Source organism: Salipiger sp., from assembly GCF_048261495.1.
GTDB lineage: Bacteria > Pseudomonadota > Alphaproteobacteria > Rhodobacterales > Rhodobacteraceae > Salipiger.
The window spans coordinates 1-54,960 of record NZ_JBLXFX010000005.1 but is presented as its reverse complement, the minus strand read 5'-3'; the positions used below and the strand labels follow the sequence as shown (position 1 = coordinate 54,960).

54 protein-coding genes and 3 pseudogenes are annotated in these 54,960 nt (G+C 67.2%); 36 read left to right on the top strand and 21 right to left on the bottom strand.

The genetic code is table 11. The features are described 5' to 3' along the window. Positions 1–53: 53 nt before the first annotated feature. The 3 genes from ACN0RJ_RS11650 (at position 54) to ACN0RJ_RS11640 (ending at position 6,056) form a co-directional block, all read left to right on the top strand. Positions 54–2,099 (top strand): calcium-binding protein, encoded by a 2,046-nt coding sequence (locus ACN0RJ_RS11650; protein ID WP_417724361.1) that lies wholly within the window; start codon positions 54–56, stop codon positions 2,097–2,099. A gap of 149 nt (positions 2,100–2,248) precedes the next feature. Next, positions 2,249–3,508, top strand: coding sequence for a calcium-binding protein (locus ACN0RJ_RS11645; protein WP_417724360.1), 1,260 nt, complete (start codon positions 2,249–2,251; stop codon positions 3,506–3,508). Between the two features lie 163 nt (positions 3,509–3,671). Continuing rightward, complete coding sequence (locus ACN0RJ_RS11640) at positions 3,672–6,056, top strand: M10 family metallopeptidase C-terminal domain-containing protein (protein WP_417724359.1); 2,385 nt, start codon at positions 3,672–3,674, stop codon at positions 6,054–6,056. A 24-nt stretch (positions 6,057–6,080) separates the two neighbouring features. Here the strand turns inward: ACN0RJ_RS11640 and ACN0RJ_RS11635 are convergent, their stop codons facing one another. Beyond that, the gene (locus tag ACN0RJ_RS11635; RefSeq protein WP_417722829.1) at positions 6,081–6,329 is read right to left on the bottom strand and encodes an accessory factor UbiK family protein; all 249 of its coding nucleotides are present in this window, start codon (positions 6,327–6,329) and stop codon (positions 6,081–6,083) included. A 93-nt stretch (positions 6,330–6,422) separates the two neighbouring features. Here ACN0RJ_RS11635 and lgt point away from each other — a divergent pair, with 93 nt between their 5' ends. From lgt to ACN0RJ_RS11610, 5 genes are all read left to right on the top strand, one after another. After that, positions 6,423–7,313: a prolipoprotein diacylglyceryl transferase gene (lgt, locus tag ACN0RJ_RS11630; protein WP_417724358.1), complete on the top strand. Its 891-nt coding sequence runs from the start codon at positions 6,423–6,425 to the stop codon at positions 7,311–7,313. Then, positions 7,310–8,371: a class I SAM-dependent methyltransferase gene (locus tag ACN0RJ_RS11625; RefSeq protein WP_417722827.1), complete on the top strand. Its 1,062-nt coding sequence runs from the start codon at positions 7,310–7,312 to the stop codon at positions 8,369–8,371. The genes lgt and ACN0RJ_RS11625 overlap by 4 nt, the downstream gene beginning before the upstream one ends. After that, positions 8,368–9,129, top strand: coding sequence for a peptidoglycan editing factor PgeF (gene pgeF, locus ACN0RJ_RS11620; protein ID WP_417724357.1), 762 nt, complete (start codon positions 8,368–8,370; stop codon positions 9,127–9,129). The genes ACN0RJ_RS11625 and pgeF overlap by 4 nt, the downstream gene beginning before the upstream one ends. A 166-nt stretch (positions 9,130–9,295) precedes the next feature. Further along, positions 9,296–9,439, top strand: a complete 144-nt coding sequence (locus ACN0RJ_RS11615; protein ID WP_417724356.1) for a hypothetical protein — start codon at positions 9,296–9,298, stop codon at positions 9,437–9,439. A gap of 346 nt (positions 9,440–9,785) precedes the next feature. After that, positions 9,786–10,466 carry a Hint domain-containing protein gene (locus ACN0RJ_RS11610; RefSeq protein WP_417722824.1) on the top strand — a complete coding sequence of 227 codons (681 nt, stop codon included), beginning with the start codon at positions 9,786–9,788 and terminating at the stop codon, positions 10,464–10,466. 6 nt (positions 10,467–10,472) lie between these two features. Here the strand turns inward: ACN0RJ_RS11610 and ACN0RJ_RS11605 are convergent, their stop codons facing one another. Next, positions 10,473–10,973, bottom strand: a complete 501-nt coding sequence (locus tag ACN0RJ_RS11605; protein ID WP_417722823.1) for an Lrp/AsnC family transcriptional regulator — start codon at positions 10,971–10,973, stop codon at positions 10,473–10,475. Between the two features lie 190 nt (positions 10,974–11,163). On the opposite strand from ACN0RJ_RS11605, the gene trxB reads away from it, so the two are divergent. The 3 genes from trxB to ACN0RJ_RS11590 all read left to right on the top strand — a co-directional run bounded on the left by trxB (position 11,164) and on the right by ACN0RJ_RS11590 (position 15,081). Beyond that, complete coding sequence (gene trxB / locus ACN0RJ_RS11600; protein ID WP_417722822.1) at positions 11,164–12,153, top strand: thioredoxin-disulfide reductase; 990 nt, start codon at positions 11,164–11,166, stop codon at positions 12,151–12,153. 340 nt (positions 12,154–12,493) lie between these two features. Further along, on the top strand, positions 12,494–14,209 hold the full coding sequence (locus ACN0RJ_RS11595) for a bifunctional sulfate adenylyltransferase/adenylylsulfate kinase (RefSeq protein ID WP_417722821.1): 1,716 nt from the start codon (positions 12,494–12,496) through the stop codon (positions 14,207–14,209). After that, positions 14,206–15,081 (top strand): class I SAM-dependent methyltransferase, encoded by an 876-nt coding sequence (locus tag ACN0RJ_RS11590; RefSeq protein ID WP_417722820.1) that lies wholly within the window; start codon positions 14,206–14,208, stop codon positions 15,079–15,081. Before ACN0RJ_RS11595 ends, ACN0RJ_RS11590 begins: the two co-directional genes overlap by 4 nt. A gap of 9 nt (positions 15,082–15,090) precedes the next feature. On the opposite strand, the gene ACN0RJ_RS11585 is transcribed toward ACN0RJ_RS11590, so the two are convergent. From ACN0RJ_RS11585 to ACN0RJ_RS11575, 3 genes are all read right to left on the bottom strand, one after another. After that, positions 15,091–15,582 (bottom strand): cytochrome b, encoded by a 492-nt coding sequence (locus tag ACN0RJ_RS11585; protein WP_417724355.1) that lies wholly within the window; start codon positions 15,580–15,582, stop codon positions 15,091–15,093. Between the two features lie 143 nt (positions 15,583–15,725). Further along, positions 15,726–15,953 carry a DUF1150 family protein gene (locus ACN0RJ_RS11580; protein ID WP_417722818.1) on the bottom strand — a complete coding sequence of 76 codons (228 nt, stop codon included), beginning with the start codon at positions 15,951–15,953 and terminating at the stop codon, positions 15,726–15,728. A 4-nt stretch (positions 15,954–15,957) separates the two neighbouring features. Then, positions 15,958–16,368: an Hsp20 family protein gene (locus ACN0RJ_RS11575; RefSeq protein WP_417722817.1), complete on the bottom strand. Its 411-nt coding sequence runs from the start codon at positions 16,366–16,368 to the stop codon at positions 15,958–15,960. A gap of 157 nt (positions 16,369–16,525) precedes the next feature. On the opposite strand from ACN0RJ_RS11575, the gene ACN0RJ_RS11570 reads away from it, so the two are divergent. Together ACN0RJ_RS11570 and ACN0RJ_RS11565 are read left to right on the top strand one after the other, a co-directional pair. Next, entirely contained in the window at positions 16,526–16,750 is a 225-nt protein-coding gene (locus ACN0RJ_RS11570; protein WP_417722816.1) for a YdcH family protein, read from the top strand. Positions 16,751–16,860: 110 nt separating this feature from the next. Beyond that, positions 16,861–17,079: a hypothetical protein gene (locus ACN0RJ_RS11565; RefSeq protein WP_417724354.1), complete on the top strand. Its 219-nt coding sequence runs from the start codon at positions 16,861–16,863 to the stop codon at positions 17,077–17,079. 21 nt (positions 17,080–17,100) lie between these two features. Here the strand turns inward: ACN0RJ_RS11565 and ACN0RJ_RS11560 are convergent, their stop codons facing one another. After that, entirely contained in the window at positions 17,101–18,033 is a 933-nt protein-coding gene (locus tag ACN0RJ_RS11560; RefSeq protein ID WP_417722814.1) for an L-lactate dehydrogenase, read from the bottom strand. Positions 18,034–18,213: 180 nt separating this feature from the next. On the opposite strand from ACN0RJ_RS11560, the gene purE reads away from it, so the two are divergent. Next, positions 18,214–18,738 (top strand): 5-(carboxyamino)imidazole ribonucleotide mutase, encoded by a 525-nt coding sequence (gene purE, locus ACN0RJ_RS11555; RefSeq protein WP_417722813.1) that lies wholly within the window; start codon positions 18,214–18,216, stop codon positions 18,736–18,738. An 86-nt stretch (positions 18,739–18,824) separates the two neighbouring features. Beyond that, positions 18,825–19,895 (top strand): 5-(carboxyamino)imidazole ribonucleotide synthase, encoded by a 1,071-nt coding sequence (locus ACN0RJ_RS11550; RefSeq protein WP_417722812.1) that lies wholly within the window; start codon positions 18,825–18,827, stop codon positions 19,893–19,895. Positions 19,896–19,972: 77 nt separating this feature from the next. Here the strand turns inward: ACN0RJ_RS11550 and ACN0RJ_RS11545 are convergent, their stop codons facing one another. From ACN0RJ_RS11545 to ACN0RJ_RS11520, 6 genes are all read right to left on the bottom strand, one after another. Further along, positions 19,973–20,611, bottom strand: a complete 639-nt coding sequence (locus ACN0RJ_RS11545) for a VPLPA-CTERM sorting domain-containing protein (RefSeq protein ID WP_417724353.1) — start codon at positions 20,609–20,611, stop codon at positions 19,973–19,975. Between the two features lie 653 nt (positions 20,612–21,264). Continuing rightward, positions 21,265–22,197 (bottom strand): META domain-containing protein, encoded by a 933-nt coding sequence (locus ACN0RJ_RS11540; protein ID WP_417724352.1) that lies wholly within the window; start codon positions 22,195–22,197, stop codon positions 21,265–21,267. 61 nt (positions 22,198–22,258) lie between these two features. After that, complete coding sequence (locus ACN0RJ_RS11535) at positions 22,259–23,821, bottom strand: alpha/beta fold hydrolase (protein ID WP_417724351.1); 1,563 nt, start codon at positions 23,819–23,821, stop codon at positions 22,259–22,261. 327 nt (positions 23,822–24,148) lie between these two features. Next, positions 24,149–24,496: a GlsB/YeaQ/YmgE family stress response membrane protein gene (locus tag ACN0RJ_RS11530; RefSeq protein WP_417724350.1), complete on the bottom strand. Its 348-nt coding sequence runs from the start codon at positions 24,494–24,496 to the stop codon at positions 24,149–24,151. Between the two features lie 43 nt (positions 24,497–24,539). Then, positions 24,540–25,232 carry a hypothetical protein gene (locus tag ACN0RJ_RS11525; protein ID WP_417724349.1) on the bottom strand — a complete coding sequence of 231 codons (693 nt, stop codon included), beginning with the start codon at positions 25,230–25,232 and terminating at the stop codon, positions 24,540–24,542. A gap of 113 nt (positions 25,233–25,345) precedes the next feature. Next, positions 25,346–25,642, bottom strand: coding sequence for a hypothetical protein (locus ACN0RJ_RS11520; protein WP_417724348.1), 297 nt, complete (start codon positions 25,640–25,642; stop codon positions 25,346–25,348). Between the two features lie 284 nt (positions 25,643–25,926). Between ACN0RJ_RS11520 and ACN0RJ_RS11515 the strand changes: the two genes are divergently transcribed. Both ACN0RJ_RS11515 and ACN0RJ_RS11510 read left to right on the top strand, forming a co-directional pair. Then, the gene (locus ACN0RJ_RS11515) at positions 25,927–26,595 is read left to right on the top strand and encodes a helix-turn-helix domain-containing protein (protein WP_417724347.1); all 669 of its coding nucleotides are present in this window, start codon (positions 25,927–25,929) and stop codon (positions 26,593–26,595) included. Positions 26,596–26,812: 217 nt separating this feature from the next. Then, positions 26,813–26,992 (top strand): annotated as a pseudogene (locus ACN0RJ_RS11510) (transposase); the annotation flags it as partial. Positions 26,993–27,245: 253 nt separating this feature from the next. Here ACN0RJ_RS11510 and ACN0RJ_RS11505 read toward each other — a convergent pair. After that, positions 27,246–28,388 carry an alpha-D-ribose 1-methylphosphonate 5-triphosphate diphosphatase gene (locus tag ACN0RJ_RS11505; protein WP_417724346.1) on the bottom strand — a complete coding sequence of 381 codons (1,143 nt, stop codon included), beginning with the start codon at positions 28,386–28,388 and terminating at the stop codon, positions 27,246–27,248. Between the two features lie 94 nt (positions 28,389–28,482). On the opposite strand from ACN0RJ_RS11505, the gene ACN0RJ_RS11500 reads away from it, so the two are divergent. From ACN0RJ_RS11500 to ACN0RJ_RS11465, 8 genes are all read left to right on the top strand, one after another. Continuing rightward, complete coding sequence (locus ACN0RJ_RS11500; RefSeq protein ID WP_417724345.1) at positions 28,483–28,920, top strand: NUDIX domain-containing protein; 438 nt, start codon at positions 28,483–28,485, stop codon at positions 28,918–28,920. 164 nt (positions 28,921–29,084) lie between these two features. After that, the gene (locus ACN0RJ_RS11495; RefSeq protein ID WP_417724344.1) at positions 29,085–30,029 is read left to right on the top strand and encodes an ABC transporter permease; all 945 of its coding nucleotides are present in this window, start codon (positions 29,085–29,087) and stop codon (positions 30,027–30,029) included. Next, positions 30,026–30,841: an ABC transporter permease gene (locus ACN0RJ_RS11490; RefSeq protein ID WP_417722805.1), complete on the top strand. Its 816-nt coding sequence runs from the start codon at positions 30,026–30,028 to the stop codon at positions 30,839–30,841. The genes ACN0RJ_RS11495 and ACN0RJ_RS11490 overlap by 4 nt, the downstream gene beginning before the upstream one ends. Further along, positions 30,838–32,562, top strand: a complete 1,725-nt coding sequence (locus ACN0RJ_RS11485) for an ABC transporter ATP-binding protein (protein WP_417724343.1) — start codon at positions 30,838–30,840, stop codon at positions 32,560–32,562. Before ACN0RJ_RS11490 ends, ACN0RJ_RS11485 begins: the two co-directional genes overlap by 4 nt. Further along, positions 32,540–33,985, top strand: coding sequence for an aldehyde dehydrogenase family protein (locus tag ACN0RJ_RS11480; RefSeq protein ID WP_417722803.1), 1,446 nt, complete (start codon positions 32,540–32,542; stop codon positions 33,983–33,985). Before ACN0RJ_RS11485 ends, ACN0RJ_RS11480 begins: the two co-directional genes overlap by 23 nt. Before the next feature lie 12 nt (positions 33,986–33,997). Next, positions 33,998–34,729, top strand: a complete 732-nt coding sequence (locus tag ACN0RJ_RS11475; protein ID WP_417722802.1) for an SDR family NAD(P)-dependent oxidoreductase — start codon at positions 33,998–34,000, stop codon at positions 34,727–34,729. Between the two features lie 22 nt (positions 34,730–34,751). Further along, positions 34,752–35,492: a glucose 1-dehydrogenase gene (locus ACN0RJ_RS11470; protein WP_417724342.1), complete on the top strand. Its 741-nt coding sequence runs from the start codon at positions 34,752–34,754 to the stop codon at positions 35,490–35,492. A gap of 155 nt (positions 35,493–35,647) precedes the next feature. Continuing rightward, on the top strand, positions 35,648–36,655 hold the full coding sequence (locus tag ACN0RJ_RS11465) for a P1 family peptidase (RefSeq protein ID WP_417722800.1): 1,008 nt from the start codon (positions 35,648–35,650) through the stop codon (positions 36,653–36,655). A gap of 7 nt (positions 36,656–36,662) precedes the next feature. Here the strand turns inward: ACN0RJ_RS11465 and ACN0RJ_RS11460 are convergent, their stop codons facing one another. Together ACN0RJ_RS11460 and ACN0RJ_RS11455 are read right to left on the bottom strand one after the other, a co-directional pair. Then, positions 36,663–37,454 (bottom strand): SseB family protein, encoded by a 792-nt coding sequence (locus ACN0RJ_RS11460; RefSeq protein WP_417724341.1) that lies wholly within the window; start codon positions 37,452–37,454, stop codon positions 36,663–36,665. Then, positions 37,451–38,047, bottom strand: a complete 597-nt coding sequence (locus ACN0RJ_RS11455; protein ID WP_417724340.1) for a uracil-DNA glycosylase family protein — start codon at positions 38,045–38,047, stop codon at positions 37,451–37,453. Before ACN0RJ_RS11455 ends, ACN0RJ_RS11460 begins: the two co-directional genes overlap by 4 nt. A 103-nt stretch (positions 38,048–38,150) precedes the next feature. Between ACN0RJ_RS11455 and ACN0RJ_RS11450 the strand changes: the two genes are divergently transcribed. From ACN0RJ_RS11450 to ACN0RJ_RS11430, 5 genes are all read left to right on the top strand, one after another. Further along, the gene (locus tag ACN0RJ_RS11450) at positions 38,151–38,489 is read left to right on the top strand and encodes an ArsR/SmtB family transcription factor (protein WP_417724339.1); all 339 of its coding nucleotides are present in this window, start codon (positions 38,151–38,153) and stop codon (positions 38,487–38,489) included. Next, positions 38,482–39,519, top strand: coding sequence for a permease (locus tag ACN0RJ_RS11445; RefSeq protein ID WP_417722796.1), 1,038 nt, complete (start codon positions 38,482–38,484; stop codon positions 39,517–39,519). Before ACN0RJ_RS11450 ends, ACN0RJ_RS11445 begins: the two co-directional genes overlap by 8 nt. Positions 39,520–39,646: 127 nt before the next feature. Beyond that, positions 39,647–40,894 carry a Na+/H+ antiporter NhaA gene (locus tag ACN0RJ_RS11440; protein WP_417722795.1) on the top strand — a complete coding sequence of 416 codons (1,248 nt, stop codon included), beginning with the start codon at positions 39,647–39,649 and terminating at the stop codon, positions 40,892–40,894. A gap of 235 nt (positions 40,895–41,129) precedes the next feature. After that, positions 41,130–41,789 (top strand): ABC transporter ATP-binding protein, encoded by a 660-nt coding sequence (locus ACN0RJ_RS11435; RefSeq protein WP_417722794.1) that lies wholly within the window; start codon positions 41,130–41,132, stop codon positions 41,787–41,789. After that, on the top strand, positions 41,767–43,467 hold the full coding sequence (locus ACN0RJ_RS11430; protein ID WP_417724338.1) for a capsule biosynthesis protein: 1,701 nt from the start codon (positions 41,767–41,769) through the stop codon (positions 43,465–43,467). The genes ACN0RJ_RS11435 and ACN0RJ_RS11430 overlap by 23 nt, the downstream gene beginning before the upstream one ends. A gap of 77 nt (positions 43,468–43,544) precedes the next feature. On the opposite strand, the pseudogene ACN0RJ_RS11425 reads toward ACN0RJ_RS11430, so the two are convergent. The 5 genes and pseudogenes from ACN0RJ_RS11425 to ACN0RJ_RS11405 form a co-directional block, all read right to left on the bottom strand. Then, a pseudogene (locus ACN0RJ_RS11425) lies at positions 43,545–44,467 on the bottom strand (electron transfer flavoprotein subunit alpha/FixB family protein). Further along, a pseudogene (locus ACN0RJ_RS11420) lies at positions 44,467–45,221 on the bottom strand (electron transfer flavoprotein subunit beta/FixA family protein). The pseudogenes ACN0RJ_RS11425 and ACN0RJ_RS11420 overlap by 1 nt, the downstream one beginning before the upstream one ends. Before the next feature lie 183 nt (positions 45,222–45,404). Further along, entirely contained in the window at positions 45,405–46,535 is a 1,131-nt protein-coding gene (locus ACN0RJ_RS11415) for a M48 family metallopeptidase (RefSeq protein WP_417724337.1), read from the bottom strand. A 3-nt stretch (positions 46,536–46,538) separates the two neighbouring features. Further along, positions 46,539–47,759, bottom strand: a complete 1,221-nt coding sequence (locus ACN0RJ_RS11410; protein ID WP_417724336.1) for a DUF898 family protein — start codon at positions 47,757–47,759, stop codon at positions 46,539–46,541. A gap of 59 nt (positions 47,760–47,818) precedes the next feature. Continuing rightward, positions 47,819–50,134 carry a DNA topoisomerase IV subunit A gene (locus ACN0RJ_RS11405; RefSeq protein WP_417722969.1) on the bottom strand — a complete coding sequence of 772 codons (2,316 nt, stop codon included), beginning with the start codon at positions 50,132–50,134 and terminating at the stop codon, positions 47,819–47,821. 177 nt (positions 50,135–50,311) lie between these two features. On the opposite strand from ACN0RJ_RS11405, the gene ACN0RJ_RS11400 reads away from it, so the two are divergent. The 4 genes from ACN0RJ_RS11400 to ACN0RJ_RS11385 all read left to right on the top strand — a co-directional run bounded on the left by ACN0RJ_RS11400 (position 50,312) and on the right by ACN0RJ_RS11385 (position 52,653). Further along, positions 50,312–50,911 carry an SH3 domain-containing protein gene (locus tag ACN0RJ_RS11400; protein ID WP_417724335.1) on the top strand — a complete coding sequence of 200 codons (600 nt, stop codon included), beginning with the start codon at positions 50,312–50,314 and terminating at the stop codon, positions 50,909–50,911. Between the two features lie 62 nt (positions 50,912–50,973). Beyond that, positions 50,974–51,810 (top strand): SDR family NAD(P)-dependent oxidoreductase, encoded by an 837-nt coding sequence (locus tag ACN0RJ_RS11395; RefSeq protein ID WP_417724334.1) that lies wholly within the window; start codon positions 50,974–50,976, stop codon positions 51,808–51,810. Positions 51,811–51,870: 60 nt separating this feature from the next. Continuing rightward, entirely contained in the window at positions 51,871–52,074 is a 204-nt protein-coding gene (locus tag ACN0RJ_RS11390; RefSeq protein ID WP_417722972.1) for a twin transmembrane helix small protein, read from the top strand. 3 nt (positions 52,075–52,077) lie between these two features. Then, positions 52,078–52,653: a cob(I)yrinic acid a,c-diamide adenosyltransferase gene (locus ACN0RJ_RS11385; RefSeq protein WP_417722973.1), complete on the top strand. Its 576-nt coding sequence runs from the start codon at positions 52,078–52,080 to the stop codon at positions 52,651–52,653. A 6-nt stretch (positions 52,654–52,659) separates the two neighbouring features. On the opposite strand, the gene ACN0RJ_RS11380 is transcribed toward ACN0RJ_RS11385, so the two are convergent. After that, the gene (locus ACN0RJ_RS11380) at positions 52,660–54,024 is read right to left on the bottom strand and encodes a cytochrome P450 (protein WP_417724333.1); all 1,365 of its coding nucleotides are present in this window, start codon (positions 54,022–54,024) and stop codon (positions 52,660–52,662) included. 121 nt (positions 54,025–54,145) lie between these two features. Between ACN0RJ_RS11380 and ACN0RJ_RS11375 the strand changes: the two genes are divergently transcribed. Then, positions 54,146–54,715: a hypothetical protein gene (locus tag ACN0RJ_RS11375; protein ID WP_417724332.1), complete on the top strand. Its 570-nt coding sequence runs from the start codon at positions 54,146–54,148 to the stop codon at positions 54,713–54,715. Between the two features lie 111 nt (positions 54,716–54,826). After that, positions 54,827–54,960, top strand: a 134-nt coding sequence (locus ACN0RJ_RS11370; RefSeq protein WP_417724529.1) for a GTP-binding protein, incomplete at its 3' end; no start/stop codon positions are given.

Below are 54,960 nucleotides of genomic sequence, written 5' to 3'. Positions count from 1 at the left end.
CCCCGAACGGACAGGCGGCGGCCACGGTGGCGCGCCGCAAGGGAGAACGAACAATGACGATCGGCATCGGTACGGAATATGCCCTGGGCAGCATCATGGGCCCCGGCTACTACATTTCCTCAAGCCCGGAACTGGCCCTGCTGAGCGACGGTCGCGTCGCGGCGGCCTGGACCCAGTCGAACTACATGGGCTTCGATACCGAGATCTACGCCCGCATCCTGAACGCCGACGGGTCGGGGGCGACCGCGTCGCAGATCGTCAACACCGACCTTGACGGCTACCAGAGCGCGCCCGCGCTTGTCGGTCTCGCCGGGGGCGGCTTTGCGGTCACATGGGAACAGTTCCGCCCGTCCAGCGACATCTTCGACGACTACAACATCCGCGCCTTCAGCGGCTCCGGCGCGCCGCGCGGCGCGCAGCAGCAGGCCACGATCGACCTGCCGATCCCCGACGGCCACCCCCGTGCCTCCAGCTACAACGACATCGCCTCCGGCGACCTGCTCGGCCTGGCCGATGGTGGCGCCATCGTCGCCTACGAGCACGAGACCGGCGGCGCCACCTTCGGTCGCGTGGTTTCGGCCGACGGCACCAGCCTTGGCGATCCGGTCGAGCTTTTTGACCGCGCCAGCGAACCAACGCTGCTGCAGCTGGCCAATGGCGATGTGGTGGTCGCCCTGTCCGGAACGCGCGCGGTGACGCTGCGGATTTCGGCACCGGACCTCGTCGGCGCGCCCGCAGGAATTGCCGGCGCGACCGGCCCGGTCGAACTGTCCTACGACTACGCGCCCGGCGATTCCTCGGCCGGGATCGCGCGGGGCATCGGTTCATCGCTCGAATTCATCACCGCGCGGCCCGAAGGCGGCTTTGTCGTGGTCTACAACTTCGACCCGGACATCCGCTCGGACGATCCCGTCGATGTGTTCCGCACCCAGTGGTACGACGACGCGGGCGTGCTCGAGCGCACCATCGACATTCCCTTCCCGACGGATGATCCCGACGCCATCGAGTATGCCCGCGGCGAAGTGCAGGTCCTGCCCGACGGCCGCTTCGTGGTGCTCTGGCAGATGGCGGTCGGGGTCAACGACTACGATCTCTTCGTGCAACTCTTCGATGCGGACGGCACCTCGCTCGAGGAACCGGTACGCTTTCACGACTACACCACAGGCGTGCAGTCGCTCGGCGATTCGCTGGTCACGCCCGAAGGCGATCTCCTGGTCAGCTACTACGGCGCCGCGCCCTTCGGCAGCGACCTGCTGAACGTGGTGCTGCTCGACCTGCCCGAGGCGGAGCCCGCTCCGGGTGTGATCTACGGCACCCCCGGCCCCGATACGGTTCCGGGGACCGAGGGCACGGACACCATCGACGGTCTTGCCGGGAACGACCTGATCCTCGCGCTCGGCGGGGATGACACGCTGCTCGGCGGGGCGGGCAACGACACGCTGGACGGCGGCGCCGGGGCCGATTTCATCGACGGCGGTGCCGGGCGCGACGTGGTGAGCTACCGCAGCGCGACGACCTCGGTCCGGGTCGACCTGCAGAACACGCAGTTCATGTATGGCGACGCGGTGGGCGACACCTTTGCCAATGTCGAGGTCTTCCAGACCGGCGACACGGTGGACCAGCTGCGCGGCGATTCCGGGTCCAACGTGTTCTACACCGGCGGCCTGTCGGACCGCCTTTATGGCCGCGCGGGCAACGACTTCCTCTTCGGTCAGACCGGGGCGGATGCCTTCTACGGCGGGCTCGGGGCGGACACGATGACCGGCGGCCCGGACGAGGATCGCCGCGACCGCTACATCTACTTCAACATCGCGGAATCGGGTGTCGGGGCGGGCAATCGCGATGTCATCACCGATTTCGTCAGCGGCGAGGACCGGATCGAGATCCGCCGCTTCGACGCCGACACCACGCAGGGCAACAAGCAGTATTTCGACTTCGTCGGGGATGCGGGCCTGTCCGGCACGGCGGGCGAGCTGGCCTATGTGCACGAGGGCGGCAACACCATCGTGCAGGCCGACGTGGACGGCGACGGCCTCGCGGATTTCGAGATCGAACTGACCGGGGTCATGGATCTCACCGCGGACGATTTCCTGATCTGAGCGGGGTCTGACGCAAACACCGCCGCCCTTGCCGGCTATCGGGCAGGGGCGGCGGCCGCCCGCGCAGGCGCACGCATTCCGGATTGAATGTCCCGCCGAGCCTGTTTTCCTTCGGAGCATTCACCGCATATCATCGAGGACAGAAAGCCATGGCCCAGATTTCCATTCCGACCCTGACCGGCACCGATGTGCGGATCGAGACCTTTTCACCGAATCTCGACGCGCCGATCACCGAGCCCGCGACCGCGACTCTTTCCGTCACCGAGATCGAATTCGACGATATCAATTTCTACGACATTTCCGGCGATCCGTTCGAAGTCGTCGCCGCCCAATTCGATTTCATCGGGCAGACGCTGCATTACACCATCATCGAAACACGCTATTCCCGGTTTGACGATGTCAGCGATCTGACAGGGTTCAACGGCTACGTGCTGACCTTCGACGCGCTCGCCGCGCTCGCCTCCGCGCGGCTTGTCAGCGTCGAAATCGTGGACGAGGGCACGACCCTCGCCTTCGAGGACCGGATGAGCTACGTCGACGAGGATTCGCTCTACGTGAACATGGACGGGCTGCGCTTCGTCGCGGGCGATACGCTGGAGCTGCGGTTCGGCTGGGGACTGACCGCGACCGGCGGCAACGACGTGGTCACCGGCGGCGACGGCGGAGACCTGCTCGACGGCGGGGCGGGCGACGACACGCTGCGCGGCGCCGAGGGTGACGACAGCCTGCGGGGCGGCGCCGGGGCGGACCGGCACGAAGGCGGCGGCGGGCTCGACCTTGCCGATTATTCCGAGCGCACGGAACGGGTTCTGGCCGACCTTCAGCGCGACGTCAGCGCCGATCCCTTCGCGCGGTTCTTCACCGGCGGCGCGGTCGAAGGCGATGTCTACGACGGCATCGAGGGCGTGATCGGCGGCAGCGGCGCCGACAACCTGCGCGGCGATGCGGGCGACAACCTGCTGCTCGGCGGCGGGGTGTCGGACAGGCTCTACGGCCGGGCGGGCAACGACACGATCCTCGGCGGCACCGGCGCCGATGCGATCTACGGCAACCTCGGGGTGGACGTGATGACCGGCGGCGGCGATGCCGGGCGGGCCGACCGCTTCATCTACTTCAGCCCGGCGGAATCCGGGGTCGGCGCGGGCAATCGCGACATCATCACCGATTTCGTCAGCGGCGAGGACCGGATCGAACTCTCGCGCTTCGATGCCGATATCACGCAGGGCAACAAGCAGGCCTTCACCTTCGTCGGCGAGGCGGGCCTCGGCGGGACGGCGGGCGAACTGGCATTTGTCCGGGGTTCGGGCGCCACCATCGTTCAGGCGGATCTGGACGGCGACGGCATGGCGGATTTCGAAATCGAGCTCTCCGGAGAGATGATCCTGACCGAATCCGATTTCCTTATCTGAAAAAATTAATTCCGGGGCGAAACCATGACCCGCCCTCATGCGTGGATCGGCATAGTACAGCGCAGGCAGCATTGCCCTGCGGCCGATCATTTTTCATGTGATTGCCCGTATCAGGCCCGTCGTCCCGCGTTGTCCTTCAACAGGGAGTCGACAGGAGAGCGACATGGCCACATTCACTGTTACCACATTGGACGACACCGGCGCGGATGCGTCCGACCTGACCCTTCGCGAAGCCATCGAGATGATGGCGACCACGCCGGAGGGCGATCGCATCGAATTCGCGGACGGTCTGTCGGGCACGATCATGCTCGACGGCGGCGCGCTCGAACTCATGGCCTCGGGCTACAACATCATCGACGGCGACGTGGACAATGACGGCCTGTCCGACATTTCCATTTCGGCCGGCGGCATGTCCGGTGTCTTCGTCGCCACCATGGGGCGCTACACGCTGCAGGATCTGACCATCACCGGCGGCATGGCCGAAAACGGCGGCGGCCTCTGGATCGGCGAGGACGCGTTCGTCCGGCTCCTGCGCAGCACCGTCACCGGCAACGAGGCGACCGGCAACGACGCGGGCATGGGCGGCGGCGGCATCTTCTCCATGGGCGAGGTGGCGTTGGTCAACGCCACAATCTCGGGCAACACGGCCAGCGGCACCTCCGGTTCCGGCGGCAACCTGCTGGTGTCCTCGGGCGACGCCTATCTGGGCTGGTCCACGATCTCCGAAGGCAGCGCCGCCCGCGCGGGCGGCGGCATCGAGGTCACCACCGGCACCGTGATGATCGAGAACAGCCGTCTCGAAGGCAACAGCACCGGCAACAGCCCCGGCAACGGCGGCGCCCTGCATGTCACCGGCACCTCCGACGTCACCATCGAGAACAGCCTCGTGCGCGGCAACAGCGCCGGGTCCGAAGGGGGCGGCCTCTGGAACAACGCCGGCTCGACCATGACGATCCGCAACACGGTCGTCAGCATGAACGAAGCCCTCGGCGACGCGGCCGACAACGGCGGTGGCGGCGTGTTCAACAACGGCGGCGACCTGGTCATCGAAGGCGGCTCGATCAACCGCAACGCGGCCAGCGGCGTTTCCGGCTCGGGCGGCAACGTGTTTTCGACCGGCGGCATGGTCGACATCTCGGGCACCGCGATTTCCGGCGGCACCGCCAACCGCGCGGGCGGCGGGATCGAGGTGATCGACGGCACCATGACCATCAGCGGCGCGACCCTGGTCAACAACCGCACCGGCGACGCGCCCGGCAACGGCGGCGCGCTGCACGTGACCGGCACCAACGGCACCATGGTTTCGGTCAGCGACTCGATGATCCTGCGCAACTTCGCCTCCTCCGAAGGCGGCGGCCTCTGGAACAATGCCGGCTCGGTCATCACGGTCACCGGCTCGACGGTGTCGGGCAACGTCGCGGCCGGGGCCGCGGCCGACAACGGCGGCGGCGGGCTGTTCAACAACGGCGGCACCTTTGCCATCTCGTCGAGCACGGTCGAGGGCAACCGCGCGACCGGCACGGCCGGCTCCGGCGGCGGCCTGTTCAGCACCGCCGGCACCGTCACCGTCACGGACACGGACTTCGACGGCAACACCGCCCGCCGCGCCGGGGGCGGGATCGAGATCGTCGAGGGCAACCTGCTGGTCTCCGGTTCCGACTTCTCGGACAACTTCGCGGGCCCGGCACCGGGCAACGGCGGGGCGATCCACGTCACCGGGGGCGCGGCCACCGACATCGACGGCGGCTCCTTCACGGGCAACACCGCGACGGCCGAAGGCGGCGCGCTGTGGAATTCGGCGACCGGCACGATGGTCGTCAGCGGCGCCGCCATCCTCGGCAACCTCGCCAACGGCACCGCGATGTCGGAGCAGGGCGGCGGCGGTGTCTTCAGCAACGGCGGCATGACCACGCTGATCGACGTGACCGTGACCGACAACACCGCCAACCGCGGGCTCGGCGACGGCATCCTCGGCGTCGCCGGCACCACGTTCGCACTGTCGGGGGCGGAGCTCGACGACACGCTGCGCAATGTCGGTGACATGGGCGACACCGTGACCGGCGGCACCGGAGACGACGGGCTGCGCGGCACCGACGGCATGGACAGCCTCAGCGGCGGCAGCGGCGACGACCGCCTCTTCGGCCTCATGGGGGATGACATGATCTCCGGCGGTGCCGGCGACGACCGTCTCTACGGCAACCTCGGCGGCGACACCCTGACCGGCGGCGCCGGCAACGATGCCTTCGTCTACTTCGGCACGCAGGACAGCCCCTTCGTCTCGGGTCTCGTCGACACGATCACCGACTTCACCCAGGGCGAGGACGTGATCGACCTGTCACGCATCGACACCGACATGCTGATGACCGGAGATCAGGGGTTCCGCTTTCTCGGATCGACCGCCTACGACGGCTCGCCCGGGGCGCTGACCTACGGCTTCGTCGATGACCACACGGTCATCCAGGCGGATGTCGACGGCGACTTCACCACCGACTTCGAGATCACCGTGGCGGGACGGGTCATGTTCACCGCCGACGATTTCATGCTCTGATCCGGGCGCCGGAGGGCGCGGGGATCACTCCGCGCCCTTCTGCTCCAGCGCGTCGAGCCGCGCCTTCAGCGCCTCGTTCTCCTCGCGGGCCTTCTGCGCCATCGCCCGCACCGCGTCGAATTCCTCGCGCGTGACGAAATCGCGGTCGGCCAGCCAACGGTCGATCATCGACTTCACGGCCGTCTCCGCTTCGTCCTTGGCCCCCTGTGCGACGCCCATGGCATTGGTCATCAGCTGGGAAATATCCTCGAACACCTTGTTGCGCGTCTGCATGACGGACTCCTCTGGTCACCTCCCCGTTATATGGGCCGATCGGCGCGCGGTCACAAGGTTGACCTCCCCCGAATCCGCGGGCACAGAGTCGCCATGCGCGCCGTGCTTTCCTTTCCCCCGATTTCGCCCGAGATCTTCTCGGTCTCGCTCCTCGGCATGGAGTTTTCCCTGCGGTGGTACGCCCTCGCCTATATCGCGGGGATCCTGATCGGATGGCGCCTCGCGGTGTCGGCGGTGCGGCGCCCGGCGCTGTGGCGCGACGACACGCCGCCGATGACCGCCGCGCAGGTCGAACAGCTGCTGAGCTGGGTCATCCTCGGGGTGATCCTCGGCGGGCGGTTCGGCTACGTGCTGTTCTACCAGCCCGCCTACTACCTGTCCCACCCGGCCGAGATCCTGATGATCTGGCAGGGCGGCATGTCGTTCCACGGCGGCATGATCGGCGTCGTCCTCGCGGCGCTCGGCTTCTGCCTGCTGCACCGGCGGCCGATCCTGCCGACCGCCGACATGATGGCGCTGGCGACCCCCTGGGGGCTGCTGCTCGGCCGGTTGGCGAATTTCGTCAATGCCGAGCTCTGGGGCCGACCCTCGGAACTGCCCTGGGCGGTGATCTTTCCCGGCGAGGCGGCGCAGAGCTGCGGCCAGGCGGTGGGAGAGCTCTGTGCCCGCCACCCCTCGCAACTCTACGAGGCGGCGCTCGAAGGGCTGCTCCTCGGGCTGGCCCTGCTCTGGCTGGTCTTCGTGCGGCGCGCGACGCGCCTGCCGGGCCTGGTCTGCGGCGTCTTCGGCGCGGGCTACGGCGTGGCGCGCTTCCTGGTGGAATTCGCCCGCCAGCCCGATGCGCAGTTCGTGACCGCGGGCAACCCGTGGGGGCTGGCCTGGCAGGTCGGCGGCTACGGGCTGACCATGGGGCAGATCCTGTCCCTGCCGATGATCCTGCTCGGCCTCGCGCTGATCCTGACGGCGCGGCGCAGGGCGGCATGACGACACTGAACGACATCCTGCGCGCGCGGATCGCGGCCGAGGGCCCGATGACGCTGGCCGAATACATGGCGATCTGCCTGCTGCATCCGGTGCACGGCTACTACACCACCCGCGACCCCTTCGGGCGGGCCGGGGATTTCACCACCGCCCCCGAGATCTCCCAGATGTTCGGAGAGCTTCTGGGCCTCTCGCTGGCGCAAGGCTGGCTCGACCAGGGCGCCCCCGAACGCATCGTGCTCGCCGAGCTGGGCCCCGGCCGCGGCACCCTGATGGACGATGCGCTGCGGGCGATGCGGGGCGTGCCGGGGCTGATCGACGCGGTCGAGCTGCACCTCGTCGAAGCCTCTCCGGTGCTGCGTGCCGAACAGGAATCCCGCCTCGGCACCTTTGCGCCGCGCTGGCACAACGGGGTCGACACCCTGCCCGAGGCGCCGCTGTTCCTGATCGCCAACGAATTCTTCGACGCCCTGCCGATCCGCCAGTTCATCCGCGACGGCGACGGCTGGCGCGAACGGGTGGTGGGGCTTGCCGACGGCGCGCTCGCCTTCGGGCTGACCGACCGCGCCGCGCAGGGCGCGCTCGAACACCGGCTGGCCGATACCGCCGACGGCGACCTCGTCGAAACCTGCGCCGCCGCGCAGGCCATCACCGCCGACATCGGGCGCCGGATCGCCGAACACGGCGGCGCGGCGCTTATCGTCGACTATGGCAGTTGGGGCAGCCTCGGGGATACCTTCCAGGCCCTGCGCGCCCACCAGAAGGCCGACCCGCTGATCGGTCCCGGCTATGCCGACCTCACCGCCCATGTCGACTTTGCGGCGCTGGTCCGCGACGCGCCCTGTGCCCGGTCCGGGCCGGTGCCCCAGGGCGTCTTCCTCGAACGGCTCGGCATCACCGCCCGCGCGCAAAGCCTTGCCCGGGGACTTGGCGGAGCCGCGCTCGACAGCCATGTCGCCGCACATCGCAGGTTGACGCACCCCGACGAAATGGGTTCGTTGTTCAAAGTGATCGGACTGTATCCCGAACATGCCGCGCCGCCTCCCGGATTGATCGAATGACGCTGGAAATCATCACCTCCGACCTGATTGCCCCGCTGCGCCACGGCTTCTTCACCCGCAGGGGGGGGGCCTCCTCCGGCGTGTTCCACGGGCTGAACTGCGGCCCCGGCTCCTCGGACCAGACCGAGATCGTCGCCATCAACCGCGCCCGGGTGTCCGGCGCGCTCGACGTACCGCCCGAGCGTCTGATCGGCGTTCATCAGGTGCATTCGGCCGATGTCGTCGCCGTCACGCGCAGCGACGCGCTGACCGGCGCGCGGCCGAAGGCCGATGCGCTCGTCACCGCCGAACCGGGGCTCGCGCTGTCCGTCCTGACCGCCGATTGCCAGCCCGTGCTCTTTGCCGATGCCGCCGCCGGCGTGATCGGCGCGGCCCATGCCGGCTGGCGCGGTGCGCTCGACGGCATTCTCGAAGCCACGGTCGACGCCATGCTCGCCCTCGGCGCGGAGCGCGACGACATCCGCGCGGTTATCGGCCCGTCGATCAGCCAGCGCGCCTACGAGGTCGGCCCGGAATTCTTCGAGACATTCCTCGGGGAAGACCCCGAATACGCCCGGTTCTTTGCCGGGGGAGAGGGCGACCGCCTGCACTTCGACCTGCCGGGTTTCGGGCTCCACCGCCTGCGCGAAGCGGGAATCGAAGCGGAATGGACCCGGCACTGCACCTATTCCGATCCGGACCGGTTCTACTCCTACCGGCGCACCTGCCACGCGCGCGAGGCCGACTACGGCCGCCTCATCGCGGCCATCCGGCTCTGACCCCTGCCGCCTCGCGGCCGACGCGAGGCGAATCCGGAAACAAACCGGCCCGTTTCCCCGAATTGTCCCGCCCCGGTCAAAAACCCGCCGCAATTCGGCGGGAAACTGGGACCAATCAGAGCGGACATCACGCGCCGCCGGAGCAGGCAGACCAAGGAGCAGTCCCATGAAAAAACAGAGCCGTTTCCTCAAATCCGTTATCGCAACCGCCAAGGATGCCCGGGTGGAACTCCCCTGGGAACGCGGTGCCCGCCGCGCCGCCGCCATCGCCCGCCGCAAGGGCCCGGCCGCGGATCTCAAGCGGGCCTGACCAGTTCCGCCACGATTCGCGGGACCACCGGTGAATTGTGGCAACCTGGTTTTCGATTTTCGGACAATTTTCGGAAAATGACGGGATTGCGCGGCGGGGGCCGGGCAATCCCGTTCCGATTTTGACAGACCGGACGCAATGCGGCCATATCCTGTTCAACGAACGAACCGCAAATGTCCTTCTGTCGTTGTTGGTGGGGGCCAACACGGATGTGACACCTGAAAGGGGTGATCACATGTCCAGCCTCCGTCAAAGCTTTCCGGCCGAAGGGAAGGCGGTTTCGAGCATCGTTTCTCGCGATCCCGTTTCTCACCGGGCCGGGCGGCCTCGTCGTGCAACTTCTCTCATGCGCAAATACGAGGCCGCCGCGCTGCTGCCGGATCTCACGATCGCCACCGCGCAGCACATCGCCCCGGCCGTCGCCCTCTTCGAGGAAGCCTGCACCGCCTTTGCCCGCGGCACGCTGATTCCCACCGTCCGCGGCCCCGTCGCGATCGAGGATCTCCTGCCCGGCGACTACGTGCGCACCCTCGCCGGGGCGCAGCCCGTGGTCTGGATCGGCTCGACCACCTACGTGCCGGGCGTGCTGGACGATCACACCACCATCGCCGAGCTGACCCGCGTGACCTGCGACGCCTTCGGCCCCGGCAAGCCCGCCAGCGATCTTCTGGCCGGACCCGCGGCGCGCATGGTGCTGCACCGCCCGCGTCTCAAGGCGCTGATCGGGCAGGACCGGCTGCTGGTCCCGCTCGCCGATTTCGCCGACGGCGACCGCATCGTGACCGTGACGCCCGGCGGCGCCGTGCAGCTCTATCATCTGATGCTGCAACACCATGCCACCCTCCACATCGGCGGGATCGAGATGGAATCCTACCATCCCGGCAAGGCGCTGAACGCCGCCTCCGACCCCGAGCTGCGGCGCATGTTCCTGTCGATGTTCCCGAATATCGGCGGCGTGCAGGATTTCGGCGATGTCACCATGACCCGCACCACGCGCGAGGTTCTCGATACGCTGAACGCCGGCTGATCCGCCTCAGGCAGTCCGGTTCAGTCGCTCTTCCAGCACCTCGAAGGGCACGCCCGGTTCGTCCTTGGCGCCCCGGATCACCAGCGAGGTCTTGACCGAACCCACGTTGGGCGCGGTCAGCAGATCGCCGGTCAGGAAGCTCTGGAAGGTCGAGAGATCGGGCGCCACGCATTTCAGGATGAAATCCACCTCGCCGTTCAGCATGTGGCATTCGCGGACCAGCGGCCAGTTGCGGCAACGCTCCTCGAAGGCGCGCAGGTCGACCTCCGCCTGACTCTGAAGCCCGACCATGGCAAAGACCTGCACCTCGAACCCCAGTTCGCGCGGGTCGACATCGGCGTGATAGCCCCGGATGAAGCCCTGTTCCTCGAGCGTGCGGACCCGGCGCAGGCAGGGCGGGGCCGAGATGCCCACCCGGCGCGCGAGTTCGACGTTGGTCATTCGGCCATCCGCCTGCAATTCGGACAGAATCTTGCGGTCGATCGGATCGAGCCGGTTCCCGGGCATGACATTCCCTCAGTCGTTTTCGCGATTGTTATACCACTGCCAGTACAACCAGCAATAATGTTTCGCAATTGTGAAAGATTATTAACTCATCTGCCGCGCACCTGCCCCCGGACGGGCAGGGTTGGCGGCATCGGTTCGCATGGTTATATGCATCGCAATCCCCGAATGCCACTCTGCGAGGCGCTGTTCAATGTCCGATACCCGTCACACCAAGGTTCTCATCATCGGTTCCGGCCCGGCCGGCTATACCGCGGGGGTCTATGCCTCGCGCGCGATGCTGGAACCGATCCTGGTTCAGGGGCTGGAGCCCGGCGGCCAGCTCACCACCACCACCGAGGTCGAGAACTGGCCCGGCGATACCGAGGTGCAGGGCCCCGACCTGATGGTCCGGATGGAGGCCCACGCCCGCGCCATGGGGACCGAGATCATCGGCGACATCATCTCGCGGCTCGACCTCGACGTGCGGCCCTTCGTGGCGCATGGCGACAGCGGCACGACCTACACCGCCGACGCGGTGATCCTCGCCACCGGCGCGCGGGCGAAATGGCTCGGCCTGCCGTCCGAGGAGGCCTACAAGGGCTTCGGCGTCTCGGCCTGCGCCACCTGTGACGGCTTCTTCTACCGCGGCCAGGAAATCGTCGTGATCGGCGGCGGCAACACCGCCGTGGAAGAGGCGCTGTTCCTGACCAACTTCGCCTCCAAGGTCACGCTGATCCATCGCCGCGACGAACTCCGCGCGGAAAAGATCCTGCAGGACCGGCTGATGAAGAACCCCAAGATCGTGCCGATGTGGTTCCACTCCCTCGAAGAGGTGGTGGGCGAGGACAGCCCGAGGGGCGTCACCGCCGTGAAGGTCAAGGACGTCAGGACCGGCGCGATCACCGAAGTGCCGTGCAAGGGCGTCTTCGTCGCCATCGGCCACGCCCCCGCCAACGAACTGGTCAAGGACGTGCTCGAAACCCACATGGGCGGCTATGTCGTCACCCAGCCCGACAGCACCGCCACCTCGATCCCCGGCGTCTTCGCGGCGGGCGATCTGACCGACCACAAGTACCGCCAGGCCGTGACCTCGGCGGGCATGGGCTGCATGGCCGCGCTCGAAGCCGAACGCTGGCTGGCCGAACAGGGCGCGGCCGCCGAACCGGCCCCCGAGGCCGCCAACGAGCCTGCCAGCGCCTGACGCCGGCAGCAGAAACGGATCGCAGGGGCCCGGTGATCAGTCACCGGGCCCTTTTGCGTCGCCCCGTCCGGTCGGGCCGCGGCGCGGCCGCCGTCGATTCCCGCACCCGCCGCCCGAGTCGCCGCGGACCGGCACGGACCGCGCCCGCCGAAGCCTCCGCGCCCGCCGACCGGCGAAACTTTGCCGCTGGGCAAGCCATGACCATGCTGCAATGCAGCATTTCGGCATCTCGTGCCCGAAAGCCGTGCAAATGGGTTGAAACCTGACGCAAAGCGGGTCTAAAGCCCGTCCCAGACGGAAACTGCGTATTTTGACGCCATACCTTACGAGAGACTTGTCCATGACCATGTCGAGCAACCTCGCTCCGATCCCCGAGCTCTACGTTTCCTACGACAGCGCTCAGAAGCTTAAGGTCGAGGCCGCCGACCTCGTCTCCCACGATCTGACCCCGCGCCAGATCTGCGACCTGGAACTCCTGATGAACGGCGGCTTCAACCCGCTCAAGGGCTTCCTGTCGGAAGAGGATTACAACGGCGTCGTGGACAACATGCGCCTCGCGGACGGTTCGCTCTGGCCGATGCCCATCACGCTCGACGTGAAAGAGGCCTTCGCCGACACCATCGAGATCGGCCAGGACATCGCCCTGCGCGACCAGGAAGGCGTCATCCTCGCCACCATGACCGTCACCGACAAATGGGTGCCGAACAAGGCGAAGGAGGCCGAGAAGGTCTTCGGCGCCGATGACGATGCGCACCCGGCCGTGAACTACCTGCACAACACCGCGGGCAACGTCTATCTCGGCGGTCCGGTCACCGGCATCCAGCAGCCCGTGCACTACGACTTCCGCGCCCGTCGCGACACGCCCAACGAACTGCGCGCCTATTTCCGCAAGCTCGGCTGGCGCAAGGTCGTGGCCTTCCAGACCCGCAACCCGCTGCACCGCGCGCACCAGGAACTGACCTTCCGCGCCGCCCGCGAATCCGAAGCAAACCTGCTGATCCACCCGGTCGTCGGCATGACCAAGCCGGGCGATGTCGATCACTTCACCCGCGTGCGCTGCTACGAGGCGGTTCTGGACAAGTACCCGGCCTCCACCACCACCATGTCGCTGCTGCCGCTCGCCATGCGCATGGCCGGCCCGCGCGAAGCGGTCTGGCACGGCCTGATCCGCAAGAACCACGGCGTGACCCACTTCATCGTCGGCCGCGACCACGCGGGCCCCGGCAAGAACTCCGCCGGTGTGGATTTCTACGGCCCCTACGACGCACAGGACCTCTTCCGCGAGCACGAAGAGGAAATGGGCATCAAGATGGTCGACTTCAAACACATGGTCTACGTGCAGGAACGCGCCCAGTACGAGCCGAATGACGAGATCGAGGACAAGGACAACGTCACGATCCTCAACATCTCCGGCACCGAACTGCGCCGCCGCCTTCAGGAAGGTCTCGAGATCCCCGAGTGGTTCTCCTTCCCCGAGGTCGTGACCGAGCTGCGCAAGACCAAGCCGCCGCGCTCCAAGCAGGGCTTCACCGTGTTCTTCACCGGCTTCTCCGGTTCGGGCAAGTCGACCATCGCGAACGCGCTGATGACCAAGCTCATGGAAATGGGCGGCCGTCCGGTGACGCTGCTCGACGGCGACATCGTCCGCAAGAACCTCAGCTCCGAGCTGGGCTTCTCCAAGGAGCACCGCGACCTCAACATCCGCCGCATCGGCTACGTGGCGTCCGAGATCACCAAGAACGGCGGCATCGCGATCTGCGCGCCCATCGCGCCCTACGCGACCACCCGCCGCGCCGTGCGCGAGGACATCGAGCAGTTCGGCGCCTTCATCGAGGTGCACGTCGCGACCTCGATCGAGGAATGCGAACGCCGTGACCGCAAGGGCCTCTACAAGCTGGCGCGCGAAGGCAAGATCAAGGAATTCACCGGCATCTCCGACCCCTACGACGTCCCGGCCAACCCGGAACTCTCGGTCGAGACCGAGAATGTCGACGTGGACAACTGTGCGCATCAGGTGATCCTGAAGCTCGAAAGCATGGGCCTCATCGCCGGATGACGCTTCGCGGGTATCTCGGGAAATTCCTGACGGGCGGCAAGACACCGTCGCCCGGGCCCGCAGCCTCCGACCCCGAACCAGCGACCGGCCCCGAGGAACCCTCGGGGCCGGTCGTTCACCATCTGGGTTTCGACATTCCGCGCCGCCTCGCCTGGCGCACCGGGACCCTGCCGGATTTCACCACCGTCTCGCAGAAGCACATGGTGACACTGCGCCGCTTCGGCGCGCTGGAACAGGCGCGCCACATCGTCGAGATCGGCTGCGGCGTCGGGCGGGACGCGATCTCGCTCATCCCGCTCCTGCCGCCGGAGGGCAGCTACCTCGGCATCGACATCATGCCCGACAGCATCGCCTGGGCGCAGGGCCACATCACCCCGCGCGATCCGCGGTTCTCCTTCGTGCATTTCGACGTGGCCGACAAACAGCACAATCCCGGCGGGACCGAGACGATGCAGGATCATCGCATCCCCCGCGCGCCGGGATCGACCGACCTCGTCTACCTGTTCTCGGTCTTCACCCACATGTTCCCGGCGGACCTCGCGCAGTACCTGCGCGACTTCGCCCGCATCCTGCGTCCCGGCGGCCACGTGGTCGCCACCATGTTCGTCATCACCGAGGGGCTGCCCGCGCATCTGCTCAGGATCGGCGGGGGCGGGGCGCGCAACCTGACCTTCCGGCACGAGATCGAACCGGGCTTCTTCCACAACGATCCCGCCGTGGTCCCCGGCGCCACCGCCTACGCCCTCTCCCGGCTGGAGCAGGAGGCCGCCGCCGCCGGGCTGGAGGTCACGCGCTTCGCGCTCGGGGCCTGGTCACGCTCCGGCCCGCCGGAAACCACGGGGCAGGACGTGGTGGTCTTCACCCGTCCCTGAGCCGGGCGGTCAGCGGCCCGGCTTCATCCGGGCCAGCAGGTTGTCCTTGAGCACGTATTGGTGGAACAGCGCGGCGGCGGCATGAAGCGCCACCAGCGCGACGGCGACATTGGCCAGCAGGCCATGCAGATCGCCCGACAGGAAGATGCCGAACTGCCAGGCGGCGAGGCCCGTCACCGGAATTGCCAGCAGCAGCGCGTAGAGGCCGAGGTGCGCCCAATGCGCGGCCCTGTCCATCAGCGGGTGGCCGCTGGCCGGACCCTCCGGCGCACCCTGCCGCCAGCGCACCAGCAGGCGGATCAGCATGAGCACCAGGATCGCGATGCCGACCGGCGGATGCACCGCCGGAACGACACCCGCGACCTCGGTGCCGTCGAACTTCTGATGCAGGGCCCGGCCCATGCCGTCCGAGACGATGTAGTTGAAGATGAACAGAAGGAAGACGCCCCAATGCAGGGCGATCTGAAGCGTGGAATAACGCAGGTTCCGGCGATCCGACATGACAGGCTTTCCCGAGGTGATCCTGTGCCTTCACACGCGCGGGCGCGGCATTTCCGTCGCCCGCCCGGCAGATTTCCCGGAAAGAACCGCCACGGTCCGCCCGGACCGCCCGTCCCGCGCCGAAAACCGGCGCGGGCGGCGCGTCAGTGCACCGTCACCGGCGCAAGGTCGTTCTGCCGGGCCAGTGCAAAGGCCAGCTTGCGGTCCTTCACCAGCGCCAGCCGCTCGCCGTCGGCGCGGTGCACGGCATAGATCACCGCGAGCCCGTCAAGCTGGTCCTGCACGTCCTCGGGCAGATCCTCCGCCGCGACGGGGCGCACGTAGACGATGCGCGAATCTTCGGCTTCGTTGAAATCATATCTCGTATTCATGACCTTACCCTTTCCTGATCTGGATCGTCTGAACCACGGTTTCAGGTCGTGACAGGGTCAGATCCACATGCAGCAGACCGTTTTCCATCACGGCTTCACCCACCTCAACGCCGTCGGCCAGCACAAAGCTCCGCTGAAATTGCCGCGACGCGATGCCGCGGTGCAGAAAGATGCGCGTTTCGCCGTCCTCGCCCTGCCGTCCCCGGATCACCAGTTGGCGGTCCTCGACGGTGATCGAAAGATCCCGCTCGGAAAAGCCCGCGACCGCCAGCGTGATGCGGTAGGAACAGTCCGAGGTCTGTTCGATGTTGAAGGGCGGGTATCCTTCCGAGGATTTCGCCGTGCGTTCCAGCAGGCGTTCCAGCTGCTCGAAGCCGAGCATGTGGGGATAGGATCCCAGAGACAATTTGCTCATCGACACGTCCTTTGCGCAAAGCGACCGTCCGGTGCGGGTCCCGTCAGCGGCAACCCTGCCTCCGAAATATGGGAACGTTGCGGATTTTGCGCAAGGGCTTTGCCAAAGCCTTTCGAATCGCTATGTTGCCGACCTGCGAGCCAGGGGAAATGCCGGGATGAATGCGCCTCAAGACATCTCCATGAAGACCGAAGAGGTCCTGCGCGTGGAACTCGAAGTCTTCCGCCGCGAGCACCGCGATCTGGACGAGGCGATCCGGGCCCTGCAGGACCGCGGCACGGCGGATCAGCTGACGCTGCAGCGCCTGAAAAAGAAGAAGCTCTTCCTCAAGGACAAGATCTTCCTGATCGAGGATCGCCTGACGCCGGACATCATCGCCTGAGCCGACGCGGCGGGGCGGGGGACGCCTCGCAATATTCCCGACTCGGCCCGATTCCGGGCACATTTGCCGCGCATCCTCGCATCAGGACAGAACGTCCGGAGGCACATGAGATGGTTTACGCGAAAACAGCGACGAAGACGGCCACGTCCGGCTACGTGATTCTGCCCACGCTCGGGCTCGGTCTGGCCGGTCTGGTCATGGGCCTGCTGCACGGCAACGAGGCGATGACACTGACGGGGGGCACGGTGCTGGCCCTCGGCATGGGTCTGTCGCTGCTGGCCGACATCCGCAACGGGGCGCTCGGGGCACGGACCGCCCGCTCGGCCTGACGGCCGGACCCGCCCGCCGCGTCACCCGTCCAGCCCCTCCGAGGTTTCCTTCAGCAACCGGGCCGACGCGCGCAACGCCTCGGCCTCCTCTTCCGCCAGTTCCGGCTGCAGGGTGGCGATGACGCCCTCGGCGCCGATCACCCGCGGCAGGCTCAGCGCCACGTCGGGAATGCCGCCGACCTCCGGCGTGACCATCGACACCGACAGAACCGCGCGCTGATCGTCGCGGATCGCCTGGACGATGCGCGCCAGTCCGGCGCCGATGCCGTACCAGGTCGCGCCCTTGCCCTCGATGATCCGGTAGGCGGCCCGCCGCACCCCGTCGTCGATCCGGGCGCGCACATCGGCAGTGATCGCCGCGCCGACCTGCACTGCAAAGCGCGCCACCGGCTCCGATCCCGCCCGCGCCGAAGACCACCCCAGCACCTCTGAATCGCCGTGCTCGCCCAGCACGTAGGCATGCACCGACTGCGGCGCGATGCCGAGATGCCCGCCCAGCAGGCTGCGGAACCGCGCGGTATCCAGGATCGTGCCCGACCCGATCACCCGCGCCCGGGGCAGGCCGGAGGCGCGCAGCGCGACCTCCGTCATGATGTCGACCGGGTTCGAGGCGATCAGCAGGATGCAGCCCGGCGCGGCGGCCAGCACCCCGGCGATCACCTCGCGGAACACCCCGGCGTTGCGCGACAGCAGGCTCAACCGGCTTTCTCCCGGCTTCTGCGCCACACCCGCCGACAGGATCACCACCGCCGCGCCCGTCAGGGCATCGTAGCCGCCCGCCCGCACCTGGCAGGGGTGGGCAAAGGGCACGGCATGGGCGATGTCCTCGGCCTGGGCGCGGGCCAGCGCCGCGTCACGGTCCACCAGCACGATGTCGCTCGCCCCGCCGCGCAGGGCAAGCGCGTAGCCCGCCGCCGATCCGACCATCCCCGCTCCGACGATTCCGACCTTCATGGCAAACCTCCGTTACCCCCGCACGATCCTGCCCGATCTTGCACGACCTCGGCGCGGAGGGGCGGAAAAATCCGCAGACCCCGCGCGTCCCGCGCCCTTTCGCCCGATTCCGCGCAGCCTGCCCGCGCGGGCGGCATCCGGCGCGCGGGCCGGATGGACACCGCATGGCGACCGGCTATGATGCGCGTTCGGCATCGGACAAAGGGGACGCACGTGGCAGAGACGGTAAAGGTGGGCATCATCATGGGAAGCCAGTCGGACTGGCCCACGATGGAAGAGGCGGCACGGATGCTCGACGAACTGTCCGTCCCCTACGAGGTCCGCATCGTCTCGGCCCACCGCACCCCGGACCGGCTCTGGTCCTACGGCAAGGAGGCCGCGGGCCGCGGTCTCCAGGTCATCATCGCCGGGGCCGGCGGCGCCGCGCACCTGCCGGGCATGATGGCGTCCAAGACCCGCATCCCGGTGATCGGCGTGCCGGTCCAGACCCGGGCGCTCTCCGGGGTCGACAGCCTCTATTCCATCCTGCAGATGCCGCGCGGCTTTCCCGTCGGGACCATGGCGATCGGCGGGGCAGGGGCGGCCAATGCCGGGCTGATGGCCGCCGCCATCCTCGCGCTTCAGGATACGGCCCTCGCCGACCGGCTCGACGCCTGGCGCGCAGCGCTCTCCGCCTCCATCCCCGAAGAGCCGACCCGCGACTGAGTCCCCGGCCCCCGTCGAAATGGGGTGTTGCGGCGGCGGGCAAATCGTCCGAAAACGGCGCGAAATCGTCCGAACCGGAGGCTCCCATGACCGACCCACTTCCCCAAGGCGCCGTCATCGGCATCCTCGGAGGCGGCCAGCTCGGCCGCATGCTGTCCGTCGCGGCCAGCCGTCTGGGCCTGCGCAGCCATATCTTCGAACCCGGCGCCAACCCGCCCGCGGGCCATGTCGCCGACCGCGTGACCACCGCCTCCTACGAGGACGAAACCGCCCTGCGCGCCTTCGCCGCCTCGGTCGACGTCATCACCTACGAATTCGAGAACATCCCGACCTCGGCCCTCGACCTGCTGCAGGACCTGCGCCCGATCCGTCCCGGCCGCGAGGCCCTGCGCACCAGCCAGGACCGGCTCACCGAAAAGACCTTCCTCACCGATCTCGGCCTCAGCACCGCGCCCTTCGCCGACATCACCGATGCCGAAAGCCTCACCCGCGCGCTCAAGATCATCGGCGCCCCGGCGATCCTCAAGACCCGTCGCTTCGGCTATGACGGCAAGGGCCAGGCCCGCATCATGACCCCCGAGGACGCCCCCGCCGCGCTGGCCGACATGCAGGGCGCCCCGGCGATCCTCGAAGGTTTCGTCGACTTCACGCACGAGATCTCGGTCATCGCCGCCCGCGGCACCAACGGCGAGGTGTCGTGCTACGACCCCGGCGAGAACGTCCACCGCGAGGGCATCCTGCGCACCACCACCGTGCCCGCCAACCTCGGGCCGAAACAGCGCCAGGACGCCGTGCTCCTCGCCGGGCGCATCCTCAACGCGCTCGACTACATCGGGGTGATGGGCGTCGAACTCTTCTGCACGCCCGACGGCCTGCTGGTGAACGAGATCGCCCCCCGCGTGCACAACTCCGGCCACTGGACGCAGAACGGCTGCACCATCGACCAGTTCGAACAGCACATCCGCGCGGTTGCGGGCTGGCCCCTCGGCGACGGCTCCCGCCACGCCGACGTGCAGATGGAGAACCTGATCGGAGACGACCTCTCCCGCCTTCCGGACCTCCTCACCGAACCCGACACCGCCCTCCACCTCTACGGCAAGGCCGAGGTCAAGGCAGGGCGCAAGATGGGGCACGTGAACCGGGTGGTGCGGGGCTAGTCACCCGCCCCGCTCGGGTCCCGGACCGACGCTGCGGCCCGCACCCGGGGCCGCAGCCGGCTCATCCCGGCAACGGATCAGGCGGCCCGGCGCAACCGCCGCACGCCGACCAGCCCGCCGAGACCCGCGATCAGCATCCACGCCGCGGCCGGCAGCGGCACCGGCGCCGCGCCGTTGTAGGTCAGGTTGTCCAGAAGGATGTAGTCGTTCGGGCTCGCCGCGGTCAGCAGCGCATAGGAGATGCCCGACCCCGAGATCCCGAAGTATTCGCCCGCGTTCGATGCCGAGACAGCTGCGAAGGTCAGGGAATCGATCAGGCTGTTTCCGGCGGAATAGGCGGCAATCGTCCAGTCCGTATCCGAGGCCCCGAAGTTGAACGCGAAGGCATCCGTCGCCGTCGCGAAATCGAACCGGAATTCCGAGGGATACCCCACCGGCGACTGCAGGCTCGCGCCGGTCGTGTTGTACTGTCCCGCATAATCGGTGCTGACGCTGAACAGCTCGCCCCCCGTGGACGAGATCGTCACCCCTCCGAGGCTCAGGGAGGTCCCCGAGAATCCGACGCTGGAGGTGAAATCCTCCACCGTGACATCCGTGCCGCTGACGGCCGCGCCCGGAGATCCCAGGCCCTGGATGGTCGCGGCCGACGCCGGAGCCGAAACGCTCGCCATCACTCCGGCAATCGCAGCCGCGGAAAAGGTCTTGAAAAGTGCCATGTCGATATTTTCCCGTAAGGACAGTTCGTTGTTCAAGGTGACGAATTTTAATTCACCCCGCCCGCCGCCGCCAAGTCCGCCGCCCCGCCGCCCCCGGCCTTTGCCTGCGATGTGACTCTTCTGCCACCCCGCCCCGAGCGCCTGCCCCCGGCAATGCCCCCACCGCCCGGCACCCCGTCCGGAACTCCCTTCCGCAAGGCCACCCCAACTCCACGCCGGGCCGACGCCCGGGAGCGCCGCAACATCGCGAACGTGAACAGGGTGGTGCGGGGTAAGGAGGAATTCGGCCAGGAGCCGACATTTGTTAAAGGATCAAGATTCTGCGGCGCGGCACTCCGAAGCCGTCGTTCGCTGCCCTAGCCAAGTCTAAAACCTATCGGATGTCTGCTGTGCGGACGAAGCCTTGCTTGCTTGTGCTGTCTCGCAACCAATCTGCCTGGGCTTGGAACTGATAATTTGAACAGCGTCGGTTCGTCGCCAATCAATTTCACACGCGGCGTTTCGCACAATCTGCTGTGCCAGTTTAGGGATCAGATCATAGGTTGGACGCGCCCTCCGTCTGGATCAACTCGAAGGGCATCAACGTTTCGCCCAGGTTTGGGGTGCGCTATCGGTACCGGGCAGTCTTGTGGCCGACACCGACAAAGCTATGATCATTGAAGGCGTTCCCATGGCGGATTTGCGAAGGCGTCTTGTCGGCTTTCAGAGTTCATAAAATCGTGTAGGTCATCGTTGGTGTAATAATCCCAAAACGGCTTGACCAAATCCGCATCACTTAACCGGAAAGCACCCGTATCCCGGCGCTTTTCCAGAAAACTGCGCAGAGCATCTACCGGCTCCGGAACCAGTTGTTGATAGCTCACCCGGCCACCGAATTCCTCAAATAGCGCGCTGTTGATTTTCCACTGTCTGACCAATGACGTGGCGAACGCGACCTCCAAGGACCGAACAGCCTCGGGGTCGGCTCTCTGGCGGCTCTCTTCGGCTGGCGCACCTTCTTCGAAAGCGGCTGCCCGCAGCGCGCCTAACAAAGCTTCAACTTCTGATGGTTCAACCGTGATGCCGCGCTCTGTGGAGTATTGATCCAGAAGCCGGGACAAAATCGTGTCACGCAACTGATCGACATCCATCAACCCAAGAGTTTCACCCAGGACCCAGGCGCTTGCAGTGTCGGCGGGAGCAGGGGCAAACTCGAGGATCGAACCATCCGCCATCGTGGCAAGAAACAGATGATAGTTCTCGATAGTATAGGTGCGGACCCATTCGAACTGTTCGAGGTAGGTTTCGGACAAAGAACCGGGCGAACAAAGGGCCCTGGTCGCGGCAATCAGACCGAAGGTCAGGTTTCCCTCGGCTGACGACGTCCAAAATCCGATGCCACGGTTGCAGTCAGCCTGCAGCGCCACAGAGCCGTCCGCCGAAAAAGCGATTGAGTAGCGTGCCTCGGTTGTGGGGGTACTTAAAGTCCCATCCATTCCGCGGATTTCGAGCAACTCCCAGGTTGTCCCGGCAAGATCTTCGGCGCCCGCAGGACCAGCGTATGCGGTCATGCCCAAAATCAGCGCACGGGCGAGTTTCGGCAGCATGATGACCCTCCTTCTTTTTTGACATCCGCAAGTTTGTGCCTGCGCATCGTGTGGCACTATTTCAATCTGCGTCTGTCGCTTCCGGCAAGGCGAACGCCAGCGGCTGTTCGTCTGCCACGCAGCCCAGGTCCACGTTGCCCTCGGGATCGGAGATGAAGTCGCGCATCACCTGCATGGCACAGCGATTGAGATTGGATATCTGAACGTGCGTTCCGGCGGGAAAGATTACCTGTCGGGCGCGCGGCAAGTGGCGCATGACATCGTCTCCAAGGTAGCTGGGCGTCTGAACATCCAGTCCCCCGCTGAGGATGAGGACCGGGACATCGGCCTCTACCTGGGCATCGAGGTCGTCCGGCAACTGGCTGACACCCACGACCTCGCACAGGTCGAGGTAAGGCCGCGCCGCCGCCTGCGCAAAAAGCGTGGCATACCGACCGGTGCCGTCGGTCTTGATCTCGTCCAGCGATCGGACCGGGTCGTCGGAACAGACCATCGCGGCGTGCATGAGCGTCATCATCCCCGAAGCGCCCTCGGTGTCACCGCCCTGCACGGTGGCCATTGCGTATCCGGTCAACGCTTCGCCGATGGCCGCACGCCCGCCCGATATGAGCGAATCGAGTTCAAAAGGCAGCGCGCTGACGCCGTATTTTTCGGTTTGCAGTGCGTAGATGAACTGGGCAAAGTCCTCTGCGGTCAACTCTGTCTCGACCTGGATCGGCGCGCCGTCGTCGTCCGGCAGAGCAAAGCTGATCGGGATCGGACCTTCATCGAACAAGTCGAACACCGCGTCGATTAAAGTTGGGATGTCAAAGGCTTCTGCGCAGCCCGGCTGGGACGAACACAGCCCGGTAAGGTTGTCGATGCCCCATTGCGCGCTTTCCGCGCGACCCTCTATCCAGCTTCGGTTCGAAACGGTGTCGGCTCCGTCGAGGATCACGGCAGACAGGTAATCGGGAAACTGTCGCAACAGATATTGCCCGAGCAAGGTCGCGTAGGAACTACCGTACACGAATATTTTTTCGTACCCGAGGGCCATTCGCACGTCATTCACGTCAGCTGCGCTTTCCACGTTGTTGTACGTGTCGAAATCCACACCTGCCGCAGTATGCCTTGCAACGCAGGCGCGAAGGAGATCCAGTTCAGATGCTTTCGCGACCTCCGGCGTCAATCCTTGCCGAATCGCGCCGAGTGCGGCCCCATCCGTCTCTGGGCAATCGAGGCGCGGTTTGCTTCGGAACGTGCCGCGCTGTTCCATGAGGATAACGTCCCTGTCGTTGAGGAGCGGACCCAGGAACGGCGTCTGGAACAGAAGCAGGGTCGAGTCCTGTATCATTGTCTGACCCGGACCACCTGCGAGCATAAAGAGCGGCGGCGCGGTGGTCTGCGTTGCCGCACGGATGCGCATGTAGGCAAGTCGGATTTGGCCATCAGCCGGGTTCGAGTGACTTTGTGGAACAACCACATAGCCGCAATCGGTTCCGCCGTTCGGAGCCGCGTTTCCAGGCATTTCCACAAAGCAGTCCGTCAGAATCTCAGTGCTCAGAAGATCTTGAGCGCGCGCTGCAATCGGAGCGGCAACGGCACAAGTCACCGCGATCACGATCAAGCAATTTAAGATCTTCATTCTCGCGTCCTTCTTCGCTATCTTCATTATGCCCGAGTACGCCGCGGCTACGACGATATTTCCGTTTCTTGCAACTCGGTTGTTTTGCACTCCAAGCCGTAACTTGCAGAACGGTCCGTGACGCCGCAGCATCAATGCCGATGCCGGAAAGCCTGACGCGCATAGCAACCGAGGAACGCAGCGCCCGCAAAGTTCAACCACGATGCCAAACCGATCAGGTCATGGTACGCGTCCGTATTACGTGCCGCCCGCGCGTTATTTCTAGTCTTGCCGTCACCGGGCACGGGCTGGTCTGTCGATGCGTCAACTGGGCAACTGCCTGCGGGATCAACCCTTTCGCACCAAACGTACGATCAGGATCAACAGTATCGCGCCGACGACCGCCGCGATAATCGAGCCGATGGTACCAAGCGGGAGCCCCAACAAAGGCAACAGATACCCCGCAAGAAAGGCGCCACCCACTCCATAGAGAACATCCGCAAGCAGACCGGAGCCGGTGCCCTTCACGATCAGGCTGGCAACCCAGCCGATCACGGCACCGACCACAACGACGATCAGTATTCCAATGACGCCGCCCACTGCCCCGCCGAGCGTTTCTGCGGTCGCATCCTGCGCGAATGCCGGCCCTGCTACCAAAAGTGCCAAAATGCCGTTGAGAAGGGTGTTTTTCGTCATGGTTTTCGGCATCCTTTCCTCGAGCGTTCGCAACCGCGCGCGCCTAGTTGATGGCGACAAAAAGTTCGTAGCCCACGGTCTTGTCCGTATCTCGGTCATTGCCCATGAGGTAGAGACGAATGACCCAGGGCCCGCCTTCGCTCAGGCGAAACTCGGTTTCGTTGCCATCCATAGACCCGACATAGGTCGCTTCGCCTGAGCTTCCGGGGGGCAGGATGTTGAAATAGATCGTCCCGTCGCCGTTGGTGGAAGTGGGCGTCAGTTCCACGCGCATCATCTGACCGGCAGCGGCATTAAGGGCATAATCGAAAATCTCGTTTCCCGCGATCGCTCCCTCGAGCGTGACGCTAGACGCCCCGGCGTCGAACTGGACCTGCGCAGCCTCGTCAGACGCTGCGGGAGCGCTGTCGGCCGCGGCCTTCTGGGCCGGGCTGCCGTCGCCACTCACGAAATCAGGCCACGACTTTCCCTCGACCACAAAGTCTATCAGCGTCGTGCCATCGGCATTGTAGGAGCATTGAAAGTCCTCGCTGCGATTTTCGAGATTGATGGTCCCGTTGACAGCGTGGGTTCCGTCTGTGCGTTGGCCTTCGTAGCTGACGCTGGCCTGAGCCTCGTAGTCCATGTAGAAGCTCTGCGCGTCGTTGGCACATTCCTCTGTCATGTAGTCCACCGGTTGCGCAAATGCCGCGCTCGCGGAAAGGACCAGTATGGTGGCGACGGCTGCTGTTTTCATCTGGTTGCCTTTGTTTCCTTGATTTGAATATTGAAACTGCGAACAATTCCGACGACTTGTCCTGCCTGTCAGGCCGCTGGGTTTCTCTGGTGCCCGACTTGATAGGGCAATGCTCAACAATCTGTCGCAGGGATCATGGTGACCGTCTGGTAGCGACCATCTGCCGTGGTGATGCGGGCGCAGGTGTTTGCGCTGGAATTCAGCCAATAGGTCGTCAGACCTTCAGTTCTGTAGGCCGTGTAACCGAGATCCATGATTTCCGCCTCGGACTGGCCCGCACGGGCGCCGCGGAAGGATGTCAGATCGTACTGAGTGCCATATGAAGTAGAAGCGGAGGTCGCCGGCCCACTGGTATCCTCCACGCATGCGGCGAGAGGCAGGAGGACAGCGAGCATAACGAGGTTTTTCATGAGTATTCTTGTTCCTGTAACTGGCCACGGTCAAAGCCGCACGCGATGATTTGACTTAGAGCGTTAGGATGCGTCCGCACACTCTATTGAAGAAGTGATCACAAACAGCTCAACTTGCAAAGGGCGATAATATGCGTTTTCATACGCGATATTAAGCATTGCTGTTATCCGCCGAGCGCCATGCTGCGTTGCCAAATGTGTATAGCGACGCCTTCGGCGTTTTGTCTTTTCCGGCTGGTTTGGTACCTCGCACACGAAATGAATTCATGTACAGGGACAGGGTCATGGATCTGAACACCGTCAGGGAAGCTCGACGTCGGCTGGGATTTACCCAAGCTGATCTGGCGGCCATGCTGAATGTCGATCAGGGAACGGTCAGCCGATGGGAGCGAGGATTGGAAGCACCGAGACCGGCGACCTATTCGAAAATTCGTGACATCATTCTTCGTCACGAGGACCGTCGCGTTTTTGATCGGATGGTAGCGACGGTTCGCCACAATCTGCTTGCTTCCTGCCTGACCGATGCGGATGTGCGGCTGACCGAGGTCTCCACAGACTGCGTTTCCCACTACAGGTCGAAAGGTGTCGATATCCGTCGGCATTTGGGAACCAGTCTCGAACAATACGCCGAGTCCATCAACATGGTGGAGGCTTGGAAGGCATTCGAGGAATCGGGCCTTCGAGCTGGAGATGGCTTGATGTTGAGGCTCGTATCGAACGTCAAAGGTCAAGGACAGGTTGCACACTACGAGCCACTCGTCACAGACGGTGTGGTGGTGGGCTTCATGAGTTCGCTTGTCCGAACATTTTCGTTTGCGCCGAATTCCGAGGTGACTTTGGAACATGCATCCGTGCTTCATGCAGACAGTACGGACATGATGACCCCGCTCTACTGTGGCCAGAGATCTGCCGAGATACAGCAAATCCGATACGCCGGTACTCGCGCACGATAACCCGGATCGACGATCACACTGAGGCGGCACCCAAAGACGCTCGCGGACCGCGAATACAACGCGCTTATTTGCGAGATTGACCAGCTAGGTGTTCGTTCCCGGCATCTGGTGGATCGGAGCGACGATGAATCTGTTCGGCTCTGAAGTCCAGATGACCTGCTCCCCCGAAAAGTCCTCGATTTGAGGTTAGCCTGTTCTCCAACTGAAGAGACAGACGATGAAGAGAGGCCGTTTCAGCGAAGAACAGATCATTGGCATTACGAAAGAGCACCAAGCAGGGCTGGGTGCGAATGAGCTCTGCCGCAAGCACGGCATCAGCGATGCAACCTTTTATAAGTGGCGATCCAAGTATGGCGGGATGGAGGTGTCAGACGCGCGGCGGCTGAAGACGCTGGAACTATAATGCGCCGTTGCCGAGAACAACTTGGCATTGAGCAGCATAGCATGTCCGCTATTTGCCACACATTTCGGTTTTGTGCCGCTGCAGCGAAGGTCCGTTTCCCGCCCAATGTGCCGGACAAATTCTCTCCAGTGGCCAAGTCTTCTGACGCAGGTCTCGTCGTCTCTCAAAGAACCACCGAGCACATCTTTGTAAATTAACCCTTTGTTAACACTGAAGGTTTCGCCGCGAAACCGGGGGCGGGGCCCCGTCAGCCGAGGAAGCGGTCGGCCACCTCCCCGCTCATCCAGGCCACCTTCCCCCCGGCAATCGTCGCCACGATCCTCCGGCTCCGCGGCTCCATGACCACCAGGTCCGCCCGCATCCCGGCCTCCAGGCGGCCCCGGTCCTCCAGCCCCAGCATCCGCGCCGGACCGTCCGAGACCAGCCGCCAGGCCTCCGCCTCTCCCAGCAGCCCCAGTTCCACGCAGCGCCGGGCCGCCCGCGCCGGGGAGGGGTAGTGGTAGTCCGAGGCCAGCGCATCGCAGAGCCCCTCCGCGATCAGCTCCGCCGCCGAGACGTTGCCCGCGTGGCTCGCCCCCCGGACGAGGTTGGGGGCCCCGAGCACGATGCCATCCCCCGCCTCCCGCGCCGCCCGGGCGGCCTCGGCGGTTTCCGGGAATTCCGAGATCGTCACCCCCCGCGCCCGCCAGACCGCCCGACCCTCCGCCGTCCGGTCGTCGTGACTGCCCATCCGCACCCCGAGCCCGGCCAGCCCGGCGCAGAGCGCGTCCAGCGCCCCCGGCACCTCGTCCGAGCGCCCGTGCAGCCCGGTCATCAGCGCCAGGTGCGCCTCGGGCGATCGCCCGCTCTTCAGCGCCTGGCCGGTCAGCCGCGGCGGCTTGCGCCCCTCGGCCAGCCGCTGGTGGGGCAGGTGGTCGTTGAACACGACGTAGGAGATGCCCCAGCGCCGGATCGCCTCCATCGCCCGTTCCTGCGCGTCGAGGTAATGCGTCTCCAGCCGCAGCTGCAGCCGCAGATCCACCGGAACCCCCGGAGCCACGGCGGCCACGGCGGCAAAGACCTCCTCGGCGAAATCCGGCCCGCGCATTCCGCCTTCCCATGACCAGAACTGCGCCAGGACCGCCGTGGTGATGCCGTTCGCCGCCAGTTCGGCCGCGCAGGCGACCACGCCCGAATCGCGTTCCCGCAGCGCCCCGCGCCGGGGTGCCATGTGCCGTTCGAACCCGTCGCCGTGCGGGTCCACGATCCCCGGCAGGATGTCGTAGCCGGAGAGATCGACGCGCCGCCCCGCGGGTGTGTCCCGGATCACGCCGGCGTCCAGCGCCAGCGGGCCCCTGTCCCAGCCGTCGGGCCGCATCACCCGGGCGTTTTCCAGCGTCAGGGCGATCACGGCGTCACGGTCGGGCGCGAAGGGCGGTTCGGAGCGTTCATCCGCTTGAGATACGGCCTCCGACCGCCCTATGAAAGAGCCAAAGGAGAATGCCATGTCCCCCCGTCTGGCCTGCCGCGCCGTGATCCTGCATGACAACCGCCTGCTGCTCGTGAACGCCTGGCCGGGCCACAGGAGCGACCTCTGGTGCGCGCCCGGAGGCGGGGTGAACGCCGGTGCCTCGCTGCCCGACAACCTGCGGCGGGAGGTGCACGAGGAAACCGGCCTCACCGTGCGCGTCGGCCCGCCCTGCCTGGTCAACGAATACCACGATCCCGGCAGCGGCTTTCACCAGGTCGAGATCTTCTTCCGCTGCAGGATCGAGAGCGGCACCCTCGACCCCGGCTGGCGCGACCCGGAGAACATCGTCCACACCCGCCGCTTCGTCACGCGCGAGGAGATGGCCACCTTGCGCTTCAAGCCCGACAGCCTGCCCGATGTCGCCTGGAACCGGGGCATGGGCTATGACCCGCTGGAACTGCTCGCACACTGACCGTCGCGTGCCGCGTGCCGCGCGCGGCGGGGAATCGGCCGCAACCCCGCCCGCCGATCATGGGCATGAAACCCTTTACCTGTGGTGAACGCCGCGACCCCCCGAACGCCCGACGCCCCGCAAAGCCGCTGGACCGCCGTCGTCCCTCCGCTTAGGGTCCGCACATGCTCCGCTATGCCGCCAAACGTCTGGTATCGCTCGCGATCAGCCTGCTGGTCGCCTCGCTGGTCATCTTCCTGGTGGTCGAGGTCGCGCCGGGCGATCCGGCGAGCTACATGCTCGGCATCAACGCGCAGCCCGACACCCTTGCGGCCCTGCGCGCGGAGCTCGGCCTCGACATGCCGGCGGCGCAACGCTACCTGCACTGGCTCGGCGGCATGATGACCGGAGATTTCGGCACCTCCTACACCTACCGCGCCCCGGTGGCGGGCATGGTGGCGGACCGGCTTCAGGTCTCGCTGCCGCTGGCGCTGCTGGCACTGGTGCTGGCGGTGAGCATCGCCTTCCCCGCCGGCATCCACGCCGCCTCCCGCCGGGGCGGTGCCGCGGATACGGTGGTCATGGGCGCCACCCAGCTCGGCGTGGCGATCCCGAATTTCTGGTTCGCGATGCTGCTCGTGCTGCTCTTCGCGCTCAAGCTGCGCTGGTTCAGCGCCGGCGGCTTTCCCGGCTGGGAGCAGCCCGGCGCCGCGCTGAAATCCCTGGCCCTGCCCGCCGTCGCGCTGGCGCTGCCGCAGGCTGCGATCCTGACGCGGGTCATGCGCTCCTCCCTCCTCGACATCCTCGGCGAAGACTTCATCCGCACCGCGCGCGCCAAGGGGCTGAGCCGGCGTCAGGCCCTGTGGCGCCACGGGCTGCGCAACGCGCTGATCCCGGTGCTGACCATCCTCGGGCTGCAATTCTCCTTCCTGCTGGCCGGGGCGATCATCATCGAACAGGTGTTCTTCCTGCCGGGGCTGGGGCGGCTGATCTTCCAGGCGATCACCCAACGCGACCTGATCGTGGTGGAATCCGTGGTGATGCTGCTGGTCTTCGCGGTGATCGCCGTGACCTTCCTCACCGATCTCGCCTATGCGGCGGTCGATCCCCGGCTGAGGGCGCGCCGATGACCCGCTCGCTCGTTCTCGGCGCCGGGCTGACCGCGCTGTTCCTGCTGGCGGCGCTCGTGTCCTTCGTCTGGACCCCGGGCGACGCGCTGGCGATGAACATCCCCGGCCGGCTGCAACCGCCCTCCGCCGCGCACCTGCTCGGCACCGACCACTTCGGCCGCGACATGCTCAGCATGGTGATGCTGGGGGCGCGGACCTCCATCGCGGTGGCGCTGGTGGCGGTGGGCATCGGCATGGGGGCCGGGGTGCCGCTGGGCCTCGCCGCCGCCGCGCGCCGGGGCGGCTGGCCGGACGAGATCATCATGCGGATGAACGACCTGATCTTCGCCTTCCCGAGCCTGGTCATCGCGATCCTCATCACCGCCGTCTTCGGGCCGGGCGCAACCAATGCCATCATCGCCATCGGCATCTTCAACATCCCGGTCTTCGCCCGCCTCACCCGCGGCGCCGCGCTGTCGCTCTGGCGGCGCGACTTCATCCTCGCCGCCCGGGTCGCGGGCAAGTCGACCCTGCGGATCAGCGCCGAACACATCCTGCCGAACGTCCTCAACCTGCTCATCGTCCAGGGCACGATCCAGTTCTCCCTCGGCATCCTCGCCGAGGCCGGGCTGTCCTATGTCGGCCTCGGAGCCCAGCCCCCGATCCCGAGCTGGGGAAGGATGCTCGCCGATGCCCAGACCATGGTCTCGCTCGCGCCGCATGTGGCGATCATCCCCGGCCTCGCCATCGTGCTGATGGTGCTCGGCCTCAACCTGCTGGGCGACGGGCTGCGCGACCGGCTCGATCCCCGCCTGCGGCCGGTGCGCGGATGACCGGCCCGACCCCGCCCCGGTCTTCTTCTGGCGCGAAATATCCCGGGGGTCCGGGGGCAGAGCCCCCGGCCGGTCGGGCCGGGCCCGCGCCCGGTCCGAAACCGCTGCTCGCCATCGACCGCCTGTCGGTCGCGATCCGCGGCAGGCAAGTCCTGCGCGACATCTCGCTGAGCATCGCCGCGGGCGAGATCCTCGCCCTCACCGGGGAATCCGGCTCGGGGAAATCCATGACCGCCTTCGCCACCATGGGCCTGCTGCCCGGGGGCGCGACCGCCGGCGGCCGCATCCTGCTCGACGGAACCGACCTTCTCGGCCTGTCCGAACCGGCGCTCTGCGCCCTGCGCGGCCGCGAGATCGGCATGATCTTCCAGGAGCCGATGACCGCCCTCAACCCCCTGCAGACCATCGGTGCGCAGGTGACCGAGACCATTCTCGTCCACCGCGCCATGGCGCGGCCTGCGGCGCGCCGGCGCGCGCAGGAGATCCTCGCCCGTGTCGGTCTGCCCCCCGACAGGGTCCCGATGCGCCGCTACCCGCACGAGCTGTCCGGCGGCCAGCGCCAGCGCGTCGTCATCGCCATGGCCATGGCCCTGCGGCCGCGCCTGCTGATCGCGGACGAACCGACCACGGCGCTCGATGTCACCACGCAGGCGCAGGTGCTCGCCCTGCTCGAGGATCTGGTGCGCGAAGAGGGGCTGGCCCTGATGCTCATCACCCACGATCTCGCCGTGGTCGCGGACGTGGCGCATCGCATCGCGGTGATGAAGGACGGCGCGATCGTCGAGGAGGGCGGGACCGCCGCGCTCCTTGCCGGGATGCGCCATCCCTACACGAAGCAGTTGTTCGACGCCTCCCGCCACCGCGCCGTGCTGCACGAGACCGCCCCCGCCGGGCCGCTGCTGCGGGTCGACGGGGTGGTCCGGGACTATCCGCAGCCGCGCGCCTCCCTCTTCGGGCCCGTGCGCAGCTTTCGCGCCGTCGACCACGTCGGCTTCGACATCGCGCGGGGCGAACGGGTCGGGCTGGTCGGCGAATCCGGTTGCGGAAAGTCCACCCTCGCGCGGGCGATCCTCGGGCTGGACCGGATCCAGGCGGGGCGCATCACGCTCGGGGAGCGGCCGGTCTTCACCGAAGGACGGCCCGACCGCACGGTCCGCCGCCGCATCCAGGCGGTGTTCCAGGACCCCTACGGGTCCTTCGATCCGCGCCACCGGGTCGGGCGCCTGATCGCCGAGCCGTTCCACCTGCTCGACGATCCGCCCGCGGGGGCCGACCGCGACCGCGCCGTCGGCCGGGCGCTGCGCGATGTCGGGCTCGATCCCGCCGACGCGGACCGCCATATCCACGCCTTTTCCGGCGGCCAGCGCCAGCGCATCGCCATTGCCCGGGCGCTCATCATCCGGCCTGACCTGGTGATCTTCGACGAGGCGGTTTCGGCGCTGGACGTGCGGGTGCGGGCGCAGATCCTCGATCTGATCGCGGATCTGTCGCGGCAGTACGGGCTCGCCTATCTCTTTGTCTCGCACGACCTTTCCGTCGTGCGCTCGATCACCGACCGGGTGCTGGTGATGCGGGCCGGGCGGATCGTCGAGCAGGGGCCGACCGCTTCGGTATTTGACAACCCGACCAATTGGTATACCAAATCTCTCCTGGAGGCCGCGCCCGTTCTGCCGGCGCCGGCGGGAGGAGGAGAAACCGATGCTGGACAGCCTGTCCCCTGACACCGCGCGCGTATTGATCGGCGGCGCATGGCGCGACACCGCCGAGACCCTGCCGGTTCTGAACCCCTCGACCGGAGAGGAGATCGGGCGCATCGCCCGGGGCACGGCACAGGATATCGACGATGCGGTGACCGCCGCGCAGGCCGCGATGGACGGGGACTGGGGCCGGATGCCGGCCTTCGAACGCGGGCGCATCCTGACCCGGATCGGCCGGCTGGTGGCCGAACAGGTCGAGGCTCTGGCCGAGATGGAGGCCACGGATGTCGGCAAGCCGCTGAAACAGGCGCGGGCCGATGCGGTGGCGCTGGCGCGCTACTGCGAATTCTACGGCGGCGCGGCGGACAAGGTGCATGGCACCACGATCCCCTATCTCGACGGCTACACGGTCTACACGCTGCGCGAGCCGCACGGCGTCACCGGCCATATCATCCCGTGGAACTACCCGATGCAGATCATCGGCCGCTCGGTTGGCGCGGCGCTGGCGATGGGCAATGCCTGCGTGCTGAAACCGGCCGAGGATGCCTGCCTGACCGCGCTTGCCTTTGCCCGCCTTGCGCAGGAGGCGGGGCTTCCGGCGGGGGCGCTGAACGTGGTGCCGGGCCTCGGGTCCGAGGCGGGCGCGGCGCTGTCGGCGCATCCGGGCATACGCCACATCAGTTTCACCGGCTCCGTCGCGACCGGCGGCGCCGTGCAGAAGGCGGCGGGCGGCAATGTCATCCCTGTGACGCTGGAACTGGGCGGCAAGGGCCCGCAACTGGTGTTCGAGGATGCCGACCTCGACGCCGCGCTGCCCTTTCTCGTGAATGCCGGGCTGCAGAACGCCGGCCAGACCTGCTCGGCCTCGTCGCGCATCCTCGTGCAGCGGCCGATCTGGGACGAGCTGGTGCGGCGCATGTCCGACGCCTATGCCGCCAAGCGGGTGGGGCCGGCGATGGAGGATCACGACCTCGGCCCGCTGATCAGCGCGGTGCAGAAGCGACGGGTCGAAGGGTTTCTGGACAAGGGCGCGGACCTGCCGGTGCTGGCGCGCGGCGCCTTCGTCGAGGGCCTGCCGGAGGGCGGGAACTACGTGCTGCCGACGCTCTACGGGCCGGTGGCGCAGGATCACGCGCTGGCGCAGCAGGAGATCTTCGGCCCGGTGCAGGTGGTCATTCCCTTCGACACCGAAGAGGAGGCCGTGGCGATCGCCAACGGCACCGAGTTCGGCCTGACCTCGGGGATCTGGACGCGCGACGGGGCGCGGCAGATGCGGCTCGCCAGGGCGATCCGGTCGGGACAGGTCTACATCAACAATTACGGCGCCGGGGGCGGGGTGGAGCTGCCCTTCGGCGGGATCGGAAAGTCCGGGCACGGACGGGAGAAGGGCTTCGAGGCGCTGTACGGCTTCTCGGTGCTCAAGACCGTCGCGGCGTATCACGGCTGAGAGGGAGACAGCATGTCTGACAGGTTTGAAGGGCGCCGCGCCATCGTCACGGGCGGCGCGTCGGGAATTGGTCTGGCCGTATCGCGCCGGATCGCGCGCGAGGGCGGCGAGGTCGTGGTCTGGGACGTCAGCGACAAGGCGCTCGGGGCGGTGTCGCGCGAGGCGGGGTTCCGGACGCGCAGGATCGACGTGACCGATGCCGATGCGGTCGCCGCCGCGGTGGCCGAGGACGGGGCCGGGGGGCTGGACATCCTGGTCTGTTCGGCGGGGATCACCGGGCCGAACGTGCCGCTGGCCGAGTACCCGGTCGCGGACTGGCTCAAGGTCTATGCGCTGAACGTGCACGGGGTGTTCTACTGCAACCGCGCCGCCGCGCCGCTGATGGCGCAGGCCGGTTACGGGCGCATCGTCAACATCGCCTCGGTCGCGGGCAAGGAGGGCAATCCCAACGCCTCGGCCTATTCCTCGTCCAAGGCGGCGGTGATCGGCCTGACGAAATCGCTCGGCAAGGAGCTGGCGACGGCGGGGGTGACGGTGAATGCCGTGGCCCCTGCGGCGGTGGAGAGCCCGATCTTCGAGCAGATGACCAAGGAGTTCATCGCCTTCATGAAGTCCAAGATCCCGATGAACCGCTTCGGGACGGTGGACGAGATCGCGTCGATGGTCTGCTGGCTGGCGTCGGAGGAGGCGTCGTTCACGACCGGCGCGACCTTCGACCAGTCGGGCGGCCGGGCGACATTCTGAACAGCGAGGGGGAGGAGAGCCCATGAGATTGCAAGGCAAGACCGCGATCGTGACCGGGGGAGGGTCCGGGTTCGGGGCCGGCATCGTGCATCGCTTCGCGGAGGCCGGGGCACGGGTGCTGGTGGCCGACATCGACGCCGGGAATGCCGCCCGGGTGGCGGCGGAGCACGGGCAGGTGGCCTGCACGGTCGACGTGGCGGACGGCGCGAGCGTCGATGCCATGGCGGCGCAGGCGATCGAGGCCTACGGGCATGTGGACATCCTGGTCAACAACGCCGGGATCACCCATGTGCCGACGCCGATGGAGGAGGTGGAGGAGGCCGAGTTCGACCGGGTCTTCGCGGTGAACTGCAAGTCGGTCTACCTGACGGCGCGGGCGCTGGTGCCGCATTTCAAGGCGCGCGGTTCCGGCTGCATCCTGAACATGGCCTCGACGGCGGGCGTGTCGCCGCGGCCGCGGCTGAACTGGTACAACGCCTCGAAGGGCTGGATGATCACCGCGACCAAGGCCATGGCGGTGGAACTGGCACCGGAGGGGATCCGGGTCAACGGGCTCAACCCGGTGATGGGGCAGACGGCGCTGATGGGCCGGTTTCTCGGCGATGACACGCCGGAGCGGCGGGCGGCGATCCTGTCGACCATCCCGCTCGGGCGGTTCTCGACCCCGGACGATCTCGCGTATGCGGCGGTGTACCTCTGCTCGGACGAGGCGTCGCTGGTGACGGGGGTCTGCATGGAGGTCGACGGCGGGCGCTGCATCTGAGCGGGGCGACGCTCCTTCGGAGAAGGATCGGGGGCGCTGCCCCCGGCGCCGTTCCGGCGCCTCCCCCGGGATATTTCGGGCCAGAAGATGCCGGGGGCGCTTGAACGGGGTGCCGCGGCGGGGGATGCTGGGGCGGATGTCGAAGGGGAGGGGACATGCGGCCGGGGCCACGCAATCTGATCACCGATGTTGCCGGGTTGCGCGTGGGCCATGCGCAGGCTCCGGTTTTGAAGTCCGGGACGACCGTCGTCGTCGGGGATGAGCCCTTCGTCGCCTCGGTCGCGGTGATGGGCGGGGCGCCGGGAACGCGGGAGACGGATCTGCTGGCGCCGGACAAGACGGCGCCCGGTGTCGATGCGCTGGTGCTTTCGGGCGGCAGCGCCTTCGGCCTTGCGGCGGCGCAGGGGGTCATGGACGCGCTGCATGCGGCGGGGCGGGGATTTGCGGTGTTTTCGGCGCGGGTGCCCATCGTTCCGGCGGCCATCCTGTTCGATCTTCTGAACGGCGGCGACAAGGATTGGGGGGAGAACCCCTATCCGGCGCTGGGACGGGCGGCGCTGGCGGCCTGCGGGGACGGGTTCGCGCTGGGCAGCGTCGGCGCGGGATGCGGGGCGCAGACCTCCCGTCACAAGGGCGGGCTGGGGTCGGCCAGCCTGGTCCTCGCCGATGGCATCACGGTCGGCGCGCTGGTGGCCGTGAACCCGACCGGCAGCGTGACGACGCCTTCGGGGCGGCATTTCTGGGCCGCGCCCTTCGAGGTCGGGGCGGAGTTCGGCGGGCTGGGCAGCGATCCGGCGGCGGGCCTCCAGGCCCTGCCCGAGAGCCGCAAGAGCGGGGCGATGGCGGCGCTGGGCAACACCACCATCGCCGTGGTCGCGACCGATGCGGCGCTGGACAAGGCGCAGTGTCACCGCATGGCCGTGGCGGCGCATGACGGCATGGGGCGGGCGATCGTGCCCGCGCATTCGCCGATGGACGGCGACCTCGTGTTCGGGGCGGCGACCGGGCGGCGGGTGCTGGAGGCGCCCGCGGTCCAGCTTTCGGCCATCGGCCACGCGGCCTCCGTCTGCCTGTCGCGGGCGATCGCGCGGGCGGTGTGGGAGGCGACGCCGTCGCCCGGAGACACCTTGCCGACGCTGCGCGCGGAACTGGGGCTGGACTGAGCCGGGCCTAGCGCAGGATCGGCGGCTTGTCGGGGTCGGAGCCGGGGGCGGGGCGCGCCGGCGGGGCCTCCGCGATCTCGGGCTGCGGCAGGTCGAAGCGCAGGGCCACGCGGGCGAGGCGGGCGGCCAGTTCGTCGGTGTCGCGCAGAAAGAGCACGTCCAGCGCCCCCGCGTCGATGCCGGAAAACACCAGCGCCTCGTTCACCGCGCGGGCCAGGGCGTCTTCGGCGCCGGGCAGGGTGCCGGTGAAGGCGAGCAGGTGGCTGCGCAACCCGTCGGCATAGGTGACCCCGGCCAGCCAGGCGTGGCGGGCAAAGCCGCCGGCGGTGGCGAGCTTGGTGTCGAGCGCGCCGAGCAGCACCTCGGGAAGGCCCTTGGGGGCCGAGACCTCGGAGACCTGCGCCTCGGTTTCGGCGGGGCCGTGGCCGAGCGTTTCGGAGAGCCAGTCGACCGCCTCGGGGGGGAGCAGGATCGAGGAGGGGGCGACTTCGAGATTGACGCCGAGGCCGATCCCCTGCCCGGCGAGCATGGCGGTCACCGCGCGCCCGGAGAGCGCCGCATAGGGGGCGGGGCGGCCGACGAATTGCGACAGGCGGTCCTCGCGGTCGAAGATCAGCACGAAGCGGTGGTCGGAGAGGTCGAAGATCTCGGGTTCGATGCGGTCGCCCTCGATCTCGCGGGTGAGCAGCAGGAACATCTCGCTGTCGGCCAGCCGTTCGTAGAACCGCAGGCGGGCGCTGTCGCTGTCCGGGGCGGCCTCCATCGCGGCATGGGCGGTGTCGAGCGGCGTTTCGGTCATGTCATTTCCTCGCGGACGCGGGCGCGGAGCACCGGCAGCAGGTCGGTTTCGAACCACGGGTTGCGTTTCAGCCATCCCGTATTGCGCCAGGACGGATGCGGCAAGGGCAGGGCGCCGGGCAGATGGTCGCGCCAGCCCGCGACGGTGTCGGTCACGCTGCCCCGCGCACCGAGGTGGTAGCGGTGGGCATGGGCACCGACGAAGACCCGCAGGCGCACCTGTCCCAGCGCGGCGAAGAGCGCGTCGTGCCATGTGTCGCGGCAGAGCGGCGGCGGCGGCAGGTCGGCGCCCCGGGCGTCGTAGCCGGGAAAGCAGAAGGCCATGGGCACGATGGCGACGCGGTCCCGGTCGTAGAACTCGGCCCGCGACAGGCCGAGCCAGTCGCGCAGCCGGTCGCCCGACGCATCGTCGAAGGGTATGCCCGAAGCGTGCACCCGCATTCCCGGCGCCTGACCGGCGATCAGCAGCCGCGCGCCGGGTCGGAACCAGACCACCGGGCGCGGCGCGTGCCGGGTCGCCGTGGCCGCGAAGCGGTCGGCGCAGAGCCGGCAGGCCGCGAGGCGCCGGGCGATGTCGGAGAGCGGCTGTGTCATCCCGACCAATCTAGGAAGCCCCGCGCGGAGGAGCCAGAGCCATTGTTCGACAAAGATCGAAATGTCGCTTGCACGACTCGATGATTTCGACAATCCTAGAAATATGAAAATCGAAGACCCCTCCGACCTCGCCCTGGAACTGGCCGCGTCGAAATTCGCCGCGCTCGGTTCGGAACAACGGCTGAACGTGCTGCGCGTGCTGGTGCGGGCGGGCCCGGAGGGGCTGTCCATCGGCACCCTGGGCGAACGCGCCGGGGTGGGCGGGTCGACCCTGACCCATCACCTGCGCATCCTGACCCAGGCCGGGCTGGTCCGGCAGGCGCGGCAGGGCCGCAGCATCATCTGCGCGGCGGCGGCCTATGACGAGGTCCAGAGCCTGTCGCACTTCCTTCTGAAGCATTGCTGTGCCGATTGCGGCACCACGGAGCACGATCATGGCTGACACCTCATCCCCGATGCCGCGGCTGCCGAAGGTCGACAAGGGGTGGCTGGCGACGGCGCTCATCCTTGCCGGACTGGCGCTGTTCGACCGCGATGCGCTGGTTCCGACGCTGCGCTTCGCGCTGGGGGCGTTGTGGCACACCGCGCCCTTCGTGCTTTTCGCGGTGGCGGCGGTAGCCTACGTGAAGGCGGCCGGGGCCGAGGCGATGCTGGCGCGCGCCTTCGAGGGGCGCGAGACGCGGATGATCCTGCTCGCGGCGCTGATGGGCGGGCTGTCGCCCTTCTGTTCCTGCGAGGTCATTCCCTTCATCGCCGCCCTTCTGGCGGTCGGCGCTCCGCTCTCCGCGGTGATGGCGTTCTGGCTGGCCTCGCCTCTGATGGACCCGGCGATGTTCCTCGTGACCTCGGGCACGCTGGGCTGGGATTTCGCGATCGGCAAGACGGTTGCGGCGGTGGGCATCGGGCTGCTGGGCGGTTACGGCACCATGCTGCTCAAGACCTCGCCGGTCTTTGCCGACCCGCTGCGCGAGAAGCCGGTGATCTCGGGCGGGGGCGGCTGCGGCTGCTGCGCACCGAAGAAGCCCTTCGGAGGAACGCCGGTCTGGCGCTTCTGGCAGGAGGCGGCGCGGCGCGAGACCTTCCGCAGCGAGGCGCTGACCAATCTCGTCTTCCTGGTGAAATGGCTGCTGCTGGCCTACGTGATCGAGGCGGTGATGCTGCGCCATGTTCCGGCGGAATCCATCGCGGCCCTGCTGGGCGGCGAGGGCATCGTGCCGATCCTGCTGGGGGCGGTGATCGGCGCGCCGGCCTATCTCAACGGTTATGCCGCGGTGCCGCTGGTGCATGCGCTGCTGGAGCAGGGCATGTCGGACGGCGCTGCCATGTCCTTCGTCATCGCGGGCGGGGTGAGCTGCATTCCGGCGGCGGTGGCGGTCTGGGCTCTGGTCAAGCCCCGGGTCTTTGCCGCATATTTGGGATATGCCGTCTTCGGAGCGATCATCGCGGGTCTCGCATGGGGCGCGATTGCCTGAGAACGGGGCACGGCCTGCGGCCGATGCGCCCGCCGCGGGGCTGTGGCGGAGGTCACTGATTGCCCTGTGGATGCCTTTCCGTTACATCGCGCGGAAGACTTTTCCTAACGGCCTCGGGGGGGACTTCATGTACCGCGTCTGGAATTTCCTGGCGAATTATTCGTTGTTGCTGATCATCGGTGCGATCATCGCACTGCTCTGGGCGAACGTCACGCCCGACAGCTATCATCACTTCGTCGAATTCGTGATCTGGGATCATGCCCCCATCGGGCACCTGCACGACGGGCATCGCACCCTGACGTTGCATTATCTCGTCAACGACTGCCTCATGGCGCTGTTCTTTGCCATCGCGGCCAAGGAAGTCTGGGAGGCGGTGATCCTCGAGAACGGCTCGCTGCGCGGCAAGAAGGCGGCCACGCCGCTGTTCGCCACGCTCGGCGGGATGCTGGGGCCGATCACCGTCTACCTCGGGATTGCGGCCGTCCTGGGGTCCGAGACCTACAGCGCGGTCGCCAACGGCTGGGCGATCCCGACCGCGACGGACATCGCGTTTTCCTACCTCGTCGGGCGGCTGGTCTTCGGCGCGGGCCACCCGGCGGTGCGCTTCCTGCTGCTGCTCGCCATCGCCGACGATGCGGCCGGGCTGATCATCCTTGCGGTGTTCTACCCGTCGGGCGAACTTGCGCCGGTCTGGCTGCTGTTCTCCTTCGGGGCGGCGGCGCTGGTGTTCATCCTGTTCAACTGGCTGCCCCGCAAGCTGGACACCGGCAAGCAGGACCGGCCGAACTCCACCTGGATCCGCGCCAAGCTCAGCTTCTGGCCCTATGCCATCGCGGGCGCGATGTCCTGGTACGGCTTCATGCAGTCGGGCATCCACCCGGCGCTGGGCCTGCTGCCGGTTGTGCCGGCCATTCCCCATGCCGATCGCGCCTTCGGCTTCTTCGCCGAGGCGGAGGAACACCTGCACGACCTGCTGAACGTGATCGAGCACGCGCTGAAACATCCGGTCGAGGTGGTGCTTTTCTTCTTCGGCCTGCTCAACGCGGGGGTCGAATTCTCGTCCATGGGCGCCGCGACCTGGCTGGTTCTGGCGGGCCTGCTGATCGGCAAGCCGCTGGGCATCTTCATCTTCGGCTACATCGCCGCGCGGCCGCTGAAACTGGGAATCCCCGAGGGCATGCGGATCATCGACCTCGTCGCCGTGGGCTGCGTTGCCGCCATCGGTTTCACCGTGTCGTTGTTCGTCGCCTCGGTGGCCTTCGATGCGGGCCCGGTGCAGGACGCCGCCAAGATGGGTGCGCTGTTCAGCTTCGCGGCGGCGGCGATCTCGATCCTCGTCGGGCGCCTGCTGCGCGTCGAGAAGATCGAGGGCTGATCCGGGTATCATCCGCTCTGCCCTTCGCGGGGCAGGCAAGGGGGCGCTCCGTCACGGGGCGCCCCTTTTCCGTTCCGGACCCGGTGCGCGCACCCGAATGTGACGGGACAAAGCCCGCTCACGATTGTGTTTTGTTTCGGATTTACGACATAATGTCACCAAATTCGGGTCCTAAGACATGCTTAATCAGCCATCCGTTAAAGGTGGATCAAGAGCAGGTGCCGGGGCAGACGGGATGTTAGAGTTCGACATGGTCAGCAAGTCCTTCTGGACGGGGCAACGCCGCAAGGTGATCCTCGACAGGGCGTCTTTCCGGGTCGAACTCGGGGAATCCCTCGGCATTCTCGCGCCCAACGGCACCGGCAAGACCACGATGATCCGCATGATGGCGGGTCTCGAAAAGCCCGACGAGGGGGAGATTCGCAGCAATTGCCGGGTGTCCTTTCCGCTGGGCTTCATGGGTGGCGTCATCAGCAAGATCTCGGCCCGCGAGAACGCCCGTTTCATCGCGCGGATGTACGGGCTCGATCCCGACTACGTGGAAAGCTTCTGCCGCTGGCTCTGCGGGCTGGGCGAATATTTCGACCAGCCGCTCGGCACCTATTCCAGCGGGATGCGGTCGCGGTTCACCTTTTCCCTGATGCTCGCGCTGGATTTCGACATCTACCTCATCGACGAGGGGATGCCGAATTCGACGGATGTGGAGTTCAACCGGCGCGCGGGCGACATCCTTGCCGAACGGCTGCGCACCACGACGATCATCATCGTGTCGCACCAACCCGCGGTGCTGGAGAAATTCGCGCGCAAGGCGGCGGTCCTGATGGACGGCAGGCTGCACATGTTCGAAACCTTGGAAGAAGCGAAACGGCTCTATGACTACGAAACCCAAGGCTAAGAAATTCCGCATCCGCCGGAGCCTGCCGGCCGAGACGGGGACATCCGCCGCAGCGGAGGCGGCGGTGCGCGCCCCGGCGGCGGAGCCGCGCCCCGCCGTGTCGCAAGCGCCCCAGCCGCAGCCCGCGCCCCCGCAGCCCCGCGCCGAGCCGCAACCCGCGCCCTCCCGCGCGGGCATGGTCAGCACCGCCGCCGAAGTGGCGGGCGAAACCGACATGGACGCCATCCGCCGCGAGGGGCTGACCGGCCGCCAGCTGCGCATGGCGCGCCGCGTGGCGCAGAAACACGGGCTTGCCCCGACCTCGGATTTCGACGCGGTGCGGCTGCTGCGCGTGCGCGGCATCGACCCGTTCCAGCGCGCCAACATGCTGGAACTGGTGGTGCCGGGCGGCGGTGACGGCGACGGGCCGGGTGCACCTCCGGCCGATGCGCTGCCGCCCGCGCCGCGCCCCGATCCGCGTGTCCAGCTGCCTCAGACCGTGCCCGCGGCCAGACCGCAGCTGCCGTCGACCCAGACCGCCAGCCCGGCCGAGCGCCGCGCCGCCGAGATCCTGCAGATCCAGCGCGAACTCGCCGCGCGCCGGCGCAAGAAGATGCTGCTGCTGCTGACGCGGCTGGCCTTCTTCGTGCTGCTGCCGACCATCGTCGCGGGCTACTATTTCTATGCCGTCGCCACGCCGATGTATTCGACCAAGTCGGAATTCCTCATCCTCAAGGCGGAGAACAACGGCGGCTCCATGGGCAGCCTGTTCTCTGGCACGCAGTTCGCCACCAACCAGGATGCCATCGCGGTGCAGAGTTACCTGTTGTCCAAGGACGCGATGCTGCGGCTCGACCGGGACGAAGGCTTCAAGGTTCATTTCGAGCAGGAGAGCATCGACCCGATCCAGCGCCTGGAGGTCGGCGCCTCGAACGAGGAAGCCTACAAGCTCTACAAGCGCAACATCGAGATCGGCTACGATCCGACCGAGGGCGTCATCAAGATGGAGATCCTCGCGGCGGAGCCCGAAACCGCCGCCCGCTTTGCCCGCGCCCTGATCGGCTATGCCGAAGAGCGGGTGGACAACCTGTCGCTGCGCAAGCGGTCGAACGCGGTGACCGATGCGGAGCTCGGACTGACGGAATCCGAGGATGCCCGCCAGGCGGCTCAGGAAAAGCTCGTCCGTCTGCAGCAGGAAGGGGCGATCATCGACCCGGAGGGCCGCATCGCCGCGCTGCGCGGGCAGGTCAACAACATCGAGATCCAGCTTCAGGAAAAACGGCTGCAATTGCAGGCGCTTCTGGACAACGCGCGCCCGAACCGGGCCAAGGTCGACGGCGCGCAGGGCGACGTGCGGCGGCTCGAGGCGCTGCTGGCGGAGCTGAACGGCCAGATGAACAGCGCCACGACGGGAGAGAATTCCCTGGCGGAGATCGCGGTGCAGGTGCAACTGGCCGAAGCGGACCTCGCGACCCGCGACCTGATGCTGCAATCGGCGCTGGAGCGGCTGGAACAGGCCCGCCGCGACGCGGACAGCCAGGCGCGCTACCTGACCACCTCGGTCGTGCCGGTCGCCTCTCAGGACCCGAGCTATCCGCGCAAGTTCGAGAACACCATTCTCGCCTTCCTGATCTTCGCGGGGATCTACCTGATGATCTCGCTCACCGCCTCGATCCTCCGGGAGCAGGTCGCGAACTGACCGCCCGGCGCGCGGGGGTTCCGGAACGAAAAAGGCCCGCCATCACTGGCGGGCCCTTGGTGTGCGGGGTGTCGGGGTCAGAGCTTTTTGGTGAGCTCCGGCACCGCTTCGAAGAGGTCGGCGACGAGGCCGAAGTCGGCGACCTGGAAGATCGGGGCCTCTTCGTCCTTGTTGATGGCGACGATGACCTTGCTGTCCTTCATCCCCGCAAGGTGTTGAATCGCCCCGGAAATCCCCACCGCGATGTAGAGGTTCGGCGCCACCACCTTGCCGGTCTGGCCGACCTGCCAGTCGTTCGGCGCAAAGCCCGAATCGACCGCCGCCCGCGACGCGCCGACGGCCGCGCCGAGCTTGTCCGCCAGCGCCTCGATCAGCGCGAAATCCTCCTCGGAGCCGACCCCGCGACCCCCCGAGACCACGATCCCGGCCGAGGTCAGCTCGGGCCGGTCGCTTTCCGCCACCTTGTCCGACAACCATTCGGAAAGATTGGGGTTTTCCCCGCGGAGATCGCCTCGACAGGGGCCGATCCGCCCGCCGGAGCGGCCTCGAAGGTCGCGGTCCGGAAGGTGATAACCTTCTTTCATCCTTCGAGCGTACGGTCTGCATGGCATTGCCCGCATAGATCGGCCGTTCGAAGGTATCCGCATCCACCACGGAGGTGACATCGCTCAGAACCATCACGTCCAGCAGCGCCGCGACCCGCGGCAGGATGTTCCTGGCATCGGTCGTGGCCGGCGCCACGATGTGGCTGTAGTCCCCGGCCAGGAGACGATCAGCGCCGCCACCGGCTCTGCCAGGCGGTGCCCGTAGAGCGCATCCTCGGCCACCAGGACCCTTGCCACGCCGGTGATCGTCGCCGCCGCCTCTGCCGCGTCGCGTGCCGCCGAACCCGCGGCCAGCACCGTCACCTCGCCGAGCGCCTGCGCCGCGGTGACGCCTTGGCGGTCGCGTCCATCGACAGCGCGCCGTCGGTGATTTCTGCCAGAAGGAGTACCGCCATCAGATCGCCCCCGCGTCTTTCAGTTTCGCCACCAGCTCGTCGACCGAGCCCACCATGATCCCGCCGCGCGGCCGCCGGTTCCGCGGTCGAGACGATCTCGAGCCGGGGCGCCACGTCGACGCCGTAATCCGCCGGGCTCTTCTCCTCCAGCGGCTTCTTCTTCGCCTTCATGATGTTGGGAAGGCTGGCATACCGCGGCTCGTTCAGCCGCAGGTCGGTGGTGACGATCGCCGGCAGCGCCACCTGATGGTCTGCAGCCCGCCGTCGACCTCGCGCGCCACCGTGGCGCTGTCGCCCTCCACCGCCAGCGTGTTGGCATTGGTCGCCTGCGCCAGCCCGGTCAGCGCCGCCAGCATCTGGCCCGTCGCCCCGAGGTCGTTGTCGATCGCCTGCTTGCCGCAGATCACCAGCCGGGCTGCTCCTCGGCGACGATCGCCGCCAGGATCTTCGCAACCGCCAGCGGCTCGATGTCGTCGTGCACGTCCTCGGCCGCAACCACCAGGATCGCCCGGTCCGCGCCCATCGCAAGCGCCGTGCGCAGCGTCTCCTGCGCCTGCTTCACACCGATGCTCACCGCGATCACCTCGCTCGCGGTCCCCGCCTCCTTCAGCCGGATCGCAGCCTCCACCGCAATCTCGTCGAACGGGTTCATCGACATCTTCACATTCGCAAGATCAACCCCGCTCCCGTCCGCTTTCACGCGAACCTTCACGTTGTAGTCGATCACGCGCTTCACGGGTACGAGTACCTTCATCAGCGGTTTTCTCCCTTTCGGCGCCGCAAGACGTCGCGGCCAGTGAATGCTCTCCCGTGGGGTGATATCGAACTGCCGCAGGGTGAAACAGGGCTAAAACGTCCTGTTAGCGCCAAAGGACGCCGCGTTTTGCGATCGGTGGCGCAAACGGTCGCGGCCGATGCGGGGCGGCCGATCCGCGGGTCAGCCCTTGTCCCGACAGATTCCGCGCAGAGCCGCCCAGCCGGCCGCGTCGAGCGAGGGGCGCGCGGGCTGGTCGTCGGGGGTGGCGGCGCGCGCGGCGTCGATGCGGGTGCCGAGCCGGGGGTGGGACATGAAATGCGCCAGCGGGCCCGAGATATCGCCGCCCATGGCGCGGAACCGCTCGAACATGTCGGCGAGGGCGCCGGGAGGAAGATCCGCGTCGCGCAGCATGGCATGGGCAAAGCGGTCGGCCTGCGATTCGGCCTCCTGGCTGTACTGCGCGTTGAGCAGGCGGTCGGCGAGAAAGGCCATGGCGGCGCCGCCGGTGAAATCTCCGAACATGAGGCCGAGCAGACCGACCGAGCCCGCGGCACGCAGCGCGCCCCGGGTCGGATCGCGATGGACCACGTGGCCGATCTCGTGCGCGAGGACCGCCGCCACCATGTCGGGACTGTCGGCCTTGTCGATCAGTCCTCGCACGATCACGACCTGCCCGCCGGGCGCGGCAAAGGCGTTCACCATCTCGTTGTCGAAGACCACGACGTTCAGATCGTAGCCGAGATCGGCGCCGTCGGTCAGCCGGTCGACCATGCGTTGCAGCGCTTCGTTCCCGTCGGGAGAGGTGCAGGTGATCTGCTCGGCGGTCTCGCCCCCGAGAAAGCGCGCCATCTGCGCCGTGACGCTGCGCCCGAAGGCAACCTCGCGTTCGACCGGCAGCAGCCGCGCGAGGGTGTCGGCCATGGAGGGCAGGATCACGAAGAGCATCAGCAGCACGGCGCCCACCGCGACCCCCGCACGGATGGCGATGCGGCGGCCGGTGCCCTGCTTCACGTCGCGGCGCCAGAGCCGCGGCCGGGTGCGGCGCAGCCACTCCGCCATCTCGGGATCGTCGATCAGCAGGCGGGCGGGATCGCGGGGGGCGTTGTCCTCGACCTCGAGGTGGCGGGTCACGACCACCTGCGCGGGATCGCCGTGATCGCGCAGGGCGCGCAGATCGGGGAGCGGCCAGCGCAGCGGCGCCGGCAGGGTGGTGCCGGAGATGAGAAGGGCGGTCGAATCCTCGGACAGCCGCACCTCGACCTCGTGGCGGATGGCGGTCAGGCCGTCGTAGAAGCGTGCCTTGCCCCGCATGGTCTAGAACGCCCCGCCGACGTCGAGCGCGTCGGCAAAGCCTTCGGCATCTGCGCCGGGATCCGCGGCGCGCTGCTGGATGTCGGCGAGGGCGGGCAGGTTGATGAGGGTCGTCGTCTCGACGTAGTGGCGCAGGATCGGCTGGGTGATCGCCACCAGCGCGCCGGCATCGCCGCCGACCAGCACCAGCACGTAGCCCATCACGGCGAGCACCACGGTGGCGGCGATGGTGCCTCCGCCGGGATCGCCTTCGGCCATGGACAGGACGCCGCCGAACACGATCGCGCCGGCGCCGCCCAGGATGGCCACGATGATCGAGATCACGAGGCCGACCAGGAGGCTGCCGTGGATCCAGGTCAGGATGACCTTGGGCGTGCTGGGCCGGGCGTCGAAGGCGACCGTACCGCCGAGCGTGGTGTTCTGCGCGAGGTAGGCAAAGCTCTGCACCCGGAAGGAGATGAAGCCCACCGCCAGCCAGACCAGCCCCACGGGAGTGGCCACGAAGGGCAGGACCAGAAAGGCGGTGTTGTCGGCGGAGAGCGCGGCGCCGATCACGGCGGCGAGCAGGATCGCGAGCCCGATGAAGATGTGCAGCATCCGCCTGTAGAGCGCGGTCCAGCGCCCGCCCTGGTGGAAGCGCGCATCGCCGAACCAGGTGCGGTCCACCATGTATTTCTCCAGCCGGAAGGTCTGGAGCGGCAACAGCAGGCCGAGGCTGAGGATGGTCAGAAGCCAATAGCCCATGGCGCGCAGGGCATAGCCCCCGGCCGCCTTGTCCATGCCGAAGCGGATGCCGCGCCAGCGGGTGCGCGCCATCCGGTAGCGGCGCGCGCGGTAGATCGCGAAGAACAGGAAGGGCACGACCGACAGGACGGTGACATAGCCCGCGACGACCTGCGCGACGATGTCTTCCGGACTGTCGGGTTCGCGGAACAGGGTCAGGCCGAAATAGAACAGCACGATCTGCACCACGCCGAGGTAGATCGCCAGGAACACCACCGCCATGAGAAAGCCGAGGAATTTCTCGAGCCCGGTGCCGGTGTATTCGAAGCGCGAATCGTCGAGCAGGACCGAGGACCAGATGTAGCGGCGGACGCGGGTCTTGGCCCAGAACCGGTAGATGCCGAGCGTCAGGATGGTCAGCAGGCCGGTCCGGAAGGCGAGCCAGAACAGGTGGCTGCCGTCTCCGCTGTAGCGTCCGTGCGCGTAGGTCGGGGTACTCATCAAGGCATTCCAGGAAAAATTAGCGGTGGCGAGGACCGTCGTCCCCGCCAGGATCGTCGTCAGGTGAAGGTGTTGTCACGCGGGAACCCGCGCGGCGCCATGCGGCCGGACCCGGCGCGTTTGCCGAGCCATTCCTCCAGTTGCGTTTCGGTGCGGGTGCGCCCCGCCGGGTCGTGCCAGGACAGACCGTCGGCCAGCGTGAAGGTGGTGGCGTCCGAAAGGCCGCCGTCCTTGTATTTCTGCAGCCGCACGCCCTTGCCCCGGCCCATCTCGGGCAGTTCGTCGAGCATGAAGACCAGCACCTTGCGGTTTTCGCCCACGACGGCGACGGCATCGCCTGTCACGGGCTTGCAGATCCTGGCCTTGACGCCGGCGCCGAGGTTCAGCGCCTGCTTGCCGGTGCGCGTCTGGGCCAGCACGTCGGTTTCGCTGACGACAAAGCCGTCGCCGGCATCCGAGGCGACCAGCAGCTTGCGCCCGGGCACGTGGATGAAGAGGTCGACGATCTGCGCCTCGTTCGGCAGGTCGACCATGAGGCGCAGCGGTTCGCCCATGCCGCGCCCGCCCGGCAGATTGGCGGCGGACAGGGTGTAGAAACGCCCGTTCGAGCCGAAGACCAGCAACCGGTCGGTGGTTTCGGCGTGGAAGACGAAGCGCGGACCGTCGCCGTCCTTGAACTTCAGCTCCGAGCCGAGGTCGATATGGCCCTTCATCGCCCGGATCCAGCCCATCTGCGAGCAGACCACGGTGATCGGTTCCCGTTCGATCATCGCTTCAAGGGGCACGTCCTCGATCTCGCCCGCCTCGGAGAAGCTGGTGAGGCGCGCGCCGCGCACGTGATCCTTGCCGAAGGTCTTGCGCACCTCGCGCAGTTGCTCGGAGATGGTCTTCCACTGGAGGCTTTCGGAGTCGAGCAGGTCTTCGAGACCGGCGCGTTCCTCCATCAGCTTGTCGCGTTCGGCCACCAGCTCCATCTCTTCGAGACGGCGCAGGGAGCGCAGGCGCATGTTCAGGATGGCTTCGGTCTGGACCTCGGTCAGGCCGATCGCGTCGTCGCCGGCCAGCGGGGCGGGCGGAACGTAATCCTTTTCCGAGGTCGCCCGGACAAAGCTCTGTCCCCAGTCCTCGCGCATCAGCGCGGCCTTGGGGTCGTCGTCGTAGCGGATGATGTCGATGACGCGGTCGAGATTGAGGAAGGCGACGATCAGGCCTTCGAGCACTTCGAGCCGGTGGTCGATCTTTTCCATCCGGTGACGCGAGCGGCGCCCGAGCACGTCGCGGCGGAAGTCGAGGAAGGCGCGCAGCACCTCCTTGAGCGAGCAGACCTTGGGTGTCACCCCGTCGATCAGCACGTTCATGTTGAGCGAGAAGCGCGTTTCGAGGTCGCTGTTGCGGAACAGCATGCCCATCAGAACCTCGGGATCGACGTTCTTGGAGCGCGGCTCCAGCACCATGCGGATGTCTTCGGCGGATTCGTCGCGGATGTCGGCGAGGATCGGCACCTTCTTGGTCTGGATCAGTTCGGCAAGCCGTTCGACCAGCTTGGATTTCTGGACCTGATAGGGGATTTCGGTCACCACGACCTGCCAGGTGCCGCGGCCGAGATCCTCGACCTCCCACTTGGCGCGAAGCCGGATCGAGCCGCGGCCGGTGGCATAGGCCTGGGCGATGTTCTCGCGCGGTTCGACGATCACGCCGCCGGTGGGGAAATCGGGGCCGGGCACGTATTGCAGCAGCGTTTCATCCGCCGCGCCGGGAGATTTCACCAGATGCAGGCAGGCGTCGATCAGCTCTCCGATGTTGTGCGGCGGGATGTTGGTCGCCATGCCCACGGCGATGCCGCTCGACCCGTTGGCGAGCAGGTTCGGATAGGAGGCGGGCAGCACCACCGGCTCTTCGAGCCGTCCGTCGTAATTCGGGCGGAAGTCGACCGCGTCCTCGTCCAGCCCGTCGAGCAGCGCTTCGGACATGATGGTCATGCGCGCTTCGGTGTAGCGCGAGGCGGCGGGATTGTCGCCGTCGATATTGCCGAAATTGCCCTGACCGTTCACCAGCGGGTAGCGGATGGTGAAGTCCTGGGCGAGTCGCGCCATCGCGTCGTAGATCGCGGCATCGCCGTGGGGGTGGAAGTCCCCCATGGTGTCGCCGCTTATCTTTGCGGATTTCAGGAAGCCGCCGTTGGAACTTAACCGGAGCCTGCGCATTGCATAAAGGATACGGCGATGCACGGGCTTGAGCCCGTCGCGGGCGTCAGGCAGCGCCCGGTTCATGATCGTCGACAACGCATAGGTCAGATACCGTTCGCCGATGGCCCGGCTCAACGGTTCCGACACATTTCGGGGGTTCATATTGGGGTCGTCTACGATGTCATTCATGCATGTTGTGATACCGCCCCGTGTTTCGCTGGTAAAGCGAGCATGGACGGCGCGGGGATTTTTTTGGTGTTTTCCCTTAGGGATCGACACGGAATCGGCTAGAATGCCGGTCAGCTGCCCGGGTCTGCGGGGCGGCGGATTATCCATTTCAAAGATGCTTCGGGGGGAAGCGTTTCGATGACGCGTCTGATTTTACTGACCTTCGGCGTTCTGGGCTGGGCCTGGTACGAAATGTCCGGCGGGGCCGACTTCGGGAGCGGTTCCGGCACGGTGGTCGCTGAGGCGGAGGCCTCCGATGTCACGGCTCCCGAGGTTGCGCGCGCGGCGAGCGGCGCCTCCTCTGCCGTGGTGCCGAGGCCGGCGCCGCGTTTGTCTGCAGAGCCTGCGGCGACGGTGGATCTGGCCCTTGCCAGGGCGCGGCCTGCCGAGGCGCCCCTGACGGCACCGGTGACGGCAATCGCCGCCGTGGCCGAGGCGCCGGTGATGACCGACGCGCCCCGGGACGAAACCGCGCTTGCCGACGCGATTCCGGAATCCGAGCCGGTGGCAGAAGCCGCGGCCGCAACCGAGGCCCCCGACATGCTGTCCGTCACCGGAAGCCGGGTGAACCTGCGCAACGGCCCGGGGACGCGCTATTCGGTCGTCGGGCAGCTCGTGCGCGGGGACGAGGTGGAGCGTCTGACCGACAACGGCGCCGGTTGGATCAAGCTGCGTTCGGTGCGCGGTGGCCGCATCGGCTGGATGGCCGACGATTTCCTCGAGGTCGCCTCGAACTGAGCCGCGTTGCGGTCGTGCCGCAAGTCCACTAAGCCCGTCGCGGACCAGAGCGGAGGGCGACAGTGGCCGACAGCAGATCCATCCTGATCACCGGCTGCTCCTCGGGCATCGGATACGCGGCGGCGCAGGGGCTGCGGGCGCGGGGCTGGCGGGTCTTCGCCTCCTGCCGCAAGGAAGAGGACTGCGTGCGCCTGAGGGCCGAGGGGTTCGAATCTCCCCGCCTCGACTATTCCGACGAAGCCTGCATGGCGGCCGCGCTCTCCGAGGTCCTGGCGGCGACGGGGGGCACGCTGGACGCGCTGTTCAACAACGGCGCCTTTGCCTGCCCCGGCGCGGTCGAGGATCTGCCCACCGGCGCGATGCGCGAAGTCTTCGAAACCAACGTCTTCGGCCTGCACGGCCTGACCCGCGCCGTCATCCCGGTGATGCGCGCGCAGGGACATGGACGCATCCTGCAGTGCTCCTCGGTGCTCGGGCTGGTGCCGGCGCCGTGGCGCGGGGCCTACGTCGCGTCGAAATATGCGCTCGAAGGACTGACCGATGTGCTGCGCATCGAAATGCGCGACACCCCCCTGCACATCGTCCTGATCGAGCCGGGGCCGATCACCTCGCGCATCCGCGCCAATTCCGTCCCGCATTTCGAACGCTGGATCGACTGGGAGGCCTCGCCGCGCGCGCAACAGTATCGCGACAGGCTGCTGCCGCGCCTCTACGCGCCGCCGAAGACCGACCGTTTCGAACTGCCGCCCTCGGCCGTGACGCGGGTCCTGATCCGCGCGCTGGAGGCACCGCGCCCCCGGCCGCGCTACTATGTCACCGTGCCGACCTACATCGCGGGGGCTATGCGTCGGCTGTTGTCCACCCGCGTGTCGGACTGGCTGACCGCCCGCGCGCAATAGCCGGTTCGCTTTTCGGCGGGCGTGGATTATGTCTCGACCCAGACCCGAGAGGAGAGCGACATGAGGGACGATCCGCTGTTCATCGTTGTGCTGGTGGCCATGCTGCTGGTCGTCGGCATCCTGTTCTTCGGCATAGGTTCCTTTGCCAAGGGCGGGGAGTTCAACAAGAAGTACGCCAACAAGGCGATGCGCTGGCGCATCATCGCGCAATTCGTCGCGGTGGTGCTGATCGTCGTCTTCGTTCTGATCCGGCGGGGGGGCTGAGCCATGGTGGTTCTCAACAAGATCTACACGCGCACCGGGGACAAGGGCGATACCGCGCTGGTCGACGGGCAGCGGGTGCCGAAATTTTCCCCGCGGGTCGAGGCCTACGGCACGGCGGACGAGCTGAACAGCGCGGTCGGGCTGGCGCGCCTGCACGCCGAAGGGGACCTGGCCGAGGCGCTGTCCCGCATCCAGAACGACCTGTTCGACCTGGGCGCCGACCTGGGCCGCCCCGACATGGAAAAGGATGCGGAGGCGGGCTATCCCGTGCTGCGCATCGTCGGTTCGCAGGTCGACCGGCTGGAGCGCGAGATGGACGCGATGACCGCTCGGCTGGAGCCGCTGCGCAGCTTCATCCTGCCGGGAGGGTCCCCCGCCTCGGCGCATCTGCATCTGTGCCGCACGGTCGCGCGCCGGGCGGAGCGGCGCGCGGTCGAACTGGCGACGGTCGAGGATGTGAATTCCGACGCGCTGAAATACCTGAACCGTCTCAGCGACTGGTTTTTCGTCGCCGGGCGCATCGCCAACGACGAAGGCAGGGCCGACATCCTCTGGGTGCCCGGCGCGACCCGCGACTGAGGCGGGTCAGAGCGGTTCGGCTTCGAGCCAGACGCCGCCTTCGGGGCGGATGGTGATGATCATCACCGGTTCAGGATCGCGCCCGGAGACACGCCGGAACCGGAACCGCCGCAGCAGCGTGGCGAGGATGATGACCGCTTCCTGGATCGCGAAGGACGCCCCGATGCAGATGCGCGGCCCGTCACCGAACGGCAGGTAGGCATAGCGTTCGGGCTTGCCGCCGGTCCAGCGGTCCGGGCTGAACGCGTCCGGCGTTTCCCAGAGCATGTGGTTGCGGTGCAGCGCATAGATCGGGATCATCACCGTGTCGCCGGGCCGGATCTCGCGGCCGCAGAGCTCGTCCTGCGCCAGCGCGGTGCGCGACACGATCCCGGCGGGCGGATAGAGGCGCAGCGCCTCGTCCACCACGTGCCGCAGCCAGGGCAGGCGGGCCAGGTCGTCACCGGAGACCGGTCCGTCGTCGAGCGCGGCGACCTCGGCCAGCGCCCGCTCCTGCGCGGCCTCGTCGAAGGCCAGCAGGTAGAGCGACCAGGACAGGGCGAGGGCGGTGGTCTCGTGCCCGGCGACGATGAAGGTCAGCAGGTTGTCGCGCAACTCGGCCCGGTTCATCCGGCGCTGCGTCTCCGGGTCCTCGCCCTCCATCAGCAGGTCGAGAAGGTCGGGAATGCCTTCGGAGCCGCGTGCGGCCCGGTCGGCGATGGCGCTGTCGGCCACCCGTTTCATGTCCTTCAGCGCGCCCGAGGACCGCATCCGCCCGGGGCGCGGCACCCAGTCGGGCAGGCCCAGAACGTCGAACAGCGACATGCGCCCTGCCTCGGCGATGTAGCCGTCGATGGCGCGGTGAACGGCGTCGCGTCCGAAGGCCTCGCCGCCGGAAAAGGTGACGTCCGAGATGACCTCGAAGGTGGTGGTCACCATCTCCTCGTAGATATTGACGGCGCGCGGCCCGGCAGCGGCGAGCCTGTCGGCGCAGCGTTCTCCCGCCGCGCTCATCACCGGGGCGAGGTTGCTCACGTTGCGATGCGAAAAGGTCGGCGCGGCGGCCCGGCGCTGCCAGCGCCAATGCGCCCCCTCGGCGATGAACATCGATTCCCCGATGGCCGGGCGCAGCATGTTCTTGGTGACCATCGACTTGGGATAGTTCGGCAGTTCCTCGAGCAGCATGCGCCGGATCGCGCCCGGTTCCATCACCATGTGCCAGCGCGCCCCGGTGCGGCCCGAGATCATCGGCACGCGGGTGGCCATCTCGGGAATGATGGTCAGCAGGTTGCCGCGCGCCGCCCTGAGGCTGGCAAGCACGCCGAGCGGCCGCGTCGCCAGCGGCGCGCGCACGGGGATGGCCGGGGCCGGAATGGGAGACTGCTCTGTCATGGCGGGCCTTTCTCCCTCGCAAGATAGGGTGCGCAGGGCGTCAGGCAAAGCCCGTCGATTGCACCCGGCGCCATGCTGGGGTATCCGGGGCGGGGCGCGTTCCGCGCATCGGGAGGTCCGCATGATCCGCATCCTGTCTGTTCTCGGCATTCTCGTGCTGCTGTCCGCCTGCGCGGACCCGACCCGCGACCTGTCGCAGCCGGTCGAACCGATGGGAGATTTCAAGCTCGGCTTTTCCGAGGTCGTCGCCCCCAACCTGCAGAAGCTGCTGGTCTCGCGCGATGCGACCGCCGAGGAGTTGACGACGCAGCTCGACGCGGCGATGGAGCAGCGCTTCGGTCGCTTCGAAGGCAGCAAGTACTATCACCTCGGCATCAGCATCGAAGGCTATTCGCTGCCGCCGCCCGTGGTGCCGGGCAAGACCTACCTCGCCTTCCGGGTCACGGTCTGGGACGATTCCACGCAGTCGCGCCTGAATGCCGAACCCAAGCTCTTCACCAATGCCCAGATCTTCGAATCCCGCATCGCGTCGAGCCGCGAGGAAAGCCTGAAGCGCCTCATGGAAACCTCCGCCAAGCTGGTCGAGGACTGGCTGCGCGAAATGCAGGCCGAAGAGGGCTGGTTCACGACGCCCGGCGATGCGGAGGCGGCGGAAACCGCCGCGACCGAAGCTCCCGCCACCGCAGGCTGAAACGCCTGGCCTGCAGCTACGGCTTGATTTTCCCGTTCCGACTCAATACATCGCCCGCGAACGAAATCCGGGCCGATGGTGGCCCATAGTTACGGCGAGGCATCTGACGAGATGGCAAAGGAAAAGTTTGCGCGTACCAAACCGCATTGCAACATCGGCACGATCGGTCACGTTGACCACGGCAAGACGACGCTGACGGCTGCGATCACGAAGTATTTCGGCGAATTCAAGGCCTACGACCAGAT

Bases quoted from the DNA above. Each gene is read 5' to 3' on its own strand.
- ACN0RJ_RS11375 (WP_417724332.1), top strand. From the start codon at position 54,146: ATGATCCGCATCCTGTCTGTTCTCGGCATTCTCGTGCTGCTGTCCGCC.
- ACN0RJ_RS11455 (WP_417724340.1), bottom strand. From the start codon at position 38,047: ATGACACAGCCGCTCTCCGACATCGCCCGGCGCCTCGCGGCCTGCCGG.
- ACN0RJ_RS11380 (WP_417724333.1), bottom strand. From the start codon at position 54,024: ATGACAGAGCAGTCTCCCATTCCGGCCCCGGCCATCCCCGTGCGCGCG.
- ACN0RJ_RS11485 (WP_417724343.1), top strand. From the start codon at position 30,838: ATGACCGGCCCGACCCCGCCCCGGTCTTCTTCTGGCGCGAAATATCCC.
- ACN0RJ_RS11645 (WP_417724360.1), top strand. From the start codon at position 2,249: ATGGCCCAGATTTCCATTCCGACCCTGACCGGCACCGATGTGCGGATC.
- ACN0RJ_RS11625 (WP_417722827.1), top strand. From the start codon at position 7,310: ATGACGACACTGAACGACATCCTGCGCGCGCGGATCGCGGCCGAGGGC.
- ACN0RJ_RS11605 (WP_417722823.1), bottom strand. From the start codon at position 10,973: ATGCCCGGGAACCGGCTCGATCCGATCGACCGCAAGATTCTGTCCGAA.
- ACN0RJ_RS11415 (WP_417724337.1), bottom strand. From the start codon at position 46,535: ATGCGGGGCAAGGCACGCTTCTACGACGGCCTGACCGCCATCCGCCAC.
- purE (WP_417722813.1), top strand. From the start codon at position 18,214: ATGCGCGTTCGGCATCGGACAAAGGGGACGCACGTGGCAGAGACGGTA.
- ACN0RJ_RS11565 (WP_417724354.1), top strand. From the start codon at position 16,861: ATGGTTTACGCGAAAACAGCGACGAAGACGGCCACGTCCGGCTACGTG.
- ACN0RJ_RS11530 (WP_417724350.1), bottom strand. From the start codon at position 24,496: ATGACGAAAAACACCCTTCTCAACGGCATTTTGGCACTTTTGGTAGCA.
- ACN0RJ_RS11435 (WP_417722794.1), top strand. From the start codon at position 41,130: ATGTTAGAGTTCGACATGGTCAGCAAGTCCTTCTGGACGGGGCAACGC.
- ACN0RJ_RS11410 (WP_417724336.1), bottom strand. From the start codon at position 47,759: ATGAGTACCCCGACCTACGCGCACGGACGCTACAGCGGAGACGGCAGC.
- ACN0RJ_RS11385 (WP_417722973.1), top strand. From the start codon at position 52,078: ATGGTGGTTCTCAACAAGATCTACACGCGCACCGGGGACAAGGGCGAT.
- ACN0RJ_RS11390 (WP_417722972.1), top strand. From the start codon at position 51,871: ATGAGGGACGATCCGCTGTTCATCGTTGTGCTGGTGGCCATGCTGCTG.
- ACN0RJ_RS11480 (WP_417722803.1), top strand. From the start codon at position 32,540: ATGCTGGACAGCCTGTCCCCTGACACCGCGCGCGTATTGATCGGCGGC.
- ACN0RJ_RS11535 (WP_417724351.1), bottom strand. From the start codon at position 23,821: ATGAAGATCTTAAATTGCTTGATCGTGATCGCGGTGACTTGTGCCGTT.
- ACN0RJ_RS11515 (WP_417724347.1), top strand. From the start codon at position 25,927: ATGGATCTGAACACCGTCAGGGAAGCTCGACGTCGGCTGGGATTTACC.
- ACN0RJ_RS11525 (WP_417724349.1), bottom strand. From the start codon at position 25,232: ATGAAAACAGCAGCCGTCGCCACCATACTGGTCCTTTCCGCGAGCGCG.
- ACN0RJ_RS11430 (WP_417724338.1), top strand. From the start codon at position 41,767: ATGACTACGAAACCCAAGGCTAAGAAATTCCGCATCCGCCGGAGCCTG.
- ACN0RJ_RS11405 (WP_417722969.1), bottom strand. From the start codon at position 50,134: ATGAATGACATCGTAGACGACCCCAATATGAACCCCCGAAATGTGTCG.
- ACN0RJ_RS11400 (WP_417724335.1), top strand. From the start codon at position 50,312: ATGACGCGTCTGATTTTACTGACCTTCGGCGTTCTGGGCTGGGCCTGG.
- ACN0RJ_RS11560 (WP_417722814.1), bottom strand. From the start codon at position 18,033: ATGAAGGTCGGAATCGTCGGAGCGGGGATGGTCGGATCGGCGGCGGGC.
- ACN0RJ_RS11610 (WP_417722824.1), top strand. From the start codon at position 9,786: ATGCGCAAATACGAGGCCGCCGCGCTGCTGCCGGATCTCACGATCGCC.
- ACN0RJ_RS11475 (WP_417722802.1), top strand. From the start codon at position 33,998: ATGTCTGACAGGTTTGAAGGGCGCCGCGCCATCGTCACGGGCGGCGCG.
- ACN0RJ_RS11595 (WP_417722821.1), top strand. From the start codon at position 12,494: ATGACCATGTCGAGCAACCTCGCTCCGATCCCCGAGCTCTACGTTTCC.
- ACN0RJ_RS11640 (WP_417724359.1), top strand. From the start codon at position 3,672: ATGGCCACATTCACTGTTACCACATTGGACGACACCGGCGCGGATGCG.
- ACN0RJ_RS11615 (WP_417724356.1), top strand. From the start codon at position 9,296: ATGAAAAAACAGAGCCGTTTCCTCAAATCCGTTATCGCAACCGCCAAG.
- ACN0RJ_RS11520 (WP_417724348.1), bottom strand. From the start codon at position 25,642: ATGAAAAACCTCGTTATGCTCGCTGTCCTCCTGCCTCTCGCCGCATGC.
- ACN0RJ_RS11550 (WP_417722812.1), top strand. From the start codon at position 18,825: ATGACCGACCCACTTCCCCAAGGCGCCGTCATCGGCATCCTCGGAGGC.
- ACN0RJ_RS11580 (WP_417722818.1), bottom strand. From the start codon at position 15,953: ATGAATACGAGATATGATTTCAACGAAGCCGAAGATTCGCGCATCGTC.
- ACN0RJ_RS11545 (WP_417724353.1), bottom strand. From the start codon at position 20,611: ATGGCACTTTTCAAGACCTTTTCCGCGGCTGCGATTGCCGGAGTGATG.
- ACN0RJ_RS11500 (WP_417724345.1), top strand. From the start codon at position 28,483: ATGTCCCCCCGTCTGGCCTGCCGCGCCGTGATCCTGCATGACAACCGC.
- ACN0RJ_RS11445 (WP_417722796.1), top strand. From the start codon at position 38,482: ATGGCTGACACCTCATCCCCGATGCCGCGGCTGCCGAAGGTCGACAAG.
- trxB (WP_417722822.1), top strand. From the start codon at position 11,164: ATGTCCGATACCCGTCACACCAAGGTTCTCATCATCGGTTCCGGCCCG.
- pgeF (WP_417724357.1), top strand. From the start codon at position 8,368: ATGACGCTGGAAATCATCACCTCCGACCTGATTGCCCCGCTGCGCCAC.
- ACN0RJ_RS11440 (WP_417722795.1), top strand. From the start codon at position 39,647: ATGTACCGCGTCTGGAATTTCCTGGCGAATTATTCGTTGTTGCTGATC.
- ACN0RJ_RS11540 (WP_417724352.1), bottom strand. From the start codon at position 22,197: ATGCTGCCGAAACTCGCCCGTGCGCTGATTTTGGGCATGACCGCATAC.
- ACN0RJ_RS11585 (WP_417724355.1), bottom strand. From the start codon at position 15,582: ATGTCGGATCGCCGGAACCTGCGTTATTCCACGCTTCAGATCGCCCTG.
- ACN0RJ_RS11465 (WP_417722800.1), top strand. From the start codon at position 35,648: ATGCGGCCGGGGCCACGCAATCTGATCACCGATGTTGCCGGGTTGCGC.
- lgt (WP_417724358.1), top strand. From the start codon at position 6,423: ATGCGCGCCGTGCTTTCCTTTCCCCCGATTTCGCCCGAGATCTTCTCG.
- ACN0RJ_RS11635 (WP_417722829.1), bottom strand. From the start codon at position 6,329: ATGCAGACGCGCAACAAGGTGTTCGAGGATATTTCCCAGCTGATGACC.
- ACN0RJ_RS11575 (WP_417722817.1), bottom strand. From the start codon at position 16,368: ATGAGCAAATTGTCTCTGGGATCCTATCCCCACATGCTCGGCTTCGAG.
- ACN0RJ_RS11650 (WP_417724361.1), top strand. From the start codon at position 54: ATGACGATCGGCATCGGTACGGAATATGCCCTGGGCAGCATCATGGGC.
- ACN0RJ_RS11495 (WP_417724344.1), top strand. From the start codon at position 29,085: ATGCTCCGCTATGCCGCCAAACGTCTGGTATCGCTCGCGATCAGCCTG.
- ACN0RJ_RS11460 (WP_417724341.1), bottom strand. From the start codon at position 37,454: ATGACCGAAACGCCGCTCGACACCGCCCATGCCGCGATGGAGGCCGCC.
- ACN0RJ_RS11470 (WP_417724342.1), top strand. From the start codon at position 34,752: ATGAGATTGCAAGGCAAGACCGCGATCGTGACCGGGGGAGGGTCCGGG.
- ACN0RJ_RS11490 (WP_417722805.1), top strand. From the start codon at position 30,026: ATGACCCGCTCGCTCGTTCTCGGCGCCGGGCTGACCGCGCTGTTCCTG.
- ACN0RJ_RS11570 (WP_417722816.1), top strand. From the start codon at position 16,526: ATGAATGCGCCTCAAGACATCTCCATGAAGACCGAAGAGGTCCTGCGC.
- ACN0RJ_RS11450 (WP_417724339.1), top strand. From the start codon at position 38,151: ATGAAAATCGAAGACCCCTCCGACCTCGCCCTGGAACTGGCCGCGTCG.
- ACN0RJ_RS11590 (WP_417722820.1), top strand. From the start codon at position 14,206: ATGACGCTTCGCGGGTATCTCGGGAAATTCCTGACGGGCGGCAAGACA.